Source organism: Priestia sp. BR_2, assembly GCF_041954005.1.
Taxonomy (GTDB): domain Bacteria; phylum Bacillota; class Bacilli; order Paenibacillales; family Paenibacillaceae; genus Paenibacillus_AQ; species Paenibacillus_AQ lautus_A.
Genome location: NZ_JAVFHM010000087.1, coordinates 1 through 57,671 on the forward strand (window position 1 = coordinate 1; position 57,671 = coordinate 57,671).

At 53.8% G+C, this 57,671-nt stretch carries 48 protein-coding genes and 1 riboswitch (1 of these 49 running past the window's edge); of the genes, 7 read left to right on the top strand and 41 right to left on the bottom strand.

The genetic code is table 11. The features are described from left to right. A partial coding sequence (locus RB298_RS02165; RefSeq protein WP_486045512.1) for a Crp/Fnr family transcriptional regulator occupies positions 1-406 on the top strand: 406 nt, incomplete at its 5' end. A gap of 1,045 nt (positions 407-1,451) precedes the next feature. Here RB298_RS02165 and RB298_RS02170 read toward each other — a convergent pair. From RB298_RS02170 to RB298_RS02195, 6 genes are all read right to left on the bottom strand, one after another. Continuing rightward, on the bottom strand, positions 1,452-3,311 hold the full coding sequence (locus RB298_RS02170; protein ID WP_486045514.1) for a M56 family metallopeptidase: 1,860 nt from the start codon (positions 3,309-3,311) through the stop codon (positions 1,452-1,454). Then, positions 3,311-3,724: a BlaI/MecI/CopY family transcriptional regulator gene (locus RB298_RS02175; protein WP_012819123.1), complete on the bottom strand. Its 414-nt coding sequence runs from the start codon at positions 3,722-3,724 to the stop codon at positions 3,311-3,313. Before RB298_RS02175 ends, RB298_RS02170 begins: the two co-directional genes overlap by 1 nt. 227 nt (positions 3,725-3,951) lie before the next feature. Then, the gene (locus RB298_RS02180; protein WP_486045516.1) at positions 3,952-4,692 is read right to left on the bottom strand and encodes a hypothetical protein; all 741 of its coding nucleotides are present in this window, start codon (positions 4,690-4,692) and stop codon (positions 3,952-3,954) included. Between the two features lie 337 nt (positions 4,693-5,029). Next, complete coding sequence (locus RB298_RS02185) at positions 5,030-5,806, bottom strand: DODA-type extradiol aromatic ring-opening family dioxygenase (protein WP_096774991.1); 777 nt, start codon at positions 5,804-5,806, stop codon at positions 5,030-5,032. A 77-nt stretch (positions 5,807-5,883) separates the two neighbouring features. Beyond that, positions 5,884-6,711, bottom strand: a complete 828-nt coding sequence (locus RB298_RS02190) for an alpha/beta hydrolase (RefSeq protein WP_096774990.1) — start codon at positions 6,709-6,711, stop codon at positions 5,884-5,886. A gap of 391 nt (positions 6,712-7,102) precedes the next feature. Continuing rightward, the gene (locus RB298_RS02195) at positions 7,103-7,357 is read right to left on the bottom strand and encodes a hypothetical protein (RefSeq protein ID WP_096774989.1); all 255 of its coding nucleotides are present in this window, start codon (positions 7,355-7,357) and stop codon (positions 7,103-7,105) included. 266 nt (positions 7,358-7,623) lie between these two features. Between RB298_RS02195 and RB298_RS02200 the strand changes: the two genes are divergently transcribed. From RB298_RS02200 to RB298_RS02210, 3 genes are all read left to right on the top strand, one after another. Next, on the top strand, positions 7,624-7,959 hold the full coding sequence (locus RB298_RS02200; protein WP_009592352.1) for a PadR family transcriptional regulator: 336 nt from the start codon (positions 7,624-7,626) through the stop codon (positions 7,957-7,959). A gap of 2 nt (positions 7,960-7,961) precedes the next feature. Continuing rightward, complete coding sequence (locus tag RB298_RS02205) at positions 7,962-8,624, top strand: DUF1129 family protein (RefSeq protein WP_486045519.1); 663 nt, start codon at positions 7,962-7,964, stop codon at positions 8,622-8,624. A gap of 126 nt (positions 8,625-8,750) precedes the next feature. After that, positions 8,751-9,683 carry a hypothetical protein gene (locus RB298_RS02210; RefSeq protein WP_486045521.1) on the top strand — a complete coding sequence of 311 codons (933 nt, stop codon included), beginning with the start codon at positions 8,751-8,753 and terminating at the stop codon, positions 9,681-9,683. A gap of 122 nt (positions 9,684-9,805) precedes the next feature. Here RB298_RS02210 and ilvA read toward each other — a convergent pair whose 3' ends face one another. Further along, a complete protein-coding gene (gene ilvA, locus RB298_RS02215) occupies positions 9,806-11,074 on the bottom strand; it encodes a threonine ammonia-lyase IlvA (protein ID WP_009592278.1) in 1,269 nt (422 codons plus the stop codon). 284 nt (positions 11,075-11,358) lie between these two features. On the opposite strand from ilvA, the gene RB298_RS02220 reads away from it, so the two are divergent. Further along, positions 11,359-12,066 carry a stalk domain-containing protein gene (locus RB298_RS02220; protein ID WP_192569680.1) on the top strand — a complete coding sequence of 236 codons (708 nt, stop codon included), beginning with the start codon at positions 11,359-11,361 and terminating at the stop codon, positions 12,064-12,066. A 147-nt stretch (positions 12,067-12,213) separates the two neighbouring features. Here the strand turns inward: RB298_RS02220 and RB298_RS02225 are convergent, their stop codons facing one another. From RB298_RS02225 to RB298_RS02280, 12 genes are all read right to left on the bottom strand, one after another. After that, the gene (locus RB298_RS02225) at positions 12,214-14,103 is read right to left on the bottom strand and encodes a DUF2264 domain-containing protein (RefSeq protein ID WP_486045524.1); all 1,890 of its coding nucleotides are present in this window, start codon (positions 14,101-14,103) and stop codon (positions 12,214-12,216) included. 102 nt (positions 14,104-14,205) lie between these two features. Beyond that, positions 14,206-15,342, bottom strand: a complete 1,137-nt coding sequence (locus RB298_RS02230; RefSeq protein WP_486045526.1) for a glycoside hydrolase family protein — start codon at positions 15,340-15,342, stop codon at positions 14,206-14,208. Between the two features lie 18 nt (positions 15,343-15,360). Beyond that, positions 15,361-17,325: a hypothetical protein gene (locus RB298_RS02235; RefSeq protein WP_486045528.1), complete on the bottom strand. Its 1,965-nt coding sequence runs from the start codon at positions 17,323-17,325 to the stop codon at positions 15,361-15,363. A gap of 62 nt (positions 17,326-17,387) precedes the next feature. After that, positions 17,388-19,010, bottom strand: a complete 1,623-nt coding sequence (locus tag RB298_RS02240; RefSeq protein ID WP_486045530.1) for a response regulator transcription factor — start codon at positions 19,008-19,010, stop codon at positions 17,388-17,390. Next, the gene (locus RB298_RS02245) at positions 19,003-20,814 is read right to left on the bottom strand and encodes a cache domain-containing sensor histidine kinase (RefSeq protein WP_486045532.1); all 1,812 of its coding nucleotides are present in this window, start codon (positions 20,812-20,814) and stop codon (positions 19,003-19,005) included. Before RB298_RS02245 ends, RB298_RS02240 begins: the two co-directional genes overlap by 8 nt. Positions 20,815-20,912: 98 nt before the next feature. After that, complete coding sequence (locus RB298_RS02250; RefSeq protein ID WP_486045534.1) at positions 20,913-22,283, bottom strand: ABC transporter substrate-binding protein; 1,371 nt, start codon at positions 22,281-22,283, stop codon at positions 20,913-20,915. Between the two features lie 150 nt (positions 22,284-22,433). Then, entirely contained in the window at positions 22,434-23,273 is an 840-nt protein-coding gene (locus RB298_RS02255) for a carbohydrate ABC transporter permease (protein ID WP_277747887.1), read from the bottom strand. 15 nt (positions 23,274-23,288) lie between these two features. Then, positions 23,289-24,236, bottom strand: coding sequence for a carbohydrate ABC transporter permease (locus RB298_RS02260; RefSeq protein ID WP_096774977.1), 948 nt, complete (start codon positions 24,234-24,236; stop codon positions 23,289-23,291). A gap of 140 nt (positions 24,237-24,376) precedes the next feature. After that, on the bottom strand, positions 24,377-24,991 hold the full coding sequence (locus tag RB298_RS02265) for an alpha/beta hydrolase (protein ID WP_076325589.1): 615 nt from the start codon (positions 24,989-24,991) through the stop codon (positions 24,377-24,379). 518 nt (positions 24,992-25,509) lie between these two features. Next, positions 25,510-26,217, bottom strand: coding sequence for a PIG-L deacetylase family protein (locus RB298_RS02270; protein ID WP_486045537.1), 708 nt, complete (start codon positions 26,215-26,217; stop codon positions 25,510-25,512). Between the two features lie 39 nt (positions 26,218-26,256). Further along, a complete protein-coding gene (locus tag RB298_RS02275; protein ID WP_486045539.1) occupies positions 26,257-27,213 on the bottom strand; it encodes a GNAT family N-acetyltransferase in 957 nt (318 codons plus the stop codon). Positions 27,214-27,522: 309 nt separating this feature from the next. Next, entirely contained in the window at positions 27,523-28,668 is a 1,146-nt protein-coding gene (locus RB298_RS02280) for a serine hydrolase domain-containing protein (protein ID WP_486045541.1), read from the bottom strand. A 436-nt stretch (positions 28,669-29,104) separates the two neighbouring features. On the opposite strand from RB298_RS02280, the gene RB298_RS02285 reads away from it, so the two are divergent. Beyond that, positions 29,105-31,246, top strand: a complete 2,142-nt coding sequence (locus RB298_RS02285) for an alpha-amylase family glycosyl hydrolase (RefSeq protein WP_486045543.1) — start codon at positions 29,105-29,107, stop codon at positions 31,244-31,246. A gap of 502 nt (positions 31,247-31,748) precedes the next feature. Here RB298_RS02285 and RB298_RS02290 read toward each other — a convergent pair. The 16 genes from RB298_RS02290 to purE form a co-directional block, all read right to left on the bottom strand. Next, a complete protein-coding gene (locus RB298_RS02290) occupies positions 31,749-33,785 on the bottom strand; it encodes a methyl-accepting chemotaxis protein (protein ID WP_486045545.1) in 2,037 nt (678 codons plus the stop codon). Positions 33,786-33,918: 133 nt separating this feature from the next. Next, the gene (locus RB298_RS02295) at positions 33,919-34,761 is read right to left on the bottom strand and encodes a sugar ABC transporter permease (protein ID WP_486045547.1); all 843 of its coding nucleotides are present in this window, start codon (positions 34,759-34,761) and stop codon (positions 33,919-33,921) included. Then, entirely contained in the window at positions 34,761-36,074 is a 1,314-nt protein-coding gene (locus RB298_RS02300) for a sugar ABC transporter permease (protein ID WP_096774971.1), read from the bottom strand. The genes RB298_RS02295 and RB298_RS02300 overlap by 1 nt, the downstream gene beginning before the upstream one ends. Before the next feature lie 97 nt (positions 36,075-36,171). Next, positions 36,172-37,482 carry a sugar ABC transporter substrate-binding protein gene (locus tag RB298_RS02305; RefSeq protein WP_009592303.1) on the bottom strand — a complete coding sequence of 437 codons (1,311 nt, stop codon included), beginning with the start codon at positions 37,480-37,482 and terminating at the stop codon, positions 36,172-36,174. A gap of 541 nt (positions 37,483-38,023) precedes the next feature. Next, the gene (purD, locus tag RB298_RS02310) at positions 38,024-39,292 is read right to left on the bottom strand and encodes a phosphoribosylamine--glycine ligase (protein WP_486045550.1); all 1,269 of its coding nucleotides are present in this window, start codon (positions 39,290-39,292) and stop codon (positions 38,024-38,026) included. Positions 39,293-39,506: 214 nt separating this feature from the next. Then, on the bottom strand, positions 39,507-41,054 hold the full coding sequence (gene purH / locus RB298_RS02315; RefSeq protein ID WP_036661938.1) for a bifunctional phosphoribosylaminoimidazolecarboxamide formyltransferase/IMP cyclohydrolase: 1,548 nt from the start codon (positions 41,052-41,054) through the stop codon (positions 39,507-39,509). Between the two features lie 156 nt (positions 41,055-41,210). Beyond that, positions 41,211-41,819, bottom strand: a complete 609-nt coding sequence (purN, locus tag RB298_RS02320; protein WP_096774969.1) for a phosphoribosylglycinamide formyltransferase — start codon at positions 41,817-41,819, stop codon at positions 41,211-41,213. Beyond that, positions 41,819-42,859 carry a phosphoribosylformylglycinamidine cyclo-ligase gene (purM, locus tag RB298_RS02325; RefSeq protein ID WP_096774968.1) on the bottom strand — a complete coding sequence of 347 codons (1,041 nt, stop codon included), beginning with the start codon at positions 42,857-42,859 and terminating at the stop codon, positions 41,819-41,821. The genes purN and purM overlap by 1 nt, the downstream gene beginning before the upstream one ends. A gap of 180 nt (positions 42,860-43,039) precedes the next feature. Next, entirely contained in the window at positions 43,040-44,518 is a 1,479-nt protein-coding gene (gene purF / locus RB298_RS02330; protein WP_452517799.1) for an amidophosphoribosyltransferase, read from the bottom strand. Next, positions 44,503-46,746: a phosphoribosylformylglycinamidine synthase subunit PurL gene (purL, locus tag RB298_RS02335; protein WP_096774967.1), complete on the bottom strand. Its 2,244-nt coding sequence runs from the start codon at positions 46,744-46,746 to the stop codon at positions 44,503-44,505. Before purL ends, purF begins: the two co-directional genes overlap by 16 nt. Then, positions 46,724-47,413 carry a phosphoribosylformylglycinamidine synthase subunit PurQ gene (purQ, locus tag RB298_RS02340; protein WP_012819095.1) on the bottom strand — a complete coding sequence of 230 codons (690 nt, stop codon included), beginning with the start codon at positions 47,411-47,413 and terminating at the stop codon, positions 46,724-46,726. The genes purL and purQ overlap by 23 nt, the downstream gene beginning before the upstream one ends. Positions 47,414-47,417: 4 nt before the next feature. Then, positions 47,418-47,663, bottom strand: a complete 246-nt coding sequence (purS, locus tag RB298_RS02345; protein ID WP_012819094.1) for a phosphoribosylformylglycinamidine synthase subunit PurS — start codon at positions 47,661-47,663, stop codon at positions 47,418-47,420. Positions 47,664-47,712: 49 nt separating this feature from the next. Beyond that, positions 47,713-48,603, bottom strand: a complete 891-nt coding sequence (locus tag RB298_RS02350; RefSeq protein WP_036661950.1) for a phosphoribosylaminoimidazolesuccinocarboxamide synthase — start codon at positions 48,601-48,603, stop codon at positions 47,713-47,715. A gap of 264 nt (positions 48,604-48,867) precedes the next feature. Continuing rightward, positions 48,868-50,163 (bottom strand): adenylosuccinate lyase, encoded by a 1,296-nt coding sequence (gene purB, locus RB298_RS02355; RefSeq protein WP_009592336.1) that lies wholly within the window; start codon positions 50,161-50,163, stop codon positions 48,868-48,870. 3 nt (positions 50,164-50,166) lie between these two features. Beyond that, a complete protein-coding gene (gene purK / locus RB298_RS02360) occupies positions 50,167-51,354 on the bottom strand; it encodes a 5-(carboxyamino)imidazole ribonucleotide synthase (RefSeq protein ID WP_404566005.1) in 1,188 nt (395 codons plus the stop codon). Continuing rightward, positions 51,351-51,836: a 5-(carboxyamino)imidazole ribonucleotide mutase gene (gene purE, locus RB298_RS02365; RefSeq protein ID WP_119849945.1), complete on the bottom strand. Its 486-nt coding sequence runs from the start codon at positions 51,834-51,836 to the stop codon at positions 51,351-51,353. The genes purK and purE overlap by 4 nt, the downstream gene beginning before the upstream one ends. Positions 51,837-52,028: 192 nt before the next feature. Beyond that, a riboswitch (purine riboswitch) is annotated at positions 52,029-52,130 on the bottom strand. A gap of 566 nt (positions 52,131-52,696) precedes the next feature. On the opposite strand from purE, the gene RB298_RS02370 reads away from it, so the two are divergent. Continuing rightward, positions 52,697-53,308: a histidine phosphatase family protein gene (locus RB298_RS02370; RefSeq protein ID WP_486045556.1), complete on the top strand. Its 612-nt coding sequence runs from the start codon at positions 52,697-52,699 to the stop codon at positions 53,306-53,308. 31 nt (positions 53,309-53,339) lie between these two features. Here the strand turns inward: RB298_RS02370 and RB298_RS02375 are convergent, their stop codons facing one another. The 6 genes from RB298_RS02375 to RB298_RS02400 all read right to left on the bottom strand — a co-directional run. Then, complete coding sequence (locus tag RB298_RS02375; RefSeq protein WP_096774963.1) at positions 53,340-53,618, bottom strand: hypothetical protein; 279 nt, start codon at positions 53,616-53,618, stop codon at positions 53,340-53,342. Positions 53,619-53,806: 188 nt separating this feature from the next. Beyond that, complete coding sequence (locus tag RB298_RS02380; protein WP_012819089.1) at positions 53,807-54,241, bottom strand: universal stress protein; 435 nt, start codon at positions 54,239-54,241, stop codon at positions 53,807-53,809. A 124-nt stretch (positions 54,242-54,365) separates the two neighbouring features. Then, positions 54,366-54,629 (bottom strand): DUF1294 domain-containing protein, encoded by a 264-nt coding sequence (locus tag RB298_RS02385; RefSeq protein WP_012819088.1) that lies wholly within the window; start codon positions 54,627-54,629, stop codon positions 54,366-54,368. Between the two features lie 239 nt (positions 54,630-54,868). Continuing rightward, entirely contained in the window at positions 54,869-55,006 is a 138-nt protein-coding gene (locus RB298_RS02390) for a hypothetical protein (RefSeq protein ID WP_012819087.1), read from the bottom strand. Between the two features lie 107 nt (positions 55,007-55,113). Further along, a complete protein-coding gene (locus RB298_RS02395; RefSeq protein ID WP_486045559.1) occupies positions 55,114-57,252 on the bottom strand; it encodes a DNA topoisomerase III in 2,139 nt (712 codons plus the stop codon). Positions 57,253-57,314: 62 nt separating this feature from the next. Then, positions 57,315-57,671: the end of a bis-aminopropyl spermidine synthase family protein gene (locus tag RB298_RS02400; protein ID WP_486045561.1), read on the bottom strand. Its footprint extends 810 nt past the window's final position; 357 of the gene's 1,167 nt are visible here — the last part of the coding sequence; its start codon lies off the right edge, out of view; it ends in the stop codon at positions 57,315-57,317.

Below are 57,671 nucleotides of genomic sequence, written 5' to 3' on the forward strand. Positions count from 1 at the left end.
GCAAGGCGCGATTGCCAAAGCAGCCGGCGATCACCCCGCCGTTCAAGGCTGGTGGGCAGCGTTCCTGGAGCACGCGGCACTGCCGGGCGTGAAGCTCTTCAACTTCATCATCCCGCTCGGTGAGTTCCTCGTCGGGGTCGGACTGATCCTCGGTACCTTCACCACCTTCGCAGCCCTGATGGGTCTGGTCATGAACGCCGCGTTCCTCTTCTCGGGTACCGTGAGCACCAACGCCCAAATGCTGCTGCTTGAAGTGCTGATCATCGTTGCTGCTGCCAACGCCGGTAAAATCGGTCTCGACCGTTGGGTTCTCCCTTACCTCCGCGGCCTGTGGAACAAAATGACGCACAGAACAACGAAAGGCGACGGCACCACCCACACACCTTTCAAAAAACAAACCGCATAACATTGTAAGCAACTGAAACCTAAACAACTAACCTATTGATTAAACAACCCGACTTGAGCCATCAAGCCGGGTTGTTTTTGTTGTGGCACGTTGGAGTTACGGCATATCACCTCGTGTTTTCGCATATGTTTGGGATTTGACATACTGCTTGTGTTTTGACATACTGCTTGTGTTTTGGCATGCTGCTCATGCATTGGCATACGTCTGAGCTTTGGCATACGTCTGAGCTTTGGCATACTGCTGAGCTTTAGCTTACTTTTAAGCTTTGGCATATATTCGAGCCTTAGCATAAGTTTGAGCTTTAACATACGTTCGGGCGTTGTGCTTACGTTCGAACGTTACTTTATACGGCACTAACTAGCTACTTACCATTTTAGCGGACTCAGCGGACCTTATTTTGACCAAAACCACCTTTTCTTTAATGCTAACGGACCAGAGATCCGTTATTCACCGAATTTGGCCTTCATTTTACGTGATATCCGCAATTTAACGGATCGTGTGTCCGATAGATCCCCCAATTGCGAGCAAAAAGCAAAAATAGCGGATCTGAGGTCCGATACGGCCAGGCCGTAACTCGTGTGACATACAACTTGGGAGCCTACGAGCTCTCTTTAGAGCGCCGCCTGGAAAGCCAGGCTTTTTCATGCAATCGCATTTTTGGCATTCGAATCATGATTTACGAACCGCTAAATTCCTCAAAATTGAAAAGTGGGCTAATGCGATATGCTGGTCTTTGTCGGGCCGACGGCAGATCGAATTTCGGAATCGCTTCACCGTCATACCTCATCCGCCCGTTCCCATCCGCGCCTTCTCTAATTAAGCCAATGGGATCAGATCTTCATGCGTCGACGGATGTCCCGGATCGGTTGTGATGCTAAATGACTTGCCGTTTTCAATCCAGAACAGCAAGTTGATTATATATTCCTTTCCCAGTTTGGATTCTCTTCTTTCGGACTGCAGATAAATCATGATCAACAAAAGAACCCATGCAATCCTATTTACAGGACTGCATGGGCCTATCGCGCAAAATAGCTAGCTCAAAATGTTATTTCTGCACCGCTGCTTTCAGAATTTCGACCTTCTGTTCCTTGGACATATCCCATGTGGTTGAAATGCTGTATTCGAAGCCGCCTTCATGCCAAAAAACGTATTTTGGATAGATATCCGCCGGTAAGTCATCCTCAAAGAAACCGTTCTTCTTACTTCCTTCTGAGTCCAACGTATATTTAGAAATGGCCAGCGTGTCTTTTCCGTTCGTATATTCAAGACGGATGGTTGCCGCCTCTTTCCAGTCTATCTTTTTCGCGTAGACGGGTTTTCCGCTCTTCTTGCCTTCGGACCTTACTTCATCAACGAACTTTCCTTCGGTTGGACCTTCAATTCTCGCTTTGGCAAACTTATATCCTTCCGGCAGGTTGGCAGGCTGCTCCAGGATGGAACCTTCCAGCGTGGAAGCTCTTTTCAGGTAGTCCTCGTAAGCAGAGAATTTTTCTATTCCTCCCCAATAACTTAGGTCGAATCCGCTGTTAAGATCCTTATATTTATGATACAGAACGTACATATCACCAGTCTCTTTACTTAGTTTCTTCACTCGATTGGTCTCATCCTCGATATACTTCTTTTCCTCTGGAGTTAGAGCCTTGGCTGCGGCTTCTGCTTTTTTCCGGGCCTGTTCCCGTTCTTTCTTGTAAAGCTCGCGGTCTATATCCCCCTCCGGATAGATCACGGCAGCTTTCGAATCCTGTTCCGATTGCACTGGAGCTTTTTGCGGTACGTTCCCCGCATTGCTTTCCTTTGCATTAACCAACGTCACGCTACCAAGCGCGAGAATCATTCCCAGCCCCAAAACGGACAGGCGGTAGGATTTTTTGTTAAAATGCTTAATCATTTTAAGTCTCCTTTTCATTTGTTTATGCGTGGCGGACAGGCCGGCAAGCCCCGGCTGGCGATGGTATCCTGAAAAATGCTCCAACACATGGATGATCGTTTGTCCGTATGCAATGTTTTGCTGCGGGCTCATCCGATCCAAGACGCATGCATCGCAAGCCATCTCCTGGTCTTGCCTTGCCTTATGTACGGCTAGCCATAATAACGGATTAAACCAGTGGATGATCAGGATGATATGCATCAACCAGTTCACTGCCACATCCCGCCGCTGAATATGCGCGAACTCATGCGCAAGAATATATTGAAGCTGCTCCTGTTTCAATGTGATGAGCAGGCTTGGCGAAATGACGATCGCCGGCTTACTATAACCGACAACGGCAGGTCCGGGAATTCGCTCGCTGGCGACAAACTGCACGTTTCGTTTCACGCCTAATTGCTGTTTCGTCTCGTGAAACACTGCCGATAAAAAAGGCGTATCCATTTTTCGGCCCGCGCGCAGGGCTTGTTTCAATCGTAGCTGGTCGTAGACCGTTTTCGCGGCCAGAATCAGCACGCCAGCAAGCCAAACCGACATCAGTATATTGGTGAAACCTTTTTGCTTGAACCCATTCCACCAAAAGCCGCTCTCCTGCACGGGTTCTGATTCAAGGGATGGGGCAGGTACTTCCGAAGTTCCGCCTGCTTCCAGATTTAAAGAACTCTCAGCGCGAACCACCGCTTCGCTTATTCTCCCCGTTTCCTTCCAAAGCGGTGGAACTTGGGTTTGTTGATGAATGCCGGGCACGATGGCCTCCAGAGACAACACATTGTATAGGCTAAGCGAAGATTCCGGGGCCCAAGGGAGCAGCAAGCGAATGGCCACAGGAAACCAAAGCCAGTATCTCCATCTGGCTTCAATCTTGTTTTTTAGTAGAAATTGCAGGATCAGTACAAGGACGATCAGGATGCCGGCCATGAACGATCCGCGAATGACCCAGCCGAAAAACAATAATAAATTTTCATGCAATGTATGACTCATCAGGGCTCTCTCTTTTCTGCTTCCCCGTCGCTGCTGTTCTCGTCAAACAAAGCCTTCAGATCCTCGATTTCTTGCGCATTCAGTTTTTTATCCTGCAAAAAGTTGGCCAGCATCGGCTTTAAGGCCCCCCCATAAAGTTTTTTCATGAAGGATTTGGTTTCAGACTGCAGATACTCCTGCTCGCTGATGATCGGATAAAATAGTTGGGTGCGCTTTGAACCCTTTTCCAGTTTCGCACCCGCTGCTTCCTTCTGCACCAGACGACTGAGGAGCGTCCGAGTTGTGTTGGGGTTCCACCCCATCAGATCCGTCATTTTCTTTACGACCTCGCTGGAAGGGCAGTCCGGATTAGCCCACAATACGCGCATAATTTCCAGTTCTGCATCCGTAATCGGTGGTATTTGATGATTCATGCATGAAACCTCCAATGTTAATTCAATCAAACTACATGTGTAGTTATGTTAATGCTACGATTGTAGTTTGATAATGTCAACATGTTTGGCGAAGAAAATTTTCTTGGTTTAGTTACATGCAGTATACTTGTACCGCTTGTGGGCATGTTGATCTGCAAAAGAACTCATGCCATCCTATTTCTAGAGCTGTATGGGCTTGTCCGCAAGACCTATAGCTGACGCAGAAGTTATTTTTTCACCGCTGCTTTCAGAATCTCGATCTTCTGTTTCCTGGACAGATCCAATGAGGTTAGTGAAATACTGTATTCAAATTTGCCGCCATCATTCCAAAAAACGTATTTTGGAAAAACATGCGCCGGCAGCTTATCGTTAAAGAAACCTTTTTTCTTGCTTCCCACCGAATCTACCGCATACTTGGAAAAGCCCAGCGTGTCTTCTCCGTTCGTATATTTAAGACGGATGGTTGCCGCTTCTTTCCAATTTATCTTTTTCATGTAGATGGGCTTTCCGCTCTTCTTGCCTTCGGCTCTTACTTCATCAACGAACTTTCCTTCGATCGGGGCTTCAATGACCGCTGTTAAGAACTTATATCCCTTCGGCAGGTTCGCAGGCTGCTGCAGAATGGATCCTTTCAGGGTTGAAGCTTTTTTCAAGTAGTCCTCGTACGTAGTGAATTCATGCACCCCTCCCCAATAGCTAATATCAAATCCGCTATTTAACTGCGGGTATTTATGATACAAAACATACATATCACCCGACTCTTGGGTTAACTCCTTTACTCTCTGGATCTCTTTTTCGATAAACTTTTTTTCCTCTGCCGATATAGACTTGGCTGTTGCGGTTGTTTTTTTAACAGCGGATGCTTGGGCTTTCTTGACGGATTGTGCCTCCGCCGCAAGGTTTGCGGAAGAACCCAGTAATAGAATGCTGCTTAGGGTCGCGATTGCTACTTTCGTTGCTGCTTTCATTCGGTAATGCTCCTCTCCTATAATCTTTATCGATAAACTACAGCTGTAGTTACAAATCAATACTACAATTGTAGTTCAATAATGTCAACAAGGTTTGTGCAGAAAAATTTTTGGGTTTGGTTGAATACAAAAAATAGCCGAGGCGCCTGCGGATCATGGCAAAAAAAACCATGCAATCTTATTTCAGACTGCATGGGCTTGTGTATAAAACCGATGGCGCTACGTTCTGGTTCTCCGGCACCCGCACAGCGGGTGTTTTTTTGTTTCGCGCGTTTCACGCGCTCAAACAGCCCAAACACAACAAAAGCCGAGCTTGTGATCCAAGCTCGGCTTCTCATTATTCGAATGACCAGCAGTTCAGACTCAAACTGCCATATTGGTAAGATTGAAACAATCGCTTTGCCTTGCGGCCGTTGTCCGCAGCCCCCATCGCATAGAACAAGGGGACAAAATGCTCCCGTCCGTAGGACGGTACGGCGTCGCTGGCATGAGGCGCTTTTTTGTCATACGCAAACAGATTGTGCAGGTCCCAATTCGACAGCTGCTCCGCGACCCATTCGTCGAATTCAGCTGCCCATGCATCCGGCTCATCGCTCTGATGCACCATCCGCAGATTGTGCACCAAGCCGCCGCTGCCGATAATCAGAATGCCTTCATCACGCAAATCGGACAGCATCGCACCGATGGAATATTGTTCGCTTGGCGAGCGCTTGGAGTCCACGGACAAGGCCACCACGGGGATATTCGCATCGGGGTACATTTTGCGCAGAATGACCCATACCCCATGGTCCAGTCCGCGGCCGGTTACGGCTTTGGCGTGCAGATTCTTTGCCTCAAAACGCTGACGGATCTGAGCTGCCAGCTCCGCACTGCCTCGGGCAGGGTACGTAATCTTGTACATCTCTTCCGGAAATCCATAAAAATCATGCATGGTTCCATGCTCGGCGTCCTCGGTCAACCGTTGATCCGGATCGTCCCAATGGGCTGAAAATACCGCAATGCCTCTAGGTGCAGGCAGCTCCCGCCCCAACTGCTCAAGGAAGCGGGTGTACTCGTTGTCCTCCAGGGCCATCATCGGCGAACCATGGGCAATAAATAAAGCAGGTAACGTCATCGATGCCACCTCCAGCTTCAAAATCAAGGGACAACTCTATTGTACCGTTAAATCGCCCATTATGCCAAATAACTCCCTTAAATCATCCAGTGCTGCCATTCCTGCTGAATGTTCTCCTGCCCGTTCAACCAATCCCGCGTCCGCTCAAGGAGCAGCTGGCGCTGGGGTCCGGCAGAGTACGTGTGATCGGCCTGGAAAATAATCTCCTTGTCGCAGCGGCCTTCCTGACGCATCCAGAACACCTTTTGAAACAGGAAAGCGTAGTCCACTGGAATCACCTCATCCGAGGTACCATGAACGACCAGCACATTGCCCGTAAACTTGATGGCTTCCTGGAATGGCTGCCCCTGAGCCAGCGAATCGAAAAAGACCGGGGTAAACGAGTATCCCAAATAATCGGCGGATCCCGACTTAACCGAGGTGTCGTACACGTCGCGACCGGTGATTTTGACGATATCATTGAACGGGTATCCTACCGAGGACCACAGAATCAAATTCTTTACCCGGCGATCGCGAACGGCCGTCTGCAGGGCGACGGCGCCGCCCAGGCTATGTCCGAGGAGCGTGATGCGCGTCGGATCGACATCCGCGCAGCTGAGTCCGTAATCAAGAACGGAACGCGTCTGGGCAATCATCGAGTCTAGACCTTCGCTGCCGTAATTGCCCGAGCTTTCCCCGCATCCGATATAGTCGAAACGGATCACCATGTACCCGTCTTCGGCAAACTCGCGCGCCGTTTTGACAAACAACCGATCCACCCCGATCCGGCTTCCCACAAAGCCATGGCAGATGATGACCAGCGGGACCCGATTGCACCGGCTTCCGTGAGCCGATTCCTTCAATGGGTAATGGATGGTTGCCGTAAGTTCCTCTTGATTATGCCGGATAGTAATTTGCCGCTCCATGCCGATTCCTCCTTGCGATAACGCGCCGTAATCATAATATTAATAATTCCGATAAGATTAATATGAATTAATTAAACTTATCTTAGCATCGTGATTATGGATTGTCAACGCAATTGAGCAGGAGTCAAACGCAAACGATTGAAGGGTGTGACGGTGCCATGAACGCTGAAATGGCGGTATGCAGCGAGATTCAGCCTATTTAAAGCTGGCGGTTAAGAAACGGCCATTCTGCCCTCTACCTGTATTACGGACTAACGCGGCATCCGTTTGCCAAGTCGTTCATCCCGCTGACGCCCGCACCTTCGCCCCACTCGCGGCTCTGTAAATCCAAGCATGCGCTTCTCTTGTCCGCTTCAACGTTCATCCCTTACGCACCACCGCACCTTCAGCCTTACTCGTAACTCTGGCGAAACATCGCATGGGTTTCTTCGCGCCCGCTCCAATCGTTCATCCAGGTCTTCCCGACCGGATCATTCTCCCATAAGGATGCGGCGGTGAGATCATGGTCCTCACGCTCGGAGACGAATTCTCCTTCAGGCTGGGCCGGTGTCACATCCAGAGCACCGCTGTTTGCGATTACCTCCTGCCCTTGTACCGGCACAGCGTCTCCTCCGTGCAATTCATCGTCAAAAAAGCTAGCGCTCATCTGAGAACTCCTCCTTCTTATCCCTGAATGATCAGGGCGTCGTGTATAGATTCAGAATGCTTATTATTGTGAAATAGGAGCCGGAGAATTATACCTTGTTCACGAAGGTGACAAGATTCAGCAGCACTACCTTGCATTGCAAGCATGTTATCTGCTATGATATATTGCATAACAAGGTAGTCTGCTATCGTGCCTACTCGCAGTCCAGCCCCTCACGCCTCACTACCTTGCATAGCAATATACCTGAAGGAGGAATCCCCACATTCATGACCACCCAAAGTCAAATGCTAAAAGGCATTCTCGAAGGCTGCATCCTCTCGCTCATGGAGCATCGGGAGGTTTACGGTTATGAGCTCAGCACGCTGCTGGAAGACAGCGGGCTGACGTTTGTGAGCGAAGGCAGCATCTATCCCCTGCTGCTGCGCATGCAGAAAGAGCAGCTCATCGAAGGCACCCTAAGGCCCGCGCCAGGTGCCGGGGGACCGCCACGCAAATATTACAATTTGACCGATAAAGGCCGGCAGGTTCTTCAACAATTCAAGGAACATTGGGGAACGCTTAAAGATAGTGTGGACCACATTTTAACCCGCGGAGGACAGTAAAGATGAATACCAAACAGATGATCAAAGAGAACAACCGACTCCAGGATGCCATGAAGCCGAACAACCTAAGCTATTACCAAGACATGGTTGTCTATATCCGCAGCAGCTCCGTGCAGGAGCAAAAAGGCGAGGAGCTGCTGCTCGAAATCGCCCAGCACCTGCTGGACGCGCAAGCCAAAGGCAAAAGCGCCGAGGAGGTATTCGGCAGCGATCCCGAATCCTATTGCAAGGAGCTGGTCGACCAGCTGCCAAAAATGAAAGGCCTCAGCAGCCTCCAATTCCATCTCATGATCCCGTGGGTGGCATTAACCTGGTTTTTCTTCGTTCAGGCTCTGGTCGGGTTCATCACGATGTGGGCCGGGGGTCCGGTCGAGCGCATGACGCAGGTACGCATATCGACCCTGATTCTGATCGCAGTCGGTTCCTATGTGCTGATCCACGCATTGCTGAGATGGATGAAGAACGACGCCTTCAAGCCGGAGGAAGACAAACGCAAGGTGAATGCTCGCAATATCGGGATTTATGTCGCCATCACGGTATTGATATTGGTAGCGGGCGTGTGGCTGGGACGGCTGCTGCCGGTACTGACGGTTGCGCCATGGATCAGCCTCGTCATATTCCTGATCGGAATCGCAGGGACCAAACTTCTTTTTTCGAGCAAATAATACAAACTCGTCATGAATTCGCGGGCGGCGCTTAACAAAATCTTTAATATTTTTTCGTTCTTTGTAAACTAATGTTCTATAGAAGATGATAGGATAAGGGTAATGTGTGGTAAGGGAGGAAAAACCATGTTAAAGTCGAAAAAATCCGCGATTGCTGCCATCCTTGCACTTATTCTATCGATCCAGACCGGCGTTATCGCTAGCGCAGCACCCGCATCCCAAGCTGGCTCAAACGCGGTTTCAAGCAAAGCTGCCGCCTTCGGCAATGCCGTGTACAACAAAGCCAATAAATTGCTGAAGGAATCCGACGTGGCTTATGCCAAGTCTTACATCACCAAGCATATCCGCAGCGTGACCGCGTATCAGGCGACCATGCTGGTGCTTAAGCTGGAGAATGCGATGAATGATGCGCTCCCGGCAAAAACCGACAAGGTGTACGAAATCGGGATTCAGGATAAACTGATGAACTTGTACAAATTCGGGGAGCCGATTAACACCACCATTAACAAAACCAAGGATGAAACGCTCCGAAAGGTGCTCATCAACCTGCGCGACAGCGGCTACAGGCTCTATACGACCGAGGGCGTGATCTTCCCGATCATCGACTATACCACGCTCAAGCCATACAAGCCTTATATCAACAAGGATATTCAAGCCTATATCGACATCATGGTCGTTGAATCGGAGAAGCCTGCCGTCAGCGATGCCGCTTTGGTGATCCCATGGAGCGAGGTCATTGATCGGGGACTAACGCAAGAGGCCTTTATCAGCGCGTATCCCAAATCCAATCGGACTGCGGACGTGAAGCTGAAGTTTCGATTCACCGAGCTTAGCCTATACTACGGTTATAACAACACGCCGCTGTTCAAATACGAGGACAATCTGCTGGACCCGGAAGTGCGGCAAGCATTCGATAAAGCACTGAAGGACAGCGACGCTGTCTCCAAAAGCGCGCTCCTCAAAAAGCTCAAGTCCTGGTCCGACGTGCTGGAGAGCAACAAAGACAAGCTGAACCAGGAAGTGGAGCGGTACCGTGCCAAGGCGGTTCCGATTGACTGAGGCATCCTGACGTTAACGGCGGGTGACGCCCTGGACCGCTAGAGGCCATACCATGAAATAACTGGAAAAGCCGGAGTTCCCGTTAGGGGAATCCGGCTTTTTATGGTGCTTTCGTGTACTTCTTAAATCAGCAGATTGAACAGGTTCATGTTCTTGTTCAGCTCCGTGTAATCCAGCCCCTTGCGCTGCATCCGCTCCACCAGCGGGCCGTAATCCTCCGGCCTCAAGAGCTCGATGCCCACCAGGGCAGGTCCGTCTTCCTTGTTATGCTTCTTCGTATACTCGAAGCGCGCGATATCGTCGTCGGGACCGAGCACTTCCTCCAGAAACTCGCGGAGTGCGCCCGCGCGCTGCGGGAAGTTGATCATGAAGTAATGCTTCAGCCCTTCGTAAATCAAGGAGCGTTCCTTGATTTCCTGCATCCGGTCGATATCGTTATTGCCGCCGCTGATGATGCAGACGACCGTTTTCCCGCGAATCCGGTCTCGGTTCATATCCAACGCCGCTACGGCCAGCGACCCCGCCGGCTCCACAACGATCGCATTCTCGTTATACAGCTCCAGGATGGTGGTGCAGGCCTTGCCTTCCGGTACCGTCACGATGTCGTCCACCAACTCGCAGCAGATGTCATACGTCAGCTGCCCGACGCGCTTCACGGCGGCGCCATCCACGAATTTGTCGATCTCATGCATGGTGACGACCTCGCCCTGCTTCTTGGACTCGATCATGGACGCTGCCCCAAGCGGTTCGACGCCAATGACTTGCGTCGTTGGGCTGACGGTTTTGACGTAGGTTGCCACGCCGGCCGCAAGACCGCCGCCGCCGATGGTGACAAACATATAATCGGCCGGCGCGTCCAGCTCCTCCATAACCTCCATCCCGATCGTGCCGTTGCCCGCGATGATCTTCGCTTCATCGAACGGGTGGATAAAGGTCATGCCGTACTCGTCGCATGCCTTAATCGCTTCGGCATATGCATCATCGAAGGTATCCCCTGTCAGAATGACCTCGACGCTGCCCCCGCCAAAACGCTTCACCTGCTTCACCTTCTGGTTCGGGGTCGTGCTCGGCATGTAAATCTTGCCTTTGATATTCAGCGCGTTGCAGGAGAAAGCCACCCCTTGCGCGTGGTTGCCCGCGCTTGCGCACACAATGCCGTTGCTGCGTTCTTCCTCCGACAAGCTGCGAATCATATTGTAAGCGCCGCGGATCTTGAAGGAGCGAACCACCTGCAGGTCCTCGCGCTTCAGATACACTTCGCAGTCATACTTGGCTGACAGTACTGCATCCCGCTGCAGCGGCGTGCGTACGATCACTTCGCGAAGCACGTGGTGTGCGCGCACGATGTCCTCCATGCTGACTGCCCGTTTTGCCGTATACGTCTCTTCCATTCTCTCGATCACACTCCCACTTCGCTGCCAGGTAAACGTTGATCCATCCGCTACCCTTATTTACGTATTTCTATCATTGTATCACTTTTCATGAAAATATCCCGCCCTTTTCTGGCAAGCTTTCGTAAAAGAGTTTTTTCGCAACAAGCATAACCCGGATGCACAGCCGTTACCCGTATACGGCTATGAAGGATCGGGCCTTCCCTTTAAAGAGGGTTGACTTCCTTCAGACACTTTAATACTATAAAGCATGAAAATTAACCTAAATTTTGGGAGTGATTTTAATGAAGAAAAAAGTATTGTATGGGTTATTGGCGGGTACACTCACGCTGGGGATTGGTACAGGCGCTATGGCGTCGTCAGCTTTGGAGCCAATCAAAGCCTATTTGAACAGCAAGATTTCCCTGAAATTAAACGGTACGGTGGTAACGCCGAAAGACGCAAACGGCAAAACCGTGCTGCCGATCACTTACAACGGCACGACGTACTTGCCTGTGCGAGCTGTAGGCGATCTGATGAATATCGACATTCGTTATGACAGCGCAACTTCTTCCGTACTGATTGGCGGCAATCAGGGATCCCCATCCCAAACCTCCAGTCCGTTATCATTAAGCTCGCTCGGAGCCTCCGTATTGGGGACATCAGCCTGGCACACCAAAGATTCCAGCGATACGGTCTACAAAGGCAAAGATTATAAAGACGTTTATTTACATACCGATTCGGCCAAACAAGGCAACAGCTTCCAGATCATGACGGGTAAAAAATATGCCAACCTGCATCTTGAGCTGGCCGTGACTGGCGGTGCGCAAGAAATCGTAATTATGGACCACAACAACTCAACGCTCAAAAAGGTGTCCCTGGGTGCTGAAGATGGCCTGGTCGGCGTAGACGTCGATGTATCGGCTGCCGATTTTATTTTTGTGGAGATCGTTGATGAAGGTCCGGGCACTTCCCTGTTTGTTCCTCTGACCAGTTCCTATTTGACAAAATAAGCCCTTGCGATGATTCGCGCGGGCGGAAGGCCATGATATTGAAAGCCGGGGGGTTAATGACCCCCGGCTTTATCTGTATGATCTATATTAGCTCTGACAAACCACTGCTTCATAACACATACCTATTAGGGTGAGATCACCTGCCCGTTAGTCCATCGGAATCACGATGACATTCCCCGTCTGCGTCCTAATTTTAATCTCACGCTGTCCTATCTCTACGCCCAGCCTTTCTTTCACGTCTTCCATGGAAGGCTCCTCAATGGAGGGAATGCCGGGAGCGCTGGGGGTGCCATGCACGGCCGCGATGAGCCAATGGGTTCCGGGTTCAAGCGCCGCCCTCAGTGTAGGTATGACAGTGCGGGGATGCAAAAGGTTCGTATTAGCATGAGGATAGATGAGCTCTGCCGTATCGTAACCGAGCATGCCATAAATAGCACTCGTGCCGAAAGTGCCGGAAGCCGATGCTGCCTCTTCTCCAACCATGGAGCTGCTCAGAGATCCCAAGCCTAATGCAAACCCGCCCTCGGCAGCATCGAGCATTCGTTCCGTGCTGATCCGATGGATGCGAATATGCCATGGCAGTCCTGCCGCTATCCAGGTCCTTACCTCGACGTCTCTCCACGGCTTCCATTGTGCATACAGCACATGCTCCCGAATCCGCGTCTCCTCGCATAAGCGCTTGACCCGGAACAGCCGATCGCCCTCGCTAAGGGCCAACATGGAATCAAAAGCCCCCTGGGCCAGTCCCCATTCCGCCCTCGGCACGCTGAACGCAAAGGCGGTAGAGTAAACAAACTTCTCGTACTTGGCGGAAGTATGCGTATGCTCGTTGGTAGACGGGTGGCCCGTATTGAACGCAGCCACATGGCCGGTCTGCGGCTCGCGGCAAAGCACCAGATGTGCGGGCTCCTGCACCGAAATACGTCCTGTCTCCGCCAGCTCCTGCTCCTCGGCCGTCCAGAACGGATGGCTATCCGGCAAAGCCAGGATCAGGAACGTCTTCAGCGACCAGTACACCGAGCCGGCCGCGTTATAGTTCTCCGACATGATTCGGTTCGGGTAAGCGTAACCCACCGTCAACACGCCGTCCCGGTCGAATATAGGCTGCTGAAACCACCATCTGAGATTTCTAAGGACCAGTCCCTTCAGCTGGCCCGGACTAAACCCGTCCAGCCCGGCATATGCCGCAGCAGCCGACCAGAAGGCCGACTGCGCAAAGCGGTACGTCAAGCTGCGTCCGTAAGGAACGGCCGACCCGTCGGGTGCAAACCAGTGGATGAAATCGCGTGCAAACAACGCTGCCCGCTCCCTGTAGCGCCCGGCGCGTTCCGGATCCTCGTCTCCCATCAGCTGCGCATAGATCAAGCCATAGAAATGAAAAGCATACGGCACGTAATAATCACAGTGCCCCCCGATCCCGTCGCTATACCAGCCTGCATCCAGATAAAATTCCTCAATGCGCCGGAGATTGTTCTCCAGCTGCCCGGCATCGTATGGCAAGCCTGCCTTGCGGAAACCAACGTTGACAAATACATGGAAGAACAGCCAATTGCAATCATAGCAAGGATGATGGTTGATTTGATCGAGCCACTGATAGAGGTTGGCCTTCTCCTTCTCGCTCAGCGGCTGCCAGATGCGGTCCGGAATCAGGGCAAAGGCCAATCCGAACACCGCCATCTCCACCAGCCGTTGATCATAGTCGTTCACCTGCCCCCAGTACTCCGCATGCTCCGGATCCGTCCCTGCGCGAATCCCTTGCAGGCATAGCTCCCACAGCCCGTCATGGGAGCCGCCGGCAACGGCGGGAACGAGCCCCCACAAGACGCGAGAGAAACCCTCCATCTCCGCAATATCGGCATAGGCATCGGCGCCCGAACGCTCAAGGATTAAGCGTGCGCGCCCCTCGCTGTAGCATTTGCTTAAAGGCTCCAGCAGCTGCGAGAGCGCCTCCTGCACGTCCCGTCTTGTTCTCAGCGGATTCCGGGCAACCGGATGGATCAAGCCTACCTCGGGATTCCCAGTAACCTGTATGCTCATCTAACATTCTAACTCCATTCCCGGAATGCTTCTTCTAATTCCCATATCCTCTTCCTTGCCTTACTTCCACTATTTCCTTCCCGAGCGCCGCTTCAATCTCCGTTATTCCCAGTAAAACGGCCCCTTCCCTCTCAGCCGCGCCAGCCCTTCCACAAAGAAAAAGTCGCCGTAAATCAGGGGCACGTCGATATTCTTGCCCTCCGGATAATGGCTGGTTCCATGGAGTATCAAACCTTCCTCCCCGTCGTTGTCCCATGTGCCGTAATTCCGGTACAGCGATTCCAGAATCCGGACCGCGGATGTCCGGTATAGGGCAGCCTGTCCCGGCCCCACCTTGTCAGCCAGCAGCAGCAGCCCGCTGGCGGCGCAGGCACCGGCGGACGAATCCCGGTAGATGCGGGCCTCGTCCGGCGCGCGGAAGTCCCAGAACGGCACATGGTCTTCTGGCAGATTCGCCAGAAAGAAATGCGCCACCGTTTTGGCCGTATCGAGGTAGATCGACTTGCCCGTATGATGGTAGGCAAGCGTCAAGCCGTAAATCGCCCACGCCGTTCCCCTGGACCAGGCGGATTCTGGCGCAAAGCCCTGCCCGCCGATCCCTTCCAGGCGCTCACCGGTAACCGGATCGTATCGTACGATGTGATAGACGGAACCGTCCGGCCGGACGAAGTCGCGGACCACCGTATCCATATGCGCTTCGGCCATATGCCGGTAGCGGGGATCGCCGCTGATCTGCGACGCCAGGAACAACAGGGGCGTATTCATGGCGCAATCGATGATGGCGAGACCCGCGTTATCCTTCCCTTCCGACCACGGATTCCAGGCTCGGATATACTGTCCCTTCAGGTTGAAGCGTGCAGCCAGGTAGTTGGCTGCTTTGAGCGCGCGCACCTTGGACTCTTCGCTGCCAATCAGCTTGTAGGAAGCCATGCTGGTCAGCGTCCACATGAAACCGAGATCGTGATCCAGGCGCACATACTGGTTCAGTACGTCATCCAGAATGACCTCGCACTGCTCGGCGGTTGTTCTAAGCTCCGCCCCCCCGCTGTCGTTGTACAAAAGCCACAGCATGCCCGGCCAGAAGCCGGCCGTCCACCAATGCGGCGGCTCCAGCTGGTAGACGCCATTCTGGCTGGCATGCGGAAACCTCGCGCCGATCCGCGCTACGTTCCGCCGCGTCTTCGCAAGCGATTTTTCCCATGCCTCCGTCAACCAATCCAAAGCGACCTCCGTTTTCATTCCTCTCCACTCCTCTGTTCATATGAATTGAAATCTGAAATCGATATCCGCATGCAAGCCAAGGGCCTTCACTTTAAAATCCACGGCATACCAAGCCGCTTCCTTGCCGAAGTGATCACGGAAAACATGGCGTGTCAGCTCAGGCTCCACAAGGTCGTTATCATAGTGGATCAGCAGGCCGGACCTGTCGTCCACGGAAAAGGCAGGATCCGGCTTTGTGTCCTGTACCTTAGGCTGCTCCCCGGTCCCTTCTTCAGCAGCAATCGGCTCCTTCTTCTTTTCTAAGGCCTGAACGACTTCCGGTCCTCCTGCCTCTGCTTGCTCATAAGTACCCGGTGCCCGCAGCCTAACAGCCTGCCGGCCATCCATCAGTACCAGCTCGGGCCGTATCCTGGTGACGATCCGCTCCACCAGACTCTCCGGGGGCGAACCGAACGTAAACCGGTCACTCAGCGTCAGTTCCGGCCGATTCCCCTTCTTGTTCCACTCCAGCGTCCTCGTGAATGCCCGAAGCGCAGGAGCCCGGTAGGCCGAGCTCAGCTCAAGCGCAAGCCGATCCACGGCTTCACCCGTCACCGCTTCCCATACAACCGCGGCGCTATCCGGGCCCTCTTGCTGAACATGGCCGTCGATGATCGGTACGGAGTGGCCTTGGGAGCCGTTGCAATCATAGCCATACCGTCCTTCGCCGAAATACTCCGCCGTGTATTCGCCGCAGCCGAGATCCGAGCACCAGGCTTCCCCGGCGCCGTACAGAATAAAATGCCCAAGATCATTATGGTTGTGCGGTTCGCCGTTGCTGCCGCCCTTGGCGGCAAACGCGTAAACTTCGCCCCCATGGAAGCTGCGGGAGATCAGCCATTGGGCATCGGGCAAATAATAACTTGCCTCTTCCCAATCGCCCCCCGCCAGCAAGGGGTTCCGCCAGATCAGGTTGCGCAAAGCCGGAGCCCAGCGGCTGCAATGGTCGTCGCGGTAGCCCGACCGGAGAGACTGCGGCGGAGACTCAAAGTCTGCGTACAATGCGGACAGATAATGAGACAAGCCGATATGTACCGTGCTTTCCGGCTGCGAATCGGAGAAGTTGACGACGGCCTTTCCTCCCAAAAAGCCCTGCTGCTGAAACAAGGCGATGCGGCCGACCTTCTCCACACGGAACCAATCCATCTCGCCCCGGGTGCGCTTGCGGAGCAAATCGGCATAATACACGAAATACCCGAACCCGTAATTCCAATATCCCAGCCCTTCCAGACAGGCTCCATCGGGGCCGAAGCCCTGCAGGTAATAGTCCATGCACCGCTCCGTCTTCAGCAGAACCTTCGCAAGGGATTCCCCGCTTTCCATAAGCAGCAGCGCCGCGGAGCCGATGGAACCGGCACAGACGGCAGACCAATTATGCGTCGCCGTCTCCCAGCCGTGCTCACGGCTTAGGAAAGGGAGGAACAACCGCGCTTCAACCTCCTCCCCGATTCTCGAGATCAGCAGCGAAGGCAGACGGTCCCGCAGCAGCACGCGGATTTCGCTGAGGGTAAACCCGGTCTCGGCGCTGAACAGATCAATCGTCTCCTTGATGCAGCCGGGCGATTCCACGTTCACATGCGCCGGCAAACACCAGGTATACTCATCGCAGATGGACCAGATCATCTCTTGGAGAGCAGTCCGGTACGCTTCCTTATCCGGCTCAAGAAGGGTCAGCAAGGCAAAGGTATTCAGCCGGCGCCGACGGTCGAAATACACCTTCTCATAATCCAGCCTCGTTCCCTGCCGGGCAAACCGGGTGAATAAGTCATACGTCAGCGGCGGGTTCGGGACAGACAGCAGCCGCTCCCCTTCCTCGCGAATCTCGGATATGTCCTGCTCGTAATCTTCGCTTTGCCGGATCCCTTCCCAGAAGGAACTCTGGTCCCCGCTTTGGTAATACAGCCGCAGATCGGCGGGAGCCATCCCGTTCACGATCGTTGTCAGCTCTTGTATCCTGTTCATCGGACTAGGACCCTCCTCCTTCCCGTTTCAACGCCTGTTGGTGGCGCCGGTTAGACATCCTTTCAACCGTTCCGGAACTCTACGGGGGTTACCCCCGCATACGCCTTAAATGTCTTGCTGAAATAACTTACATTGTCGTAAGCCAGACTTTCGCAGATTTCCCCGACCGTGCGGTCCGTCTGCCGCAGCAGCTCCTTGGCGCGCTCCATCTTCATGCGGGTGACGTATTCGATGAAGGTCACGCCGGTTTCTTTCTTGAACATCCGGCTGAAATAGCTCGGATTCAGGTGCAGGCAGCCCGCAACGTCATCCAGCGTGATCCTCTGGTCAAGCCGAAGGGACACGTATTTGCAAGCCTCCGCCACTTCCGATCGTCTGCTGCCCCCGAATCCCCGGTCCATAGCCTGCAGGGTGGATTCCAAATAATCGTGAAGCCAGGATTTCAGCTCGTTCAGGGAATCCATGTCCATGATCTCTTTGTGAAGCGCATCGGCCGTATAGGCGGGTGACAGCGAATGCAGTAGATGAAGCCTCAGCTTCAGATCCAGCAGGAGCTTCAATACCCAGTCCTTGACCGATTCCGGTGCGTACCGCTTCTCTTGAATCCATGAGACCCACCGATTGACCGCGTCGCGCACCGCGCATAACCCCTCTTTTCCGAGCAGCGATTCCCGCAGCTCCGAACTGGCCCGGTCATAATAAGCAAAGAGATCAGGATCCCCATTAAGACTTTTCTGTTCAAGCGCTCCGTTCAGTTTGGATATCTCCTGCGGCTCCAGATAGAATCGTTGATGCCGGCAGGCCAGCAGTTCATTGAGCCCTGCCTTTAAGCCCTCCGGCTCCGCGCACCCCCTGCCGATCAGGAACGACATGCGGATTCGCAGCACGCGCTCGAGCGTCCGCTGCACCTCCTTCAGGCAGGCGGCGGCCTCATCGTATATGTTGCTGCCCAAGCCGGGTCGATACGCGAACAGGAGCAGCGAAGACTTTGCATCATATAGGACATGCACCGCATCCGGATTCAACTGATCCAGCACCTCCCGCAGCACGTTGCCCAGGGCAAAATGCAGCGTCTGGTTGGAAGCGAAGCGGTGCTTGATCTCCCGGACATCCTCCAGATGTCCGACCACGGGCAGGCAGTGATAACCCGGCTTCAGCACGCCGTATTCCGACAGCTCATGCCGCCATGTTTCGGGGGACAGGAGGGGCTGATGGATGAAGTTCTTGAGGCTCTGCTCCTTCCGCAGCTCCTTGGATTCGTCCACCAGATGGATCATCCGCGACCGCTCCCAGCCCTTCTGGGCTTCCTCGTCCATCGCCTGCTTGAACCGCCTCAGCAGCTGGGCCAGCTCCTCGGGGTCGAGCGTATCCTTCAGCAGATAATCCTGCACGTTCAGGCGCATGGCCTGCTGGGCATATTGGAATTCGTTGTGGCAGGACAGAATGGCGATCCGCACATCGGCCTTCACTTCTTTGATGCGTGCGGACAGCTCAAGCCCGTTCATTTTGGGCATGCCGATATCCGTAATCAGAATGTCAGGGGGCGAAGATCTCGCCTTCTCCCAAGCACTCATTCCGTTCTCATAGCTTCCCATCAGGTTCAAACCCAGCTCATTCCACGAGATGGCCTCCGACAACAGCTCAATGACCGGATAATCATCATCCACCAGCATCACGTTATACATCCGCATTCCCTCTTTCCGGTATATACATCTCGATCACCGTTCCTTGGCCAGGCTCGCTGTAGACGTGGCATTGAAAAGCCTCGCCGAACACCATGCTCATCCGTTCCATCACATTTTGCAGACCGATATGGGAGAAGCTGCCTCCGCTTGCCTCCTCCTGCATCGAGGATCCGGCGGATCCGCCCTGGATTCTCCGGGCAATCGACTCCCTCATCGCAGCATCCATGCCGATGCCGTCGTCCTTCACGGCCAACACAAGATGCCTGCCCTTCATGTCGGCTGCAATCCGAATCGTCCCTGCCTGCTGGTTGAGCCCATGGATTAATGCATTCTCCACGATCGGCTGCAGAAAAAAGCGCGGTACTTTGAAGAGAAAAGCCTCCGGCGCGATATCCAACTCCAGCCGGACCTCCTCCTTCTGCCGAAGGTTCATCAGGGCGACGTAATGCGAGATCAGGTCGATTTCTTCGTGAAGCGCAATCTCGTCCTCTTCGCGGCTGATCGTCATGCGGAGCAGCACGGACAGGGAGCCGATCATCTTGGCGCTTTCGGGATCGCCCCGTTTCATGACCTTCATCCGGATCGAATTCAGGACATTGAACAGGAAATGGGGATGGATCTGGGCTTGGAGCATTCGGAGCTCCGCTTTTCGTTTTCTCGCCTGGTTCTCGGATATTTCCGAGATCATGGCTTTGAACCGGTCCAGCATGTCGTCGAATAAATGCCCCAGCCGTCCAACCTCATCATTGCCATGAACATTCGACCTCACATCCAAATTTCCGCGCTGTACGGAGGTTGCGACTTTACCGAGCTTGACTAACGGCTTCGTAAACGCGCGGACAAGCGCAATGAGCAGCAGCAGAAAGATCAGGAAGAAGCACATCTGAAACCAGAACACCCGGTTGAAAATCGAGTTGATATTGACGATCGCATCCTTGTACGGCTGCATCAGCACCAGGCGCCACCCGGCAAACGGGATGTCCTGGTGTACCATCAGCTGCTTCTCCCCCTTCACCGGCACGATCGAATACGGCTTTTCTTGATCCAAGTCATCGAGATATGCAAAGGTCGTTCCGATCTGGCTCTGATGACTGCCGGAAACGATGGTTCCCTTGGCATCCAGCAGCACCATATCGTTGCCTTCCGAAAGGGAGTTGAAGATCCCGCTGATCTGATCCTCCATGAACGTCACGATCACGTAACCGTAAATTTCGGAATCCGGCAGCCGGAGCGTGCGCACCACCGATAATTGCGTCGGATGATCGATCTGGTCCGAGCGGAACATCGTGGCCTCCGGCTCCGTCCACAGGGATTCCAAGCCTTGCAGCTCCGAAATTTGGCCAAACCAGGGGCGCTGCCTGTAATCGAGCGGATTGTAATCGCTTACGGAATAATTCATGTAATAGGAGCCGTTCTCCAGAATGACGGTGACATAGCTTTTCTCGCCGACGACCGTCAAGCTGTCCAGATGCTCCAGCACCCGGTTGGATTCCATGAACCTGCGATAAGGATCGGGGTCTTCGTTGCCGGATACCACCTGCTTGAAATAGGAATTCAAACCGGAATTCATCTGGATATAGTTGGCGATATTGATTTTGCTTAAGAGCAGATTCGTCACCGATCCGCGGACCAGCTGAAGGGCATCGCTTGCGTTGGATACCGCCTGCTGCCTCAAGGCTTCCTTCGTTAACGAATTATACAGAATCAAGCTGACGATGGCGGGAACCACGATGCAGGTGACGGCAGCCAATATCAGCTTATGCCTGATGGAGCTGGGAATCAGGCTCTTCAATCGTGCGGGCATAGGATCCACCTCGGGTATGGCGTGACGGGAATGATGTACGCGAATTCAAAAAAAGGGACGAAGAGTTTCGTCCCGATTTTTTTGTCTATTATACCAGATCATTTTTTGTTGGATTCTATAATTTTGTTCACTCGCTCCTGCGAATTCGTTATGGTCTGGTCAATATCCTGATTGCCCAGTATCAGCTTCTCGTATTCCTCGTTCACCGCCTCGTACACTTCCGCCTGATAAGGCGCCGGCGGCACGATGGCCGAGGCCTTCGAGGCAACCAATGTGTCCACGAGCGATTTTTTGTCTACCTTCTCCGGACTCTTCGTGCCCGCCAGAATGGTGTCGATGATCTCCTCCACCTGCTCGGTCTTCACCTGCTGCCAGGCCGGAATGTTCTTGCCCTGCACGATCTGCCCTTCCGTTGTATACCAGCGGACGAATTGATAAGCCTCTTCCTTATGCTTCGACTTGGCTGCCACCGCCACGTAATCCGTGGTTACCGGCGTGAGTCCCGTCGGATCGCCTGCCTCGTTTTTCGGGAATGGGGCTACGGCGACATTGAAGTCCAGCGGCACTTTATCCGTTCCGCCGATCTCCGTGTTCATCCAGCTGCCGATCGTGATCATGCTCGCGGATTGATTGAAGAATTGCGTCCGGTAGTTCAGCTTCTGGGAGATCATGTCCGTGTAAGGCACCGAGGATTGGTCCTCCTTCTCCATCCGCACGCGCAGCTCCAGCGTCTGCCTGAAGGTCGGGTTATCCAGATTGGAAGAGCCGTCGGCCTTCAAATAGTCGGTATCCTGAGGTTGATTGGCCATCATCAGCTTCAGAAATTCCAGCCATCCGCCCCCTTGCGGACCATGGAAGTACGTCCCGTAGCGCTTCGACGCTCCTTCGCCCTGGGTCAATTTTTTGGCATAGTCCGCATATTCGTCCCAGGTCCAGTCCGTCGGAACCGGCAGCCCCGCTTCCTCCAGGTGATCCTTGTTCAGCAGCACATACCAGGGGTTGAACTTGCCGGGCAGCGCATAGACCTTGCCGTCGAGGCGGGTATCCACTTTATAATCCGTTTCCACGCTGTAGCCGTCCTTCGCGATAAAGTCGTCCAGCGGCTCGGCCATGCCGAGCGCCACCCGCTGCGCATAACCCGCCGGATCGCTGAACATCAGAATGTCCATCTGGGCCGAGGATGCCGCCTCCAGGTCAAGCTTCTTGAACGCCTCCTGCGTATCCCCCTTCTCGCTGAGCTGGACCAGCTCAATGGTCACGCCCGGGGTTGCCTCTTCATAGGCTTGGATCGTTTTCTTCCAATTGTAAGCTTCCTCCGTGCCATAGGTGTACAGCCTCAGATTGGTCTTGCCCCCGCCTTGCGCGGAATCACCTTGCGCCGCATTCTCTTTCGCTCCGCCGCAGCCGGACAGCAAGCCGATCACCATCGCGGCCGTGAGAACGCCTGACCACCATTTCTTGTTCATCATTGTCTATAACCCTCCCCATTGATATCGGTATGTAAGGTCGTGACGATTCTAGCTGTGACTATCCACATTATATAGAGCGTTTACATCTTAACCATAAAACAATCTTTACTGATGTTGGAACTATTTTTACCCCGTTCATTCCCGAGGTCCCTAGCCCTTGACCCCGCCCAGCGCAATGCCTTCGATGACGCTCTTCTGGCCGATGATAAAAACGATCAGCAGCGGGAATATCGCCGACACGGCAGCCGCCATGATCAGGGAATAGAATTCTCCGCTCAAGGAGGTGAATTTCTGCATCGCCAGCGGAATCGTGAACAGCCCGTCCGTCCGCAGGAAGATGAGCGGATTCTGATAATCGTTCCACGTCCAGATGAACCGCAGGATCGCATACGTGGCAACAGCGGGCTTCACCAGCGGCAGCGCAATCGACCAGAAGATCCGCGGATGGTTCGCGCCGTCGATTTTGGCGGATTCGATGAATTCCTGATGCACCCCCATGAAGAATTGCCTTAGCATGAACGTTCCGAGCACGCTGAAGCTTCCCAGCATAATGAGGCCGAAGTGGTTGTCGAACAGCCCGATGTTGCGGTACAGAATAAACTGCGGGATCAGGATGGCCTGGCCCGGGATCATGTAGGTCACCAGCACGATGATGAACAGCCAATTGCCGGCGGCAAACCGGATTTTGGAGAAGCCGTAGGCCGCCAGGGCGGATACCATGGCCGAGATGATCGTGGTCAGTATGCTGACCTTGACCGAGTTCCAATAATAGAGGTAGAAGGGATAATCCCCGAACCATACCTCCCTGTAATTCTGAATCGCGTTCCACTCCCGCGGAATCCATTGAATCGGATATACGAATACGTCACGCTCCACCTTAAAGGATGTCACCAGCATCCAGATAAAAGGAAGGAGAAACAGAATGCTCACCGCGAACATCGCGATCGTGACGATAAGCTTGCGCCAGTCGACGCCGACTCTTGTCCCCATATAGCACCCTCCCTCTTAGTAGTTGACCCACTTCTTCTGAGCGGCCCACTGCCCCAGCGTAATCAGCATAACGAAGCCGAACAGAACCGCGGCAATGGACGATGCGTAACCGACCTTCAGGTTGACGAATGCCGTATCGTACAAATACCACACCATCATGGTCGTCGAGCCGATCGGTCCCCCTTGCGTCATGACGGCAATGATGTCAAAGACCTTGAACGTGGAGATGATCCCCGTCACCAGCAGGAAAAATGACGTCGGCGACAGCAGGGGCAGCGTAATGCGCCTGAACTTGGTCCAGCCGTTGGCTCCATCGATGTCCGCCGCCTCGTACAGATCCTTCGGAATGGATTGCAGGCCGGCGATATAAATAATCAGATTGAAGCCGATGGAGATCCAGATCGATATCAGCATGATGGAAATCAGCGCGAAATTCGGATCCGCGATCCACTTGGGCGGATTGGACATCCCGAGCGTCCGGAGTATTTCGTTGATCGGACCGTAGGACGGCTGGAACAGCACCTGCCATACGACGGCCACCGCCACGATGTTGGATATGTAGGGCATGAAGTAAGCCACTTTAAAATAGCCCTTCATATAGACAAACCGGTCGATCAAAATGGCCAGCGTCATCGAGATCATCATGTAGACCGGAACCGTCAGGAGAAACAAGACGTTGTTGCGTACCGACTTGATAAACATGTCATCCTCCAGCAGCTGGCGGAAATTCTGAAACCCGACCCACTGGATGCCGTCCCAGCCCTGCACGAAATTCCAATCGGCAAAACCCAGCACGAGCGTAGCCAATATCGGGAACAGCACCAAAATGATAACGCCGATCAGCATCGGGCTTACGAATGCGATCCCCCATAGGTTCTCTCCCCGCTGCAAGGATCCCCTGGACTTGTCCTCCCGTGTCGGCTGGGCGCCAGGCTTCTTCATCGTCTCCATTGTCTGTGCCATGTCGGACCCCCTCGATTCTTATTCGATGGGTTAAGTATAAAAAAAATACCGCCAACGTATTGACGGTATTTTGATCATATTCGCTTTCATTTTTACTTGATTAGACAGGGAACGCATCATGGATCTTGGCATGCCCGGTATTACAGGAACTTCTCCTTAAACCAGGCAGCGGCCATCCCGACCTCTGCACGGCTGAGCTGATGCCCCCCGTTCTCCCAATGGAGCTTCACGTCCGCGCCTGCCCCGCTCAATAGTTCGTTCAGATCCTCGCTCTCCTGCGGCGTGCACATCGGATCGCGCCGGCCGGCCGCGATGAAGACCGGAACGCCGGTCAAATCCGGCAAGGTTTTATCCCGCAGCGGAACCATCGGATGGTGGAGAATGGCCCCTTGCAGCGCGTCTCCTTCGTGGAACAACAGGCTGGCCGCAATATTGGCTCCGTTTGAATACCCGACTGCAACGATGCGGCTGCGGTCAAAATCGTACTCGGCAGCTGCCCAGTTCAGAAATTCATTCAGATCATGCGTGCGTTTCACGAGATCCTCTAGATCAAACACCCCTTCGGCCAGACGCCGGAAAAATCTCGGCATGCCGTTCTCCAGCACGTTTCCGCGGACGCCGAGCACATTCGACGTGGGCGAGATCATCTCGGCCAGCGGCAGCAAATCCTCCTCGTTCCCCCCGGTGCCGTGCAGCAATAGCAAGGTTGGTGCCTCCGGAGAGGTTCCCTGGCGGTAAATATGCGTATGTTCCATATGTTTATAGTCTCCCTTCGATTGGTGATATGCTTCAATTTCGAATCCGTTTGACACCATTAATGTTCGTTAGAATGCCCTGGAATAGCTCAATAGGACCAAAGTCTGCCCTGAAAAATCACATCATAAACTAGGCGGCGATCCCATCATAGGCTGCCCTAAAATCAAGCCTAAATATCTTAAATTTAAGATTCTTTAAATACATCATACCATGGATTTTGAAAAATGCAACAGCTGCCCTTCCGCCTCGCCTCCCCGCTAGAGCTGCAATCGGAAACGCTATGTCCCCATTCTTCGCAATTCTTGACGAACGAAACGAAAAGAGAGGAAGCCTCCGATATGGAAGACTTCCTCTCCTGTTTGTATTCTCTATATATGATTCCGTACGTGTTCCCCCGTAACATCACTCATTATATCAAAAGATAGGTATAATGTCAGTGGATGTTTTGGTATTTCTCACAATTTTTTTGTGAGAATGTTAGCGATTATTCCAGTTGATTGGATGAAAAACCATATATTTAGAAAAATTGTAACCGTTTGGTCAACGCGCCTCTCGGAACCGCGAAGGCCTGCGCGCGCTTGAAGTTCATCGGCGCTCCCCGTACGATCGTGAGCGCCTTGTAGTATTCGATGAACGGGAAGCCGTAGGTTTCCCCGCGCGCATAAGCGTACACGTTCATGGCTCTCACCCACGTTTCATAGGCTTCGTCCGGAATGTCGATGAAGACCTCGGGATGAAAATCGTTCGGGTCCTCCCAATTGTCCGCATAGTATAAATGCTGGGCATAGTGGGACGGAAGCTCGCGCTCAATCGTCTTCAAGCCCGCGTAGAAGCGGGCGTCCTCCACGATATAATGCGTATTGGAATGATCCTTATGAATGCTCTCCTTCCAATGCGTGATGATGATATCCGGCTTCACTTCCCGTATGACGTCGGCGACCTGATACTTCACTTCCTCGTCCAGCGGAAGCTCGGCATCCTTGTAAGCAAGGAACCGCACATCCGCGCCGACGATATCGGCAAATTGGTGAGCTTCGTCAATCTTTTGCTTTGCGTACTCCTCCGGCGTCAGACGGGGGTGTCCCTTCTCTCCCGGCGTTAGATGAAGAAACGTCGCTTTGTGGCCAGCCTGCGTGTATTTGGCGATCACGGCTCCTGCCGTAAGATCCATATCGCCCGCATGCCCGCCAATCGCCAAAATGTGATGCTGCTTTGCTTCCGTCAATGTAATCTCTCCTTTGTATATCCATGTAGTCGAAGCTATCTATTGAAGCGGCTTGCTCATAATTTCGAACCGGCGCGTCACGTCGAAGCCGGCTTTGCGGTACAGATGGCCTGCGGGACTCTGCTCGCCCGTCCAGAGGAACCAGGCACCATGCAGTCCTTGAGCACGCATAAGGGCAAGGCAGTCATACAAAAGTATTTTTCCGAGACCCTTCCCTTGCATCGACGGATCCACGCCAAACGGACCGAATCGTTCAGCTACGCCCTCATATCCGCCATGCAGGCAGAAGCCCACCAGCTTCCCTTGATCGCGCGCGATCAGGATCTGATCCGTTGTTAATCGCTGCAGCAATCCTTCGCGAATCGCCCGGCCCCAATCCGGGTTAAACACGTCCGTCGCAAACTCGATCAGCTCCACCAGATCGCTGTCCTGAGCCGGCTTGAAAGTAAAGCCTTCATGTTCCCGCTGCCGCTTCAGCTCCGCAACCTCCGGCGGCATATGGAAACCAACCAGGGAGCGATCCATCGCAACCGCCGTGTAATTGCGGGTAAAACCGCTGGCCGCAAGCCATGCCAAGCCCTCCGGATAACGCTCCCCATCAATGCCCGGAACGATATAATTCGGGGCATACGAGGAGAAAAAGACTTTGCTGCGCCCATGATGACGAAGATAATCTTCGCCTTCCTGCAGCAGCCGCGACGCGACCCCAATTCTTCGAACCGATGGATCGGTATAGAAGAAGGTGATCCAGCCGTGATCCGGGTCCAGCTCGGTGCCGATCATCGGCAATCTCCGGCGCACCGCATACAGGACGCCCACTATGCGGCCCTCGTGCTCCGCGATCCGCAGTCCCTGCGGATCAAAGTTCGGGTCGAGCAGCACCAGATTTCGAAAACGAAGCCGGGTGACGGGATCTCCCGGCAAACAGGCGTTCCACAGAGCCGTGATCCCTTCCTCGTCTCCAGGCCGGTAAGACCTGTAGGTTAAACTCGCCATTACGTTATCCCTCCTTGTAATCGTAAGCCTTGGATCGGCGGCGATTGCCGCTTAACGGCATGCGACCGGTTGATCTCCATTCACCAATCCTCCATGTCTGGACGAATTATCTATGCAGCAGCTCCCATAAATGTACCGACATCAGGAGGCATTGCTTAATGTCCATCCGGCGTTAGCTCGGCTTCGGATTGCTGCCGCTGCGGAATCGAACGAACTAATGTTTTGTACATCGTACGCACTGCTCCCTATGCAAACGGTGCGTGAGTCGGGGCATGCTTGGATGGCTGGACAACATGCCGCATTCCAGTCTTACCATGACACGGCTCCCTTCAAAGCGTTGTGGACCCGTGCGCGCAGCTGAGCCACGCTGCTGCTCCGCCCCCCATATACGCGGTTGGTCAGCAGAACGACCGCAAGATCAGACTCGGGATCGATCAACAGGCTGGTTCCGGTAAAGCCGGTATGCCCGTAACAGTATGGGCTCATCCAATCTCCCGAGGCGTCCATCTTATCCCCTTTCAGCACCCATCCCAAACCACGGCTCGAGCCCTGAATATGACTCGTATGGGGACGGGTGGCCGTAGCCGCCGCAGCTCGAGATAGAAGCCTCGGTTCGCCGGCTTTCGCCTTCGCAGCTTCCACCGCCGGAAGCGCGCCCTGTGCAAGCCACATTCGGGCATACTGCAGCAGGTCCCCTGCCGTGGCAAACAATCCCGCATGGCCGCACACGCCGCCCAAAGCCCGCGCCTTCTCGTCATGGACGATCCCGCACAGATGATCCTGGATGGATTCATCATGCTCCGTTGCGGCATAGCGGTGCGCCTGACCCGGCGAAGGAGTCAGCGTTGCGTGATGCATGCCCAGCGGATCCGCCACCCATCGCTTAAACGCTTGGTCCAAAGGCAGCTCGAGCGACCGTTCTATGATGCGACCAAGCACCAGATATCCCAAGTCGCTGTAAATCACTTCGGTATTCGGCTTCGCCGCAAGCGGCGCTGAAAAAACGGCATCCCACATCTGCTCCCTGTCCCAGCCATGGGAATGCAGGTTCATATCCGCCTGGAGCCCGGAAGTATGCGTCAGCAGCTGGCCTACCGTTATCTCTTCTTTGCCTGCCGTTCCGAATGAAGGCAGCATCTCGCTCGCCTTTGTGCTCAAGGTGAGAACTCCATCATCGATCAATTGCAGAATCAACGGGAGCGTGACCGCCACCTTGGTCAAGGATGCACAATCGTATAATGTATCCTCTCTAACAGGCACAGGCTGCCCCTGCACCGGATTAGGATTGGCATAGCCTGCTGTGTAGAACCATGTCCTGCCTTCATGCAGAACGCCCAGTACGGCACCCGGCGTCGTACCCGCGGCTATTTCGCGTTCAATGGCGGCGCACGCCGCCTTCACTCCCTTGATTCCCAAGCCCAGCTGCTCTGCACCGGCCTTCACATGAGTCTCCATTGAACTTTCCTCCTTTGCTTCCAGGCCTTGATTTGGATCAACTAAACAGCAAACACGCCATTTTTACATGAACTGATTCAAATTGTAAACGCTTGCTAAACCTATTATATGGCCTGTAAAATTTTGTTTCAATAATAAATAAGAACTATAAAATTTAATTTCATGACATGAAATATTAATTTCCTTTTATTTGGATATTACATATTGACACCTGAATACGCTTTCATTTACAATATTGTTGAAATCAAACACTCGCATAATTTAAGGGCCATGCATTCCGTCACCGCACACCCGGTATGGAACAACCCCGGTTTCTCTTCAGGAGATGCCGGGGTTTTTTGTTGCCCTATCTTTGGTACAGGAGGTGATTCCCCGCAGCTTCGGTTTGCTCATTGAACCAACCCCCATTCAACAACTGCTACATAGGAGGAATACGATGAAAAAATTCTACAAACTGACAACCGCCCTTGCCCTTAGCTTGTCCCTGGCGCTGAGCTTGCTCGGCCCAGCCCATGCAGCTCCGGATACCTCGGTATCCAACAAGCAAAATTTCAGCACGGATGTCATTTATCAAATCTTTACGGACCGTTTCTCCGACGGCAATCCTGCCAACAACCCGACCGGCCCGGCCTTTGACGGCACCTGCACCAACCTGCGGCTGTACTGCGGCGGCGACTGGCAAGGGATCATCAACAAAATCAACGACGGCTACCTGACCGGCATGGGCGTTACCGCCATCTGGATCTCCCAGCCGGTCGAGAACATCTACAGCGTCATCAACTATTCCGGCGTGAACAACACCGCATACCACGGCTATTGGGCCAGAGACTTCAAGAAAACGAACCCGGCGTACGGCACGATCGCCGATTTCCAGAACCTCATCGCTGCCGCCCATGCCAAGAACATCAAAGTCATCATCGACTTCGCGCCGAACCACACGTCTCCCGCTTCCTCGGACCAGCCGTCGTTCGCGGAGAACGGCAAGCTGTACAACAACGGCACCCTCCTCGGCGGATACACCGGCGATACGCAGAATTTATTCCATCATAACGGGGGAACCGATTTCTCGACGACAGAGAACGGGATTTACAAAAACCTGTACGATCTTGCCGATCTGAACCACAACAACAGCACGGTGGATACCTACCTGAAGGATGCCATTAAAATGTGGCTCGATCTGGGCATTGACGGCATTCGGATGGATGCGGTAAAACATATGCCGTTCGGCTGGCAGAAGAGCTTCATGGCCACCGTCAACAATTACAAGCCGGTCTTCACCTTCGGCGAATGGTTCCTCGGGGTGAACGAAGTGAGTGCCGAGAACCATAAGTTCGCCAACGAATCCGGCATGAGCCTGCTGGATTTCCGATTCGCGCAGAAGGTTCGCCAGGTATTCAGGGACAACACCGACAATATGTACGGACTGAAGTCCATGCTGGAGGGCTCTGCGGCCGATTACCTCCAGGTGGAGGATCAGGTCACGTTCATCGATAACCATGACATGGAACGATTCCACAATAACAGCGCCAACCGCCGGAAGCTGGAGCAAGCGCTCGCCTTCACGCTCACTTCCCGCGGCGTGCCAGCCATCTATTACGGAACCGAGCAATACATGTCCGGCGGGAACGATCCCGACAACCGGGCTCGAATTCCTTCTTTCTCTACCACGACTACGGCTTATCAGGTAATTAAAAAGCTGGCGCCATTGCGCAAATCCAACCCGGCCATCGCTTACGGGACGACGCAGGAGCGCTGGATCAACAACGATGTGTTGATCTACGAGCGCAAGTTCGGCAACAACGTGGCCGTCATCGCCGTCAACCGCAACGTGAACACGCCGGCTAACATTACGGGATTGGTAACCTCACTGCCGGCCGGCAGCTACACCGACGTGCTGGGCGGCCTCCTGAACGGTAACAATCTGACCGTCGGCTCCGGCGGATCCGCCTCCAACTTCACACTGGCAGCGGGCGGTACGGCCGTATGGCAGTACACCACGGCCGTGACTACGCCGACCATCGGGCACGTAGGACCGATGATGGCCAAACCGGGCGCAACCGTCACCATTGACGGCCGCGGCTTCGGAGCAACCAAAGGCACGGTATACTTTGGCACGACGGCAGTTACCGGCGCTAACATTACGGCTTGGGAAGACACGCAGATCAAGGTGAAAATCCCTGCCGTTGCCGGAGGCGTATATAACATCAAAATCGCCAACAGCGCCGGAACCTCAAGCAATGTGCATGACAACTTCGAAGTGCTGAGCGGGGATCAGGTCAGCGTGCGCTTTGTGGTGAACAACGCTACCACCGCGCTCGGACAGAACGTGTACCTGGCAGGCAGCGTAAGCGAGCTCGGCAACTGGGACCCGGCCAAAGCCATCGGTCCGTTGTACAACCAGGTCATCTACCAATACCCAACCTGGTACTATGACGTCAGCGTTCCCGCCGGCAAAACCATCGAATTCAAATTCCTGAAAAAACAGGGCTCGACGGTAACATGGGAAGGCGGTTCGAACCATACCTTTACCGCTCCAACGAGCGGAACGACCACCATTAACGTGAACTGGCAGCCGTAAGTAGAAGAACGTCTAGCTCTTACCGAAGAGCGGCACCTAAACAAAACCAGCTCCGGGAATTGTCCCGGAGCTGGTTTTCTTCATGCAGTCATAATTCCTGCAGGCAGTAGCCCGTTACGCACAAAGCACCTCAACATTCCCTCTGCACTGCATGAGCGATTCCCAAAGGGAGATCATGCTCAGCAGGCAGTAACTCGACAAGCAGGCGGGGCAACTCAACGGACCCGCGCTAATTTCCAGCCATCCGAGCACCACGCCCACCAGCAAAAAAGCCGATGAAGATCTCCCCCTTCATCGGCCTCTTTCTTCCCCCACACCCTAGCGTAAATGGTTGTGCGTTTAGCACGCAGTAGCGGAGAGGACGAATCGATTCCGGAAAAACGATAGTGGTCGCCTTTGCCCCCGATTTTCTACCGAAAAATCAACGTTCAAAGAAAATTGGGGGCAACAGCGATTGGAGGAACGATACGTACTCGCAGCGTCTCACTATAGAGAAAACCATTTACGTCCTAAACATCACCAAAGACTTACGCAAGCCCTCCGACAGCTCCTCCAATCGCGACGACAGGCCGACCAGCTTCTCGCTCACCTTGAACTGCTCGGACGACATCGAAGCGACCTCCTCCGTGGCGGCGCTGGTTTCCTGGACAATCGAGCTCGCCTCCGAGATGGAGTCGGTCAGCGCCAGCTGGGAATCGATCAGAACTTCCACCGCATGCGTAGACTCGCTGATCTCGGTTAAGAGCGCATCCATCTCGTGACGCACGTTATCAAAGACGCCCTGTGCTTCCTGCACCGAATGCAGTTGCTCGTCAAAGAGCGGCGATGCCGACGTCAAAGCATCCACGGAGCCCTGCACCTCGCGCCGAATGTCCAGGATCATCGCGCCTACGGTCTGGATCGACTCTTTGGAACGATCCGCGAGGCTCCGCACTTCATTGGCAACCACCATGAAGCCGCTGCCTGCCGCCCCGGCGCGGGCAGCCTCAATCGTCGCGTTAATGGACAGCACGTTGGTCTGATGCGTGATCTCCGACATCAGCTCCAATATTTTGTGGATCGATGCGGTATTATCCTTCAGCTTCTCCGCATTCTGGACGATCGCCCGGTTCACCTGGTTAATCCGCGTCGATTTCTCCACCAGGCTGTCCATATGCTGCGCGCCTTCCCCCGTTACCCGGAGCACGCGATCCGCCGCGGCCGCGATCACCTGATTCGTATCGGACACCTTGCTCATCCGGACGCCGATGTTCTCGGCCAGCTGGTTCTCGCGTTCGGCCTCCATGGCCAGGCTTCCGCTTCCCTGCGCAATCTGTTCCATGGCGGCCGCGATCTCTCCGGCCGTAAGCGACGTTCCTCTTGAGGCTTCGGCCAATTCCTCGGCCGTAACCAGCACTTCCTTCGCCGACGCATTCGTCTGATCGACCAAAGCCGAGATTTGCCCCATCATCCGGTTGAAGCTCTGACCCAGACGGCCAATCTCATCGGCACGGCGGAATTCCGTCCGCACCCTTAAGTTCCCCTGCTCTCCCTCTTCCATCAGGCTGCACATCTGGTTCAGCGGTCGGCCGACGGTACGCATCATATAGTAGCCGATCAGAACAGCAACCAGAACCGCTGCCACAATGACCGCAAGCGTAACGGCAAGCAATTTGTCAGTGGCCTGCACGAAATCGCTAACGGGAGCAAAGCCGACCATATGCCATGGGGCCGTCTTCAAAGGCGTATATACCACCATCTGCTCGTCGGCGGTATAGTAGCTCCCCCCTTCCTCGGCGTCTGAAGGAACCGTAATGGCGGACGGCTGCATCAGCCGAGCCGGGTCCATGTCGTGCACGATCCGGTTATCTTCGGCCACGATCCGCATCTGTCCGTTATTCCCTATTTTTAGATTCGCCAGCACCTCGCCGACCGCCTCGTCCTTGACATCCATCAGAAGTACGTACTGCGCATTCGGATTTTTCAGGTTTTTCAGCAATCTCCCCATCGTCATGGTGGCGGTATTCTCGTTCTCCATAAAACCCTTGACCTCTGTCGGGAACCATACCGGTTCGCCATCGGCCTGAATAATCCGGTCGATCTTCGCCTTCACCCCGTCCGAAGAAGACATGCCCGAATAGCCCGTGGAGTTATAGGAGCTTTGAGCCTGAAGATTGGGCGCGACCAGACGCATGCCCTGCAGACGTTTATCCGAAGATGCCATCCCGTTCAGCTTCTCACGGATCCGGTTCTCGGCCTGGGTTTTGTCCCGAATGCCGATATCCGCCGTGCTGACCGTCACCAGATCTTCGCGAAGCACCGTGTCCAGCGCCCACTGGCGGGAGGCGGCTTCATACTGGGCCAGCAGAAAATCCAGCTTGTCCGCAGCCTGCATCATCTGCCCCGAGGTCGCTTCGGATACCTGATCCATTACCGTGTCCTTGGAGATGGAATACGACAATAACCCCAGCGCCGAAGATAATAGCACGATCGTTGTAAAAAAGATAACAAACAGCTTCATGCCGACCGCCTTGAATTGAAAACGCTTTGTCATGTTCATGTTATGTACCCCCTGATTGCATGCATACATGCAAAAAGACACAGCAAGGCAATTACCGGCTGTGTCTCTTCGCTGTTCTCTCTATCTATATGTCTTATGATGATATCGTGCGTTTGGCTATCCGTTTTTGGGCTTACCCTTTGCTTGCGCCGGCCGTCATGCCGTCGACCAGCAAACGCTGCAGGAACACGAACAGCAGGGTGATCGGCAGTGCGATCAGCACCGATGCCGCCGCGAATAACGTAAAGTTGCTGTCCTGGGTGGAGTTGACGAGATCCCACAGACCGACGGCGAGCGTCCAGTTTTCCTTGGTCCGGAGCACGAGCCGGGCAAAGATAAAGTCTACCCACGGGCCTACGAACAGCGTCAAGCCCATATACATGATCATCGGCTTCGACAACGGCAGAATGATTTTGCGGAAGATCTGGAAGTTGGTGGCTCCGTCTATCTTCGCCGCTTCATCCAAGCTTCGCGGTATCGTATCCAGGAAGCCCTTCATGATGAGCGTTCCGCCAAGCGGCGCCCCGGCCGCATACACGATGATCATCGCAGCATGCGTATTCAGCAGGTCCAGGGAGTTCAACAGGATATACAGGGCGATCATGCTCATGAAGCCCGGGAACATCCCCAGCACGAGAATGACCGATAGCGCATTCTGACGGCCTTTGAACCGGAAGCGGGATACCGCATAACTAGTAAGCAGGACAAGAATAGTCCCGATAATCATGGAGAACACCGCAATTTTCAGCGTGTTCATGTACCATGTGCCAAACAGGAAGCTTTGGGACGTGAACAGCTCTTTATAATGACTGAGCGTGAAGGATTCTGGTATCAAGGATTTGCTGTACAACGACTTTCCGGGACGGAAAGAGGCCAGAACAATCCAGAGCGCCGGGTAAATACAGCCGATCGCGATGATGACAAGCGTGATGTAGCTTGCCGTCAGGCGGATCGCGTTTCTCATTTTAATTCCCATTATTGGATCATATCCTCCTCTTTGAATGATCTGGTACGACGATAATTGTAAATCGAGAAGGTCGCAATAATCATGAAGATGATAATACCGATGGCCGATGCCATGCTGTAACGCTGCTGATCCAGCGTCAGTTTATAGAGCCAGGTGACGAGCAGGTCCGTCGCTCCCGCGTATTGATAGTCGCCCACCACCGGGTTACCGTTCGTCAGGAGGAAAATCAAGTTAAAGTTGTTGATATTACCGGCAAATTGCGTAATCAGCACCGGTGCCGTCGAGAATAAAATCATCGGCAGGGTAATGATCTTGAACTTCTGGAAGCCGGTCGCTCCATCCACGTCCGCCGCTTCATAGAGATCCTTCGGAATCGTGGTCAGAACGCTCATCACGAGGAGCATGGATACAGGGATACCGACCCACATATTAACAACGATAACGGTCACTTTAGCCCAGACCGGATCGGTCAGCCAAGGCAGTCCTTCCAAACCGAAGTACCTTAAATACTGGTTGATCGGGCCGAACTGTCCATTAAACATATTACGCATGACAAGCAGCGAGATCAGCTGCGGGATCGCATATGGAATGATCAGGATGACGCGCCATACGCCTTTGAAGCGAATTCCTTTTTGTTGGATAAGCAGCGCCACGAGCACGCCGCCGAAATACGTGGTAACCGTTGCGAGCACCGCCCAGATGATCGTCCAGGTCAGAACCCCGAAAAAGGTGTGGCTCCACGATTTTAGTGCAACGAGGTTGGTAAAGGTTTTGAAGCCAACCCAATCCACCAGGTTTGCAGGCGGCAGATTGTTTGGAGCGGAATAGTTCGTAAACGCCAGCAGGACCATGAAGATGATCGGCATGACCGTAAAAAACAAAATACCGATCGCCGGCAGTGTCAGGAAAGATTGCGCAAATTTCCATTCGAAAATATAGTAAAGGGTCTGTCTGAAATTGTTGGGCGTTACACCCTTTTCCCTTAGTTTTCCAGCGTTATATGCGTTTTTGATATTGGCATAGTAGCCAATAAGAAAGAGCGCAAACATAATTAAGGTGATAAGTCCTTCAATCAGGAGATTGATGGAATGGTCACCCGCTACCATTTGGGTCAAGCCGTTGACTTTTTCTAAATGGCTCCCCTGTTCTCCCAATGTTACCATTCCCCAGATGGCATCACCCAGGTTGTTAATGAAGTAATACAGACTGAATACGCCTACGATAAGTAAAATAACGCCTTTGATCCATTGCCGATTGTAAAGCTGACCCAGACCCATGCAGATGGCTGATAATACGGCCGCTGTGATACGATGTTGACGCATGCTCCCTCCATTCTCCTCTCCGTATAATCGAGGAATCACCCGCCGGTTGTTCGGCGGGTGAACTTCTTCATCTGTCTCGTATTATATAAGAACGCTATTACTCGCCAGCTCCACCACTGTTGAGGTCTTTCACTTGAGTTACAGCTTTATCCAGCGTTTCTTTCACGTCTTTGTTGTTGTCCCAGATCTCAGCCAGCGCAGCGCCTACTGGAGACCATACGTTAGCCATTTCCGGTACGGAAGGCATCGGCTGGGAAGATTTGAACTGCTCCGTAAATGCCGATACATACTCGTCGTTCTTGATTTGATCGTCTTCTTGAGCTTCGTTGTTGGTCGGAACCGAACCAACCAATGCGCTCAATTGCAATTGTGCTTCTTTGGACGTTGCGAAGTCGGCGAACAGACGAGCTGCTTGCGGATACTTCGTGAACGAGCTTACGTACCAAGCTTTGATACCGGAGAACGATACGGCAGGCTGACCGCCGATCGTCGGGATTGGAGCAACGCCGAGCTTGTCGCCAAGCGCTTCTTTGTATCCGCCAAGCTCCCAAGGTCCGTTAATGTCCATCGCCAGATCGCCGGCCGTGAACAATCCGCGCTTGATATCAGGCGTAATATCGCCGGATTTTACCGGAAGGATTTCCTTAAGGCTTGCATATACTTCCATGCTCTTCACTGCGCCTTCGTTGTTCAAGCCGATATCGTTGACGTCGGCACCGCCGTTACCGAAGATGTATCCACCGTTGGAAGCAAGGAACGGATAAGCGAAGTACAGGTTGCCTGTCTCGAACATGAATCCATACTTGTTCTTGGATTTGTCGGTGAAGGTTTTGCTGAATTCGATAACCTCTTCCATCGTTGTCGGAACTTCTTTTACCAAGTCCTTGTTGTAGTACATCAGGTAAGTTTCCGCAGCGCGAGGGTATCCGTACAGAACGCCGTCATAGCTTACGCCTTGGATGGCGGCTTCCGTGTTGTTGCTTTTCGTTTTTTCTTCATAAAAATCGTTAGGCAGAACCAGGTTTGTCGCTACGGCTTTACCCAGGTTATCGTGAGGGAACAGTACGACGTCGGCAGCCAAGCCGGATGGTCCGTCTTGCGCAAGCTTGGTTACTTGATCAGTTGGGGACAATTCTTCAATGGTCACTTCAACGCCGTATTTCTCGGTAAATTCTTTGGCGACCGCATCGGTGTAAGCTCTTTCGTCCCGGCTTTCCCATACGACCAATTTCGCGCCTTCTTCTGGCTTAAGTTCCTGTGTCTCTGTATTTTCGGCCGGCGTTTCCTGTGCTGGCGGAGTCTCAGCAGGTGCCTCCGTAGCTGGAGCGGCCGTATTTCCTCCGCACGCTGTAATGGAGAACGCCAACGTGAAGGTTGCAGCTAGCGTAAGTAACTTCTTCATCTTCATTCCATGATTACCCCTCTCAATAAATGATCAGAAAATGTTGGAAATCTGCGCAAACGATTTCAGAAAATTTTCAGCGTCTCTTTTTCTATGTAGCATCTGGCGAGATACTCAGGAAAAATCCCGTTGAGAAAGCGCTTCATTCACTGAAAACATCATACAACATTTAATATCGAATGTAAAAACGTTTGCACAGATCATTTTTCCCCGTTTTAGGCATATAATCTTCTATTACCTTCGGTATTCACTGTATTTCGTAAGTTATCATAAAAATAGTTGTGCAGATCCTGTGCAATCCTGTCATTCTGCACGTTATTTGAGACAAGAAGCCATCATAAATGCCTGCTTGTTGAACAAACGTTTGCACAATAGTGGGAAATAGAAACAGATGTGCCCGGGTCTGACATGAGCGGATCTTGCCTCTAAGCTTGGCTTCCCCATGCATTTCCGATAACAGCAAGAAAGGACTACCGCTTGTGATCTTTAGAAACCGATCTGCGGCAGTCCTTTATTTTTACGCATGGTTGTTAGTGAATGAGCTTGCTTATTGCAGTGCTTTCAGCGCAATATCCGTCCGGTTAAACTTGCCTTCGAACGCAATCGCTTCTGCCCGTTCATAGGCTTTCGCGCGTGCCGCAGCGATATCTGCGCCTAAACCGACAACGCCCAGGACACGCCCCCCGTTCGTTCTCCAGGTTCCATCGGCATCGCGAGAAGTGCCCGCATGAAATACGATCGTCCCGTCCTGCTCGTTGTCCAGGCCGGTGATCGCGATTCCTTTCGGATACGATGCAGGGTAACCGCCGGAAGCCAGTATGACGCATACGGCTGCTTCATCGCCCCACTCCAGCTCAAGATCGGCCAGGGTTCCGTTCACGGCAGCAAGGAAAACGTCAAGCAGATCGGCCTTCAGGCGCGGCAATACAACCTGCGCTTCCGGATCGCCGAATCTGGCATTGAATTCAATGGTCTTCGGTCTGCCGTCCGGCGTGATCATCAATCCGGCAAACAGAACGCCACGGAACGGACGTCCTTCGGCAACCATCGCTTTTGCCGTAGGCTTGATGATCGTCTCAATGGCCTCTTCGATGATGGACGGCTGAATATGAGGCAATGGCGAATACGTTCCCATTCCTCCGGTATTTGGCCCCTGGTCCCCGTCATAGGCCGGCTTGTGATCCTGCGCGGCTGACATCGGCTTCACGGTTTCTCCGTCCACAAAGGCGAGGATCGACATTTCCTGGCCTTCCAGGAACTCCTCGATAACTACGCGGCTTCCGGCATCGCCAAACACCTTCGATTGCATGATGTCGCTGAGTGCCTGCTCGGCTTCCTCGATGGTCCGCGCAACGGTAACGCCCTTTCCTGCTGCGAGCCCGTCCGCTTTGACGACGATCGGCGCGCCTTGCTGGCGCAAGTAAGCAAGCGCCTCCTCGTAATTGTCGAACTTCGCGTAAGCCGCAGTCGGTATGTTGTATTTATGAAGCAGATCCTTCATGAAGGTTTTGCTGCCCTCGATTTCGGCCGCGTTTTTGCGCGGACCGAATACCGGGATGCCCGTAGCGTCAAACGCATCCACGATGCCTTCCGCCAGCGGATCATCCGGACCGACAACAATGAGACCCACCTGCTTCTCTACGGCGAAAGCCGCCAGCTTATCAAATTCCGATACCGCAATCGGCACGCACTCGGCCAGCTGCCCAATTCCGGCATTGCCCGGCGCACAGTAAATGGTGCCTGCTTTCGGGCTCTTTGCCAGTGCCCAAACGATGGCATGCTCTCTTCCGCCGCCTCCGATAACCAAAATATCCATGGTTTACCCCTCCCGAATCATTTCATATTGCCCGCGATATCGTTTCATTGCATGAATCATTTACGGGGCAAAGCGATAAGTCGACCTTTCGCCCCTTAAACGTAAAGGCGGCGCGCGCTAAGCGCGGCGTCGCCTCTATATGTTGCTGAATCAAAGGCGATCCTTCAGCAGCAGCCTGACGGCTGTAGCAAAGCTCCCTTTATATGCTCATGAATTAGTGCTTGAAATGTCTCACGCCGGTAAAGACCATGGCGATCCCGTATTCGTTGGCAGCCTTAATGGATTCCTCATCCTTAATGGAGCCGCCCGGCTGAATGATGGCGGTAATGCCGGCTTTCGCCGCAAGCTCCACCGTATCGCCCATCGGGAAGAAGGCATCGGAAGCGAGAACCGCGCCTTTGGCTTTCTCTCCCGCCTGCTCCACCGCAATGCGCGCGGAACCGACACGGTTCATTTGACCTGCGCCTACGCCGACGGTCATGTCGTCAGCCGCCAATACAATTGCGTTCGACTTGACGTGCTTGACCACCTTCCAGCCGAAGAGCAGCTGCTTCAGCTCGGCTTCGGTCGGCTCGCGGTCCGTCACGACCTTCAGGTCAGCCGCATCGAGGGAATGCACATCGCTTTCCTGCACGATCATGCCGCCTTCAATGGTTGTTACGGCAAGCGTGCTTTGGCGCTCCTTGGCCGAGCCGAACTCGCCCATCTTCAGCAGACGGATGTTTTTCTTTTTCGTCAGAATCTCCAGTGCCTCCGGCGTGAAGTCCGGTGCCAGGATAATTTCAAGGAAAATATCCTTCAGCAGATCGGCCGTCGGAGCGTCAATCGTCCGGTTTGCGGCCACGATGCCGCCGAAGATGGACGTCGGATCCGCATTGTAAGCTTTTTGATAAGCTTCCAATACATTCGTCCCGATGCCGACGCCGCAAGGATTCATATGCTTCACGGCCACCACGGTCGGCTCGTCGAATTCCTTCACGATCTGGAGGGCCGCGTTTGCGTCATTGATATTGTTGTAGGAGAGCTCTTTGCCGTGCAGCTGCTCGGCGGTCGTCAACGTTCCCGCAGGAGCCAGCGGCTTCCGGTAAAATGCCGCCTTTTGATGCGGATTTTCGCCATAGCGAAGATCCTGGATCTTCTCGTAGGTGACGCTAAAGCGCTCAGGAAGCGGATCCCCTGTCACATTCGACAAATAATCGGAAATGAGCGTATCGTAGGCAGCCGTATGACGGAATACCTTGGCTGCAAGGCGCTTCCGGGTTTCCAGCGTCGTATCGCCGCCGCCGCGGATTTCCTCGATCACGCTGCCGTAATCCGCCGCATCGACAACCACGCTCACAAAAGCATGGTTTTTCGCAGCCGAACGCAGCATCGTCGGCCCGCCGATGTCGATATTTTCGATCGCATCTTCATACTCGACATCCGGCTTCGCGATCGTTTCCTGGAACGGGTACAGGTTCACCACGACCAGATCGATGTAATCGAGGCCCAGCTCCTGCATTTGACGCTGATGCTCCTCGCTGTCGCGAATGGCAAGCAAGCCGCTGTGCACCGCTGGATGAAGGGTTTTGACGCGTCCGTCCAGAATTTCCGGGAATCCGGTCACATCGGAAATGCCGATGACAGGAACGCCTTCTTTTGCTAGAAGGTTCTTCGTCCCTCCTGTCGAAATGATCTCTACACCCAATGAAGACAACTCGCGGCAAAATTCCACGACGCCGGTTTTGTCCGACACGCTGACCAAAGCTCTTTTGATACCCACGTTCATACCCCCTATTTTGAATGAAAATCTACTAAGTTAGGCCTGTCTTGATACCGTAGATGCTGTCGAAGATCCATAATTGCAAATTATTTCCCGAGAAATATCGAACATGTCGATTCACTGTAAGACCTTGTCCGCTTTTATTACAAATGCCTATTAGGCAATCGTCACATTCCGCCCGTTCAGCGAAATCCGCCCCTGGGCAAACCAGGAAACGACTTCAGAGTATAACTTCTGCTCCACGGCGTGAATGCGTTCTGCCAGCGTTTCCGCCGTATCGCCGTCCTTGATTTCAACGGCTTTCTGAGCGATAACCGGCCCGGTATCCATGCCGCCATCCACGAAATGCACCGTGACGCCGGTCATCTTCACGCCATACGCAAGCGCTTGGCCGATCGCGTCTTTGCCTGGAAAAGCAGGCAGGAGCGAAGGATGAATATTGATAATCCGTCCGTTATAGAACTCGACAAAGGAAGGACTCAATAGCCGCATATATCCTGCAAGGACAATTAATTCGACACCGCGCTGCTGAAGTTCTGCCGCAATTTCCCGTTCGTAATCTTCCTTTGAGGCATATTCCTTCGGCTGAAAGGCGAATACATCCACATTCGCCGCTTTAGCCAGCTCCACGACGGGAGCCTGAGGCTTGTCGCATACCAGAATGCTGATCTCGCCGCCCAGGGCTCCGCTTTGCTGCGCATCGACCAAAGCCTGAAAGTTGCTGCCTCTTCCGGAAGCGAACACCGCCATCCGAAACGCTCTCATTACACCTCAGCTCCCGTGAAGGTTACGATGCGCTCGCCTTCGGTCACGCGGCCGATGACATAAGCCTCTTCGCCTGCGGAGCGGAGGAATTGAAGCGCCCCGTCAGCATCCTGCTCCTTGACGACAAGCACCATGCCGATTCCCATATTGAATGTCGTAAACATGTCCTTGTTCGAAATGTCGCCTTTTTCCTGCATCAGCTTAAAAATCGGCAGAATCGGCCAAGCGCCGTATTCGATGTCGACGTTGACGCCATCCGGCAGCATGCGCGGAATATTCTCGATGAATCCGCCGCCCGTGATATGCGCCATGCCCTTTACTTCGATCTCTTTCAGCAGTCCGAGCAGCGGCTTCACGTAAATCTTGGTTGGTGCGAGCAGCACGTCGCCAAGACGTCCGCCCAGTTCCGGGAGCTCCTGCTGCAGCGAGTAGCCGGCATCCTCTAAAAGCAGCTTGCGGACGAGCGAGAAGCCGTTGCTGTGCACGCCGCTGGATGCCAAACCAATCACCGTGTCGCCTGCCGCGATATTCGACCCGTTGATCATTTTGCTCTTGTCGACAATGCCCACGGTAAAGCCCGCGATGTCATACTCGCCTTCGCTGTACATGCCCGGCATCTCCGCCGTTTCCCCGCCGATCAGGGAACAGCCCGCTTGATTGCATCCGTCGGCGATCCCTTTGACGATGGATTCGATTTTGGACGGAATGACCTTGTCGCACGCTAAATAGTCGAGAAAAAAGAGCGGTTCTGCGCCCTGCACCACGATATCGTTCACGCACATCGCTACCGCATCGATGCCGATGGTATCATGTTGGTCCATCGCGAATGCAAGCTTCAGCTTTGTGCCGACGCCATCCGTGCCTGAGACGAGTACCGGCTCTTCATATTGGTCTTTATTCAGCTTGAACAGTGCGCCAAAACCACCGAGGTCCGTCATGACTTCCGGCCTGAAAGTCGTTTTGACATGCTTTTTCATCCGCTCTACCGCTTCGTTGCCTGCAGCGATATCCACGCCTGCTTGTTTGTAAGTATCAGACACGCGCTCAACACTCCTTTTTCGTTATGACGAAAGTATCAGTTCACACATCATTTATGGGCTTAATCAATAATCAGCTTAAAGAGGTTGTTCTAACCAACCTTCCCGGTGCTGAAAACCGACCTTTTTGAATATTCACTTAAAGGGTGTATCCGAGAAAAAATGGCTGTCCGCTGCGCAGAATCAGCAGCTGCAGCCCATTTTCTCTTCCCCGTTGAAATCAATCTGCGTCGGGTACTCATTATCAAAGCATGCCATGCACAAGCCGCCTTTAGGGCTGTGCTCATCATAACCGCCAATGGCGGATATCAGTCCCTCCGGACTCAGGAACGACAGGGAATCCGCGTTGATCTCACGGCAGATTTCCTCGACGCTTTTCTCGGAGGCGATCAGTTCCCGGCGGTCCGGCGTATCGATGCCGTAGAAGCATGGGTTCTTGAACGGCGGCGACGTAATTCGCACATGCACTTCAGTCGCGCCCGCTTCGCGAAGCAGGTTGACGATCCGGCGGGACGTGGTTCCCCGTACGATGGAATCATCGATCATGACCACCCGTTTGCCTTCGACCACGCGCCGTACCGCGCTCAGCTTCATCTTCACGCCTTGCTCGCGCAGCTCCTGGCTCGGCTGAATGAACGTCCGGCCCGTGTATTTGTTCTTGATCAATCCCAGCTCGTAAGGAATGCCCGTCTGTTCGGCATAACCGATGGCGGCCGAGATGCTGGAATCCGGTACGCCCGTGACCACATCCGCATCCACGAACGATTCCAGGGCCATTTTGCTGCCCATCCGTTTGCGGGCCGAATGCAGGTTGGAGCCGTTCAGATCGCTGTCCGGACGGGAAAAATAAATATATTCCATCGCGCACAACGCTTTGCGTCCCGCTTCCGTGTACCGCTCTTCCCGAAGCCCGTTCCGATCGAGGATCAGCAGCTCCCCGGGAGCGACGTCGCGAATCGACTCAGCTCCGATAACTTCAAGCGCACAGGTCTCGGAGGTGAAGATGTACGCATCGCCCAGACGACCCATCGTGAGCGGACGGAGTCCGTTCGGGTCCGAGGCGACGAGCAGCTTGTCATTGGTCATGAGCAGAAACGCAAAGCCGCCCACCAGTCGCTGCAAGGCATCCTTGGCAGCCTCGACAAAATCCTTCGGCGAACGCGCGATCAGATGCGCAATGACCTCCGTATCGCTGGTCGTTTGGAAAATGGAGCCTTCCATCTCCAGCTCGCGCCGAAGCTTCGGCTCGTTCACGATGTTGCCGTTCGTGGCAATCGCCAGATTGCCCTCACGATATTTAAAGACGAGCGGCTGCGCATTCGTCAGCCTGCTGTCCCCGCTGGTCGAATACCGGACATGCCCGATCGACATGCTGCCCTGCAGCGATTCCAGCTTGTCTTTATCAAACACTTCTTTTACCAGCCCCATACCGCGGTGATAATTGAAATTTTCGCCGTCGGCCACGCAGATTCCCGCGCTCTCCTCGCCGCGGTGCTGGAGGGCGTGAAGCCCGTAATAGGAAAGGGAGGCGGCATCGGGATGCCCAAACACCCCGAATACGCCGCACTCTTCTTTTAAAGTATCGAAAATATCGCTCTGACCTGTTCCCTCATTGTAGTAATCCCCTGTCCACAGTCCTTCGGGTATCAGTTCATGAGACATGGAATGGCATCCTCCCAGACGGATTTCAAAGCCTCCACGGATTCTTCCAGCGCAGAAGCACCGTTAATGTTAATGCTAAGCTTGTTTCCGCCGACTACGCCAAGCGCGGTAAAAGGAACGCCCGCTTCTTGCAGGAGCTTCTCCAGCGCATTCTTGTGATCAGGAGACGCGGACAGCACGATCCGGGATTGGCTCTCGCTGAACAGCGCCACGTCGTTGCGCAGATCGGTTGCCCATTTCACGCTCGCGCCGATGCCGCCGCTGATGCAGCTTTCCGCAAGCGCTGCTGCAAGTCCGCCCTCCGACACGTCATGCGCCGATTGGACCAGACCCGATTGGATGGCTTTCAGTACGCCGCCGAGCAATTTCTTCTCGGTATCCAGGTTCAGCTCCGGCGGTCTTCCTTCCGACACTCCGTGCAGGATCGCTTGGAACTCGCTGCCCCCCAGTTCGGCACGGGTATCGCCCAGAACGTAGATGGCATCGCCCTCCGCCTTGAAGGCTTGCGTCGTAATATGATCCGTATCATGGATCAGGCCGACCATGCCGACAACCGGCGTCGGATAAATCGCGCCTTTGGCATTCTCGTTGTAGAGGCTGACGTTTCCGCCGATGACCGGCGTTTCAAGCTCACGGCAAGCTTCCGCCATGCCGTCCACGGCTTTTTCCATCTGCCAGAAAATTTCCGGCTTCTCCGGGCTTCCGAAGTTCAGGTTATCCGTAATTGCCAGCGGTTCGGCACCGGAGCACACGATATTGCGCGCCGCTTCGCTGACCGCGATTCTGCCGCCGAGCTCAGGGTCGAGGTAGACGTAACGACCGTTGCAGTCCGTTGTCATCGCCAGGGCTTTACGCGTTCCATGTACCGTTACGACGGCAGCATCCGAGCCCGGACGAACGGCCGTGCTGGTGCGAACCATGTAATCGTATTGGTTGTAGACCCATGCTTTGCTCGCAAGGCTTGGCGAAGCGAGCACCTTCTTGAGGGCGCCGCCCAAGTCCTTCACTTCTTCATAACGGAGCGTATCCACCGCAGCCTGCTCTTGATAATAAGCCGGTTCTTGGGATGGTTTGTTATAGATCGGGCACTCGTCGACGAGCGCTTTAACCGGCATGTCGCCAACCACCTCGCCGTGGTGGATCAGCTTCAGGCGGCCATCGTCCGTTACCTTGCCGACTTTTGCGCAGATAACGCCCCAGCGCTCGAAGATTTCGCGCGCTTGCGCTTCATGCTTCGGCTCAACGACGAACAGCATGCGCTCCTGGGATTCCGACAGCATCATTTCATAAGGCGTCATGCCCTCTTCGCGCTGAGGCACCTGATCCAGGTACAGCTCAAGACCGTTGCCTGCTTTACTTGCCATTTCTGCACTGGAGCAAGTCAATCCGGCCGCGCCCATATCCTGAATGCCCAGCACGATGCCGGAATCGATCAGCTCAAGGCAGGATTCCATCACGAGTTTCTCCATGAACGGATCGCCGACCTGAACGGCCGTACGGTTCGCTTCGGATTCCTCCGTCAGTTCTACGGAAGCGAAGGTCGCGCCATGAATACCGTCGCGGCCAGTTGGTGGCCCGACATAGAAGACCGGATTGCCTACCCCTTTTGCAACGCCGCGCTGAATCTTGTCATGGTCGATAACGCCTACGCACATCGCATTGACCAGCGGATTGCCTTCGTAGCTCTCGTCGAATACCACCTCGCCGCCTACCGTCGGGATTCCGATGCAGTTTCCGTAGCCGGCTATGCCGGATACCACGTGTTCGAACAAATATTTAACGCGATCGCTCTCCAGCTTGCCGAAACGAAGCGAGTTCAGTATCGCTACCGGTCTTGCCCCCATGGAGAAAATATCGCGGATTATGCCGCCTACGCCCGTAGCTGCGCCTTGGTAAGGCTCTACAGCGGAAGGGTGGTTATGGCTTTCGATTTTGAATACGACCGCTTGGTTGTCGCCGATATCGACGATCCCTGCGCCTTCGCCCGGGCCCATCAGGACGCGCGGGCCGCTTGTCGGGAAGCGGCGAAGCAGGGGCTTGGAGTTTTTGTAGGCGCAATGTTCGGACCACATGACGCTGAATACGCCGATTTCCGTGTAATTCGGCTTGCGTCCCATGAAGGAACAGATCAGCTCATACTCGCTGTCCGAAACTCCCATTTGCTTGTAAATCTGATGCTCTGCGATCTGTTCTGCCGTCGGTTCCTTAACGGACGTTTGCTGCGCCATGAGTATCCCTCCATGCCTGTAATATGGATGTAAACATTGCTTTACCGTCATCCGAGCCGAGCAGGCTGCTCACCGCGCGCTCCGGATGCGGCATCATGCCGATCACGTTGCCGCGCTCGTTGCAGATGCCCGCGATATCCTCGATCGAGCCGTTCGGATTGTCTTGATACGTAAATACGATTTGCCGGTTGTCCCGGAGCTTTTGAAGCGTTTCTTCATCACAGTAATAGTTGCCCTCGCCATGCGCGATCGGAATGACAATCTCTTGTCCCTCCGCGTAATCGCGGGTAAACGGCGTTGTATTATTGTTCACTTTAAGCACCGTGTCATGGCAGCGGAATTTCATCGAATCGTTGCGCCGCAGGGCTCCCGGAAGGAGTCCGGCTTCCGTCAAGATCTGAAATCCGTTGCAAATGCCCAGAATATACTTGCCCTCTTCCGCCGCTTTCGCCACTTCGTTCATGACCGGGGCGAACCGGGAAATCGCACCACACCGCAGATAATCTCCATAGGAAAATCCGCCCGGCACCAAAATACAATCGTATGGGGAAAGGTCCGTTGCCGTATGCCATACATAATCCACCGGCTGACCGATCGTCTCTTCTACCGCCTTATAGCAGTCAATGTCACAGTTGGAGCCAGGAAAGACCAGCACTGCAAATCTCATTGGTTTAGCCCTCCAATTCATAACGGTAGTTCTCTACCACCGTATTGGCCAGAAGCTTCTCGCACATTTCTTTCACTCGCAGCTCGGCTTCCTCACGGTTGTCCGTACCCAGCTCAAGTTCCATATATTTACCGATCCGCAGACTCTCCACTTCCTTGTACCCAATCGAATGAAGCGCCCCCTGCACCGCTACCCCTTGAGGGTCCAATACGCTCTGCTTAATCGTGACGTAGACCTTTGCTTTCAACATTGTATCCTGTTCCTCCTCGGTATATATGAATGAAATGGTTTATCAAAGCTTACAGGCTAACACCCGTGATTCGGCTGTAAATATCGCTGTAGCGGCGGGTCGTCTCCTCCACCACGGCTTGCGGCAGCGGATCCGGCTCACTGTTCTTATCCCAATCGGACGAAGCAAGATACGTGCGTACCGGCTCCTTATCCATACTGTCGATCTCAATGTCGAGCGCATAATTCTTCTCATCCCAGAAACGGGAGGAATCCGGCGTGAAAATCTCGTCGATCAGAACGATCTCTCCGTCGATCAATCCGAACTCAAACTTGCAATCGGCCAAAATAATGCCTTGCTTGCGGCAGTAATCGCGGGCAAACTTGTACAGCATCAGGCTTTTGTCCTGCAGCTGCAATGCCAGTTCCTCGCCGACAAGCTCCTTCATGCGGGAAAGCGGGATGTCCTCGTCATGACCGACATCGTTCTTGGCCGCCGGCGTGAAGATCGGCTCCGGAAAGGCCTCGTTCTTGCGCAGGCCCTCCGGCAGCTGAATGCCGTTGACCTCACCCGACGACTGATACTGCCTCCAGCCTCCGCCGGTGATGTACCCGCGCACGACGCATTCGATATCGATGCGCTCGGCCCTCCGGCACACCATGATGCGTCCGTCCAGCAGGTCCTTGTCCTTGACGGCATCGCCCAGCAGGTTCACGTCGGTATGCACGACATGATTGCGGATTAGCTGCTCCGTTTGTTCGAACCAGAAGGCGCTCAGCTTGTTCAGCACGGTTCCTTTAGCCGGCACGGGCGGCTCCAGCACATAGTCAAAAGCGGAAATACGGTCGGTTACTACGATGAGTACGTGCTCGCCCAGGTCGTACAATTCACGAACCTTGCCCTTGTACAGCAGCGGTACGTTGACCAGATGAGTGGCGGTCGATAATGCCGGTAATGTCATGTGTTCCTCCCCTTAGACTAGAGATTGTCTGCCTGTCATCACTACGAATGCGGATTATTTTTCCGATCTCTGTTGCCCCCAGATTTCTATTACATAAGATTTAATGGTTGAAATCCGGGGGCAGCATATGCTTTCGATGCTAGCTTTCCGATGGAAAGCTTTCAGGAGACCGCTATCGCTTCTCCAAAACAATTCCGCCTTCTCCGTTGTAGAAATTGAATTTCTCTAGATCTTTTATGAATGCGGATTAATTTGGTATCTTAATTACTCCAGTCCCAGCTTGGCAAAAATCGTATCCACATGCTTCAGATGCCAGCTTGGATTGAAGGCATCTTCGATCTCTTCGGCGCTGAGCACCTCGGTGATCTCAGGCGTGGATTCCACGATCTCGCGGAATTGACGCTGCTCTTCCCATGCCTGCATGGCGCGTGGCTGAACGGTGTCGTACGCTTGCTCGCGGCTGAAGCCCTTGTCGATCAGCTTCGTCAGGATCCGGCCGGAGAAAGGAACGCCATATGTGCGGGCCATGTTGCGCTTCATGTTCTCCGGGAAGACCGTCAGGTTCTTCACGATGTTGCCGAAGCGGTTCAGCATGTAGTTCAGCAGCATCGTAGCGTCCGGCAGGATGATACGTTCTACCGAGGAGTGGGAAATATCCCGCTCATGCCAGAGCGACACGTTCTCGTAAGCGGAAACCATGTGGCCGCGAATGACGCGGGCAAGGCCCGAGATGTTCTCCGAACCGATCGGATTCCGTTTATGCGGCATTGCGGAGGAACCCTTTTGTCCTTTGGCGAATGCCTCTTCTACTTCGCGAACCTCACTCTTCTGGAGCGCGCGTACTTCGGTAGCGAATTTCTCCAGCGAAGTAGCGATAAGGGCAAGCGTCGCCATGTATTCCGCGTGACGGTCACGCTGCAGCGTCTGGGTCGAGATCGGCGCCGCCTTCGTGCCGAGTTTGCGGCAAACGAATTCTTCGACCGAGGGATCGATATTGGCATACGTGCCGACAGCGCCCGAAATTTTGCCGTACTGCACGCCGTCAGCCGCATGGCGGAAACGCTCCAGATTGCGGATCATTTCTTCATGCCACAGCGCCATTTTCAAGCCGAAGGTCGTCGGCTCTGCATGCACGCCATGCGTTCTGCCCATCATCGGGGTATGCTTGTAAGCCAGTGCTTTCTCTTTCAAAATACCGATAAAGCGCAGGATGTCCTGCTCCAGAATATCGTTGGCTTGCTTGAGCAGATATCCCATCGCGGTATCCACCACATCCGTCGAAGTCAAGCCGTAGTGGACCCATTTGCGCTCCTCGCCAAGGCTTTCCGACACCGCACGGGTAAAAGCGATGACATCATGGCGGGTTTCCTGCTCGATTTCATAAATCCGATCTATATTGAAGGTCGCATTCTGGCGAAGCTTAACGGTGTCCTCCTTCGGAATGACGCCAAGGTCGGCCCATGCCTCGCATGCGCACAATTCCACTTCCAGCCATGCTCTGAACTTGTTCTCCTCGGTCCAAATCGCCCGCATTTCCGGTCTGCTGTAACGTTCAATCATCGTTTAATCCTGCCTCCAAATATTAGTTTTCTCTACCCATTCGAGCGCGTCATCGACGTCCCCGCACAAGAGGTTGATATGTCCCATCTTGCGGTTAGCCTTCGCCTCGCTTTTGCCGTAAAGATGAAGCTTGGGCACAACGCCGAGAGACTCTGCAAGCGCGTCGTGCTCTCCAAAACGCCGTACCGCTTCCTCCAGATGCTGCCCCAGGAGGTTCACCATGACGACCGGGCTCAGCAGCGTCGTATCCCCGAGCGGCAGATCGCAAATCGCTCTCACATGCTGCTCGAATTGAGAGGTTGAGCATGCCTCCATCGTGTAGTGCCCCGAGTTATGCGGACGAGGCGCAAGCTCATTCACGAACAACTCCCCCTCCTCGGTCACAAACATCTCGACGGCCAGCAGGCCAACAGCTCCCAAACCTTCAACCACGCGTTCCGCGAGCTGACATGCTTTGCGCTTTACTTCGCTCGGCACGCGCGCAGGCACAATCGACAAGTGCAAAATATTGTTGACGTGCACGTTCTCTGCCGGCGGGAAGCTCTTCACGATGCCGCTGGGCGTACGCGCCGCAATGACGGAGATCTCGCATGCGAACTTGACGAACTTCTCCAATACCAGCTCAGTCCCGCTGGCAGCCAGCTCCTTGTAAGCCGATTCGAGTTCATCTTCGCTGCGGAGAACCGCTTGCCCTTTACCATCATAACCTCCCGTGGCGGTCTTTAGCACGCATGGAAGTCCAAGTTCGGAGGCGGCGGACAACAAATCTTCCAAGCTTGTTATTTCACGATACGGTGCAACCGGCACGCCGGCCGCTTCGATCGCGGCCTTCTCGCGCAAGCGGTGCTGCGTAGTGTACAGCAGCTTGCTTCCCTGAGGAACATAAGACTGCTCCTCCAGAAGCTGGGCCACGCCCGCATCGACATTTTCGAATTCGTAGGTAATGACATCGGCTTTCGCCGCGAGCTGCCGGGCAGCCTCGACGTCGTCGTAACGGGCCGTAACCTGCTCGGCCATCTGGCCGAGCGGAGAGTTCGGCGTCGGATCAAGGGTGACGAACGAATATCCCATCCGGATTCCGTCCAGCGCGATCATTCGTCCGAGCTGCCCGCCGCCGAGTACGCCAATGACGGAACCCGGCAAAAGCTTTCTGCCGGATGCTTGCATCTGCTGTGCTCCGTTCTCCATCATAGGTTATCGCTGCTTTCCAGCACTTCGTCCCGGATCCGGTCCCGGCGCGCTTGCACTCTTTCGCGAATTCCTGCATCCGAGGCGCCCAGAATTTGGGCTGCGAGCAACCCGGCGTTCGTGGCTCCGGCTTTGCCGATCGCTACGGTTGCTACCGGGATGCCCCCTGGCATCTGTACGATCGACAGCAATGAATCCAGACCCTTCAACGCTTTCGATTTAACCGGAACGCCGATGACCGGCAGCACCGTCTTCGAAGCGACCATCCCGGGCAGGTGGGCAGCTCCGCCGGCTCCGGCGATAATGACGCGAAGCCCCCGGCCCTCCGCTTCCTCGGCATAACGGAACATCAGGTCCGGCGTCCGGTGAGCGGATACGACTTTTTTCTCATAAGGAATTTCAAGCTCGTCTAGCACCTGGCATGCATGGGACATCGTATCCCAATCTGATTGGCTTCCCATAATGACTCCTACTTGTGCTGTCATGAGTTACCCCCGCTTTCTGCGAAATTCGACATTCATATGACTGCTGAAAAAAAAGTCCGATCCCGTAAACACAAAGTTCTGTGCAGGTCTCGGACATACAAGGATTACGAACGCTGCCGCCTGCGTCAAGCGGAAGAGTCTTGCGCATCCGCCGCCTAAGAAGCAAACATGAAGCCAAGCCCCGTCGTTGCCGCACCGTTTGTATTCCCTCGTAGTCCGAAAATTTACGGTTTTCGGGTAGAGACTTCCGGGCCATATCCCCGGCTTTATACGAGACATATTCAATTTCATCAATCATGCTTCATAAGTTATTTTGAACCTCAACATCCTCAGTTTATCAATTTCTGACACCTAATGTCAACCTAAACACGAACAATCGGATTTACAGAAAAAATAATGTTCGTATCTAGGGAGTGAGCAATGCTGCAGCAAAAACTTCTTGGAGATTGCGGGCTTTATTGAAGGCACGGGCAACGGCCGTACATAAAAATGGTATGGGCAGTGATGGCAGCGCTGCGCTGACGCATCGTGATTCCGATCGCTGTTAAACACGGGAAACTGGATTGAACTATAATGGAGGTTTCCCGTGTTTAAAGGCGAACGCTGGCGCTTCTCCATCCACGATTCGTCCGCTCCGCTGGAGAACCTTTTTTGCTGCTGCATAGAGGGTAAGGGAAAAGTATTATCGCAGAATAAAATAAGATCGGATTCTGCTCTCTAATTGTAATTACTTGCAAGGAAGATGGAGTCGAGTGTCGAAATCTTAACATCCGTCATTAGAATTTAATACGACGAATCATCTAATCCGACGTTTAAATTTGAATCTCGCAAAATCAGAATCTATTTCTAAGGAGGAACCCATGGCTATCTATTTCGTAAGGCATGGTCAGGACGAAGAAGGATATCGCGGAGGATGGAGCCAGCGCGGGCTCATCGATGAAGGGATCAGGCAAGCGGAGAAGCTGGGGCAGTACTTGAATGAACACAAGCATGAATTTAATATCCGGCGGATCATTTGCAGCGATCTGCAAAGGGCTTGTCAGACAGCCGCAATCATTGCTGATAAACTTAGCCTGCCGCTGATCGGCTCCGAGGAATGGCGGGAGACCAACAACGGTCTGCTCGCTGGAATGCCCCACGCATTAGCGGAAGAGAAATTCCCCGGGCTGTATTTTTCCAGCTTACGGATGGACGAGAAATACCCTGGAGGTGAGAGCCCGCTAGAAAATTTCCAGCGGATCAAGGATACCTTCACCAAACTATGCCAGGATCAGGAATCGGCGGATCATCATGAGAACGTACTGGTTGTCACACACGGGGGAGTGATCAACATCATTTATCATCTAATTAAAGATACGGCTTGGACCAATAAGAATCCGTTCTTCCCGGCGGCGAACACCGGGCTGCACCGAATCGAGTATCGCGACGTGCGTTGGGAGCTTACCATCGAGAATGCCACCCCTCACTTATAATCGAGCATCGTACATTCACGTCATGCCTGTTCTACCGCTCCCCATGCTTGATGGCATCTACATATTGTTTGGCTTCAACCAGAGACAATCCCAATTCTTCCCTTACGGTTTTAATCGCTTTAATATCCTGCCCTTCCTGCAGCAGCCGTTTGACTTCCGCAGGCACCGGCGGCTCGGGTATTCCTAAATGGCTTGCGATTTGGTTCAACGCGGCCTGCTGCCGTTTCATTCGCTTCTCTATGGCCGTCATTCGGCTTGAAGCCATAAGTCCGACCAGAACGACCAAGATGATAAGAAGTATAATTTCCATAGGACCTCCTTTGACCAAATAATCACGAACACCCAACATGAACTGCGCTATAAGAAAAAAATCGATCGACGTATCTCATAAGAAGATAGACCGCATTTGACGAATTTATTCTTGCGAGATCAGGAGGGGGAGTCGACTGAAGTGTATACGTTCCTATCAAAAAGGGACGCCTTCGCGTCCCTTCCACATTATTTTACGACAAGTACCGGAATCGTTGCATGCTGCACCACGTTATGGCTGACACTGCCCAGCACGAACTCGCGGATGCCGCCAAGACCGCGGCTGCCGATGACAATCAGGTCACTGCCGTTCTGATCCGCATACTCCAGGATGACCTCGGCCGGAGGACCCTGGATCATCTCCACTTGACCGTTAACGCCCGAATTCTCGATCCGCTCGCGGATTTCCTCCGTCGTCTGCACGGCCAGATCGTAAACATCTTTATTGAGTGAAGCTGGAATCGGGGCAAGCCCTTCCCCAACGAAGAAGCGAGGAAAATCGTAAGCATGAATGACATCCAGCGTCGCTCCCGGCGTTACCTTGGCAAGTTCCACCGCACGTCCGAGCGCTTTATTCGCTGCTTTGGAGCCGTCGTAAGCTAGAAGAATTTTAGTGAAAAGCATACAGGCCACCTCTTTCTGTTGTTAAGACCTACTACTTATTATTAAACAGCTTCATACCGGTATGAAACGAGCTTGCCGACTAACTGTCGGCGACACCCCTATGTAACTCATGGCAACAAACAAGCTAACCCCAGAAATACGTATACAATGCAACGTTTACGACTAGCAGCAGCGGTACTCCGACTTTAAATGATAAATGCCTCGTCTTATGACGCTTGCGGTACATCGCGATCCATACGCCCAAAGCCCCGCCTATGGCGGCCAACAGAAAAAGCGTCCTCTCCGGAACGCGATCCCTCCCCAGCCGGGCACGCCGTTTATCCTCGGACATGACCAGATAAGCTACCGCATTGATAAAAATAAACCAAACGATCAGTGCAGGTCTCACGTTGGTTCACGCACCCCCATTTCAACTGATCGATCTTGCCAATCAGCCATTAGCTATACGTTCTACCGCTATTATAAAACCGCAGGCTGATGAAGACAATGCCCGGCCATGCCCTAGGGGCATGACGCCAAGCGCTGTCCCTGATGCCATTACGAGGACACCGGCCGGCGGTCGTAAGATCCGACCGGCCCGTGCCCGGCATAATGACAACCTAAACATTTCTTAACCGCCACGAGCCATCAAGATTCGTTCTTGGATATTTCGTTCAGGCTCGGAACATAGTCTGCAGCCTTTTTCGGCTTGAGGGTTTTGCTCTCCTCCAGAATGCTTGATTTGTTCTGCTGGTTTTCGGTCTTTCTCGCTTTATGGTTCGGCATGCAAATCACCCCCTGTCCGTAGAATGGGCCATTGCACCCGAGGTTATTCTAACAACGGCAAGAAAAACGCAATCCATCTTAGCCCTATGAGATTAACGCTCGAGAGACTATTCCTTCCCTTTCTGCTCAAGCGCTGCCTTCAACAGATCGCCCAGGTTGGAACCGATCGACTCCTGCTTGCTGTACTGCTGCACGAGCTTCCGCTCCTCGCGTTTGTTCACGTGCTTGGCGTCCTTCTTCAGCGTTTCCGTAATGCCGCAGCCAAGGCACTGCACGAACAGCCCCGCCTTGCCTTCCTTCATCTCCATCTTCTTATGGCACTGCGGACAACGGCGGTTGGACAGGCGTTTCTCGCCTGAGCGCTTGTACCCGCAATCGTCACTCGGGCAGACAAGCAGCTTGCCGCGCTTGGTCTTCTTCTCGAGCAGCCGTGTGCCGCAATCCGGACAGTGGCTGTTCGAAACATTATGCGGCTTGTATTCCGCTTCGCTTCCCTTCACGTCCGTGACCAGCTTCTTGGTCATATCCCGTATGCCGCGCAGGAACGGTTCCGGCTTGCCCTGCCCCTTCGCGATCCGCTCGAGCTCGGCTTCCCACCGCGCCGTAAGCTCCGGCGTCCGGAGCTCCGGAGCAACAAGCTCGATCAGCTGCTTGCCTTTGCCTGTCGGATGGAGGGTTTGCCCCTGCCGTTCGATCGTGTCGGAGCTGACCAGCTTCTCGATGATGTCGGCCCGGGTTGCCGGGGTTCCAAGGCCGTGCTTCTCCATCTGGGAGAGCAGCGCCGCCTCGTTATACCGCTTCGGCGGCTGGGTCCGTCCCGGCTTCAGCACGCAGCGGACCACCTTCACCGATTCTCCTTCTTTCAGCTCCGGCAGGAGCTTGCCCGAAGAAGATGGGCCCTGACCATCGTCACTCTCGTCGTCCGTGTCATCCTCATAGTCGCCGCCATACACCTCGCGCCATCCGCTGTCCTTGATCGTTGTCCCTTTCGCATAGAGCTGTTCGCCTTCAATCTGCACGGTCACCGATACGTTATCGTAACGGGCAGGAGGATAGAACAAGCTGATGAACCGGCGCACGATGAGATCGTACAGCTTGCGTTCATCGACCGACAGCTGATTCAGCAGCACGATCTGTTCGGTAGGAATGATGGCATGGTGATCCGTAACCTTGCTGTCGTCCACGACCCGTTTGCCTGGCGACAAATTCTTGCGAAGCAGCGGGCGCGCAATGGACGCATACGGTCCGATCGCAATGCTCGACAGCCTTTCCTTCAACGTCCCGACCATATCGGATGTCAGGTAACGGCTGTCCGTGCGCGGATAGGTGACCAGCTTATGCTGCTCGTACAGGCGCTGCAGCACATTCGAGGTCTGCTTGGCCGAGAACCCGAATCGGCGGTTGGCATCCCGCTGAAGCTCGGTCAAATCGTATGCCAGCGGATGCGGTTCGGTTTTCTCGCTCTTTTTCACGCTCACGATTTTTCCCGTGCTGCCTTCCAGCTTCTGCTTCAGCTTGGCGGCCTTGTCCTTCTCGAATAAACGGCCGTCTCCGCCGGCCGGACGCCACGAAACCTCAAAGCTTCCGAGATCCGCCTGCAGCGTCTCGTATTCCTGGGAGCGGAAATTCACGATCTCCTTCTCGCGGTCCATGATCATTCCGAGCGTCGGCGTCTGAACCCGGCCTGCGGACAGCTGCGCATTGAATTTGGTCGTCAGCGCGCGCGTCACGTTCAGTCCAACCATCCAATCCGCTTCAGCCCTGCAGCGTGCGGACTCGTACAACCGGTCGAACTGCTGCCCCGGCTTGAGGGATGCGAAACCTTCCTTGATTGCCTTATCCGTCTGGGAAGAAATCCATAACCGTTTGAACGGCTTGTTCCACTTCGCCATTTTCAGGATCCAGCGCGCAAGCAGTTCCCCTTCGCGGGCGGCATCGGTGGCAATAATCATCTCCCCGACGTCCGAACGCTTCATCAGATGCTGCACCGTCTTGAACTGGTGGCTTGTTTCCTTCAACACCTTAAGCCTCGTGTTGTCCGGTAAGATCGGCAGATCCTCCAGCGCCCAGGTCTGGTACTTCTTATCATAATCCTCGGGTTCGGCAAGCCCCACCAAATGTCCAAGCGCCCAGGTCACAATATATTTCGGTCCTTCAAAATAATTCTTCTGCTTCTCGCGGCTGCCCATCACTCTCGCAATTTCCTTCGCAACGGACGGCTTCTCAGCCAATACTAATACTTTCATAGCCCTCCCCTTCCTCTGTTCCCCTATTATAACCTCCCAGCGATTGATTCCACAAAAACGAATCAGATCATTTTCTTCGCCAGCAGGGTGAACGCATGATGGGCACATGCCGGACAGCCCTGCTTCTTCAAATCCTCGATCGTGGTAAAATCGCCCTGCACGCCTACCTGCAGCTCGCTCTGGCATTGGGTGCATCGGTAGGTTCGGACGGTCCGCCGAACCTCGCCTGTATAAAGCTCATCCTCAAAAGAACCCTTAATCGGCGGATCCGTATATTCCGTCGTTGTCAGCACGATCATTTGGCCGCTATTGCCGATCATCTGCGCTCCGATATATTGATTGAAATGAAGCTGCACCTGTCTGACCGACAACCCCATGCGGACGAATTCGCGCTGCATGGACCATGTGAAGTCGGGTGA

Bases quoted from the DNA above. Each gene is read 5' to 3' on its own strand.
- RB298_RS02170 (WP_486045514.1), bottom strand. From the start codon at position 3,311: ATGAGTCATACATTGCATGAAAATTTATTATTGTTTTTCGGCTGGGTC.
- RB298_RS02175 (WP_012819123.1), bottom strand. From the start codon at position 3,724: ATGAATCATCAAATACCACCGATTACGGATGCAGAACTGGAAATTATG.
- RB298_RS02180 (WP_486045516.1), bottom strand. From the start codon at position 4,692: ATGAAAGCAGCAACGAAAGTAGCAATCGCGACCCTAAGCAGCATTCTA.
- RB298_RS02185 (WP_096774991.1), bottom strand. From the start codon at position 5,806: ATGACGTTACCTGCTTTATTTATTGCCCATGGTTCGCCGATGATGGCC.
- RB298_RS02190 (WP_096774990.1), bottom strand. From the start codon at position 6,711: ATGGAGCGGCAAATTACTATCCGGCATAATCAAGAGGAACTTACGGCA.
- RB298_RS02195 (WP_096774989.1), bottom strand. From the start codon at position 7,357: ATGAGCGCTAGCTTTTTTGACGATGAATTGCACGGAGGAGACGCTGTG.
- RB298_RS02200 (WP_009592352.1), top strand. From the start codon at position 7,624: ATGACCACCCAAAGTCAAATGCTAAAAGGCATTCTCGAAGGCTGCATC.
- RB298_RS02205 (WP_486045519.1), top strand. From the start codon at position 7,962: ATGAATACCAAACAGATGATCAAAGAGAACAACCGACTCCAGGATGCC.
- RB298_RS02210 (WP_486045521.1), top strand. From the start codon at position 8,751: ATGTTAAAGTCGAAAAAATCCGCGATTGCTGCCATCCTTGCACTTATT.
- ilvA (WP_009592278.1), bottom strand. From the start codon at position 11,074: ATGGAAGAGACGTATACGGCAAAACGGGCAGTCAGCATGGAGGACATC.
- RB298_RS02220 (WP_192569680.1), top strand. From the start codon at position 11,359: ATGAAGAAAAAAGTATTGTATGGGTTATTGGCGGGTACACTCACGCTG.
- RB298_RS02225 (WP_486045524.1), bottom strand. From the start codon at position 14,103: ATGAGCATACAGGTTACTGGGAATCCCGAGGTAGGCTTGATCCATCCG.
- RB298_RS02230 (WP_486045526.1), bottom strand. From the start codon at position 15,342: ATGAAAACGGAGGTCGCTTTGGATTGGTTGACGGAGGCATGGGAAAAA.
- RB298_RS02235 (WP_486045528.1), bottom strand. From the start codon at position 17,325: ATGAACAGGATACAAGAGCTGACAACGATCGTGAACGGGATGGCTCCC.
- RB298_RS02240 (WP_486045530.1), bottom strand. From the start codon at position 19,010: ATGTATAACGTGATGCTGGTGGATGATGATTATCCGGTCATTGAGCTG.
- RB298_RS02245 (WP_486045532.1), bottom strand. From the start codon at position 20,814: ATGCCCGCACGATTGAAGAGCCTGATTCCCAGCTCCATCAGGCATAAG.
- RB298_RS02250 (WP_486045534.1), bottom strand. From the start codon at position 22,283: ATGATGAACAAGAAATGGTGGTCAGGCGTTCTCACGGCCGCGATGGTG.
- RB298_RS02255 (WP_277747887.1), bottom strand. From the start codon at position 23,273: ATGGGGACAAGAGTCGGCGTCGACTGGCGCAAGCTTATCGTCACGATC.
- RB298_RS02260 (WP_096774977.1), bottom strand. From the start codon at position 24,236: ATGGCACAGACAATGGAGACGATGAAGAAGCCTGGCGCCCAGCCGACA.
- RB298_RS02265 (WP_076325589.1), bottom strand. From the start codon at position 24,991: ATGGAACATACGCATATTTACCGCCAGGGAACCTCTCCGGAGGCACCA.
- RB298_RS02275 (WP_486045539.1), bottom strand. From the start codon at position 27,213: ATGGCGAGTTTAACCTACAGGTCTTACCGGCCTGGAGACGAGGAAGGG.
- RB298_RS02280 (WP_486045541.1), bottom strand. From the start codon at position 28,668: ATGGAGACTCATGTGAAGGCCGGTGCAGAGCAGCTGGGCTTGGGAATC.
- RB298_RS02285 (WP_486045543.1), top strand. From the start codon at position 29,105: ATGAAAAAATTCTACAAACTGACAACCGCCCTTGCCCTTAGCTTGTCC.
- RB298_RS02290 (WP_486045545.1), bottom strand. From the start codon at position 33,785: ATGAACATGACAAAGCGTTTTCAATTCAAGGCGGTCGGCATGAAGCTG.
- RB298_RS02295 (WP_486045547.1), bottom strand. From the start codon at position 34,761: ATGGGAATTAAAATGAGAAACGCGATCCGCCTGACGGCAAGCTACATC.
- RB298_RS02300 (WP_096774971.1), bottom strand. From the start codon at position 36,074: ATGCGTCAACATCGTATCACAGCGGCCGTATTATCAGCCATCTGCATG.
- RB298_RS02305 (WP_009592303.1), bottom strand. From the start codon at position 37,482: ATGAAGATGAAGAAGTTACTTACGCTAGCTGCAACCTTCACGTTGGCG.
- purD (WP_486045550.1), bottom strand. From the start codon at position 39,292: ATGGATATTTTGGTTATCGGAGGCGGCGGAAGAGAGCATGCCATCGTT.
- purN (WP_096774969.1), bottom strand. From the start codon at position 41,819: ATGAGAGCGTTTCGGATGGCGGTGTTCGCTTCCGGAAGAGGCAGCAAC.
- purF (WP_452517799.1), bottom strand. From the start codon at position 44,518: ATGTCTCATGAACTGATACCCGAAGGACTGTGGACAGGGGATTACTAC.
- purL (WP_096774967.1), bottom strand. From the start codon at position 46,746: ATGGCGCAGCAAACGTCCGTTAAGGAACCGACGGCAGAACAGATCGCA.
- purQ (WP_012819095.1), bottom strand. From the start codon at position 47,413: ATGAGATTTGCAGTGCTGGTCTTTCCTGGCTCCAACTGTGACATTGAC.
- purS (WP_012819094.1), bottom strand. From the start codon at position 47,663: ATGTTGAAAGCAAAGGTCTACGTCACGATTAAGCAGAGCGTATTGGAC.
- RB298_RS02350 (WP_036661950.1), bottom strand. From the start codon at position 48,603: ATGACATTACCGGCATTATCGACCGCCACTCATCTGGTCAACGTACCG.
- purB (WP_009592336.1), bottom strand. From the start codon at position 50,163: ATGATTGAACGTTACAGCAGACCGGAAATGCGGGCGATTTGGACCGAG.
- purK (WP_404566005.1), bottom strand. From the start codon at position 51,354: ATGATGGAGAACGGAGCACAGCAGATGCAAGCATCCGGCAGAAAGCTT.
- purE (WP_119849945.1), bottom strand. From the start codon at position 51,836: ATGACAGCACAAGTAGGAGTCATTATGGGAAGCCAATCAGATTGGGAT.
- RB298_RS02370 (WP_486045556.1), top strand. From the start codon at position 52,697: ATGGCTATCTATTTCGTAAGGCATGGTCAGGACGAAGAAGGATATCGC.
- RB298_RS02375 (WP_096774963.1), bottom strand. From the start codon at position 53,618: ATGGAAATTATACTTCTTATCATCTTGGTCGTTCTGGTCGGACTTATG.
- RB298_RS02380 (WP_012819089.1), bottom strand. From the start codon at position 54,241: ATGCTTTTCACTAAAATTCTTCTAGCTTACGACGGCTCCAAAGCAGCG.
- RB298_RS02390 (WP_012819087.1), bottom strand. From the start codon at position 55,006: ATGCCGAACCATAAAGCGAGAAAGACCGAAAACCAGCAGAACAAATCA.
- RB298_RS02395 (WP_486045559.1), bottom strand. From the start codon at position 57,252: ATGAAAGTATTAGTATTGGCTGAGAAGCCGTCCGTTGCGAAGGAAATT.